The following is a 56,467-nucleotide window of genomic DNA, read 5'->3' as shown; positions in this document are numbered from 1 at the left end:
GGCGAGACCAGCACTGCCACGATCGCACCAACCACCGACGCGGCGAGACGGCTTCGCATTCGCGTCCGACCCGGGGTAGTCATCATGAACAGCCACAATAGCTGAAATGCATCACTGTCGCGCGCCGCCACGCGGCAGTGTTTCCGCAGGTTGCGCGGGCCATACCCGCCTGGAGTGCACTTATTCATTTGAATGACACTCCGGAGCGGCTGCGCAACAACATCGGTCACTAGTGATTTGCTGAATTAGCACGACAGGCTTCGAGTTTCAATCAGTGGATACGAAAGGACCGAATCGACGATGCGGTACTTCATTCCTACCGTCGCAGCAGCCGTCAGTGCGCTTTTTCTCTGCGCCGCTCCGGCAAACGCTGTCGCCACGGATTGCGCGGCTCCCGATGCGCCGCCGATTTGCGCGACGCCGTCGCGCACCTGGGAAACCCATTCGGCCGGCTCCGCCCTCTCCCTACCCCGGGCAACGGTCAAAATTCTTGCGATGACAATCGTGCCGCCACACCATTTCTGGGCGTTCGACAACATCATCACCCGGGAAAGCGGCTGGAATGTTTTCGCCATCAACCCGGAAAGCGGCGCCTACGGCCTCGGCCAAGCCCTGCCGCCCCAGAAGATGGGCACCCACGGTCCCGACTGGGCGTTCAACCCGGTAACCCAGATCCGCTGGACCTACGACTACATGAACAAGCGCTACGGCAACCCCATCCGCGCCTGGGAGTTCTGGCAAGCACATCACTGGTACTGATCTTGCCGCTTAGGCGGTTGCCTCGATTGCCTTGCGAACGCTTGTATTTGGCGCCGCGAGACGGGCGAGCGCGTGTCACGGGGTGGGGATTTGGGTCCAGAGGGCGCAGTGGTGGGTTTCGTGGATGTTGGTGGTGGTCGCGGTGTCGGGGTGCAGGACCAGGGACTGGTCGCCGGTGTGGCGGGGCCAGTGCGGGAGGCCGTTGGCGTTCGGGTCGCCGGTGTGGACGAAGGCTGACCAGTAGCGGATCATCTTGTCGGACAAGGCTTGCTGAGCTGAGGTGGCGGGGGACGGAGTCCGGTCGAGGTCGAACAGGTAGGGCAGTTCGAAGCCGTGGGCCGCGCCCAAGGGGAAGGGCGGTGGGGACGGTAGCCCGGGGAGGGGCGCGGCATCGGGGTCGGCGAATTCGTAGGCGTAGACGGGGCCGGTGCGGGTGAGGGATTTCGTGTTGTCGGCGATCGGGCACGCGAAGACGTGGTCGGTCATCACCGCGGACCAGGCCAGCTCCGGTTGCGCGTAGCGGTCGAGCGGATATTGCGCGGTGACGGCGTCGGCTTGTGGGCCGAACATCTTCAACAGGTCGGGATACTGCTGGGCGGTGATCGTCTGTCCGGCAACGAAATAGGTGTATTCGTCTCGGTTCACGCCGATCAGTACCGGCACTTTCGCGGCCTTGCCGTCACGGAATGCGACCATCGGGTCGTCCGGCAGCAGGGGTTGGCCGTAGCTCGGACTGGGCAGACCGACACCGGCTTCCCCGGTGAAGTGCAACGGTGTCGCGGCCACCTGCTCAGCGGGTACCGCACGCAGACACCGAGCTACCGCGGCGGCATCGGCGTCCGGGCAGCCGATCGTCGCCGAGTACTCCTCGCTCTTGGCGACCGCGGTCTGCCGGTCGGTCTGCATTTCGCACGGCCCGCTCTGCAATATCGCGCCGTGGAACAACCGGTCCGAGGCCGGCGACACCAGGTGGTCACACACCGACATCGCGCCGGCCGACTCACCGGCAATGGTCACCTTGGCCGGATCGCCGCCGAACGCGGCGATATTGTCACGCACCCAGCGCAACGCCGCCTGCTGATCCAGCAACCCGAAATTGCCGACCTGCCCGTCCTCGTGCGCCACCGCCGGATGCCCCAGGAAACCCAGCGCACCCAGCCGGTAGTTGATCGTCACCACGACCATGTCGCCGGTGCGCACCAATCGCGCGGGGTTGTACAAACTACCGCTGCCGGTGGTGAACGCGCCGCCATGGATCCACACCAGCACCGGGCGTTTCCGATCGGCAGCGCCACTGGGTGTCCACACATTCAGGAACAGGCAGTCCTCACTGCCGGTGAGCCGACCGGCGTCCTCGGGTTGCAGACACTCGGCTCCCGGCTTCGTCGCGTCTCGCTCCGCCGACCAAACAGCCGGTGCGGCAGGCGGTTTCCACCGCAGCTCGCCCACCGGTGGTGCCGCATAGGGGATTCCGGAAAATGCGCGCTCGTCGGCCGTCACGGTCCCGCGCACCGGCCCGGACCGGGTCTGCACTACCGCCGCATCGGTCGGTTGTTGATCTTTCTCATCGCCACACGCGGTCACGGCGCTGAACACGGCCGCCATGACGGCCGACACCAGAACAGCCCGAAACGCACCCCGTCGCGCCTTCGTACGCCAGTTCGCTTCCCGTTCGGAGCCGGAGCAGTCAGCATTCATCACGGATCCCCTTCACCAGCCGAAAGACTCGATAAGACGATGACCGTCTGAATAGAAACTAGCGAACTCGGCAGCCGGGCCGCCCGGCTTCGCCGATACCCCGGCTCGGCGAGTCGGGCTGAACAGGCGATACACCTGCCTCAGCTCGCCGAGCAGCAACCGTCAGGAGCTGCTGCCACTGGACGGACGCGACCGCAACCGTTCACATTTCCCGGCGTCGGCATCGGGACGGTCCGCCCCGTTTCGGGCACAACCCTCCCTGGTGAAGCCGTTCCGGTCGTAGCCCCATCGGTCGTAACCCCACCGGTCGTAACCGCTTCGGTCATAGCCGAACCGATCACGGCCGAATCGGTCACGCCCGGAACCATCGAAGCCATCCATGCCGTAGCCGAAGAAGTCGTCATCGAGGCCGCTCTTGGGCGGGTCGTGGTGGAAGCCGCCGTGGCAGCCGATCTCCGTCGGCGTGACGCACGGCCTGGCGGAGGCCGCCGGAATGATGACAGCGGCGGGGGCCAGCGCCAGTGTCGCCGCCACTACGGTTCGCACCATCACCCGTCGAGCTCTACCCGTACCCACACTCGTTACCGACACCATCGACCTCTTGTTCACACGGAACGCGCCTATCGCGTTCGGATCCGATACACAAACTCTCCACCGCGGCCGCCTACCGGGCCATTCCCCGTCGCGGAAACGTCTAAAGCATTGGCGTGCAGACGGTTTCGAGCGGCAATTACGATGCCTCGACGGTATCCGAAACGAATACGTTTCTGCCTCAGGGGAATCCCCCATTTCGCCATCCGCCGTTGGACGTACGCTTCCGGTGGATCTCCCGGGGTCAGGCGCCCGCTCCTGCCCCGGCCACGCGTTGAATTCGCACACCTCTCCACTATTCCGACCGATCGGTCGGACTTATTGCGATAGGATGTTCACATGACAAACAGGCACCCGGCCGACGGGCGCCGAGCTCGCGGCGAACGATCCAGAACCGTAGTGCTGGACGCGGTGGTCTCGCTGGCTTCCGTCGAAGGGCTCGGCGGACTGAGCATGGGACAGGTCGCCGCCGAGGCGGGCGTCAGCAAGTCCGGCCTGTTCTCGCTCTGGCGCGACAAGGAAGAGCTGCAACTGGCGGCCATCGAACGCGCGCGCCTGCAGTGGGTGGAGCAGGTAGTGACACCCGCGCTGCGAGCACCGGCCGGGATAGGTCAGCTGTGGGCGCTGCACGAATCGCGCCTGGCGTTCTACGCCGACCTGATACTGCCCGGCGGCTGCTTTTTCGTGGCCATCCAGCACGAGTTCGACGACCGCCCCGGCCCGGTCCGCGACCGCCTGGTCGCGCTTGCTCGCGAGTGGGACGCGTTCGTGCACTCCGTCATTCGCTCCGCACTCGATGCCGGCCAGCTACAGCCGGACACCGATCCCGGCGTCCTCGCCTTCGAACTCGACGCGCTCGGCTACGCCGCGGTCACCCGCGCGCGCCTGCTGGATCGCGACGCCGCGTTCGCCCAATCTCGGGCCGCCATGCTGGGGCGACTGCGGGCGTACAGCACCGATCCGTCGCTGCTGCCGGAATCCTGAACCGAGACCGGCGCACGAACAGGTCACTCATTCGGGTCGATCGACAGCTGATGCCGGAAGGTGCCGAGCGGATCCCACTCCGCCTTGATCCGCTGGAGCCGCGGGTAGTTGTCGCGGTAATAGAAGGTGTGCCAGGGAATCCCCGAGGTGTTCCATCGTGGATCCCGGAGGTCGGGATCCGGGTAGTTGATGTAGCTCCCGCCGTCGACCTCGCCGGGCACCGGCACCCCGCCGGTCGCGGCATAGACGTCGCGATACATCTCGCGAGCCCACTGGGTGAATCTGTCGTCGTCCGCCGGAGCGCGCCATGCCGCGTGGATGAGCATCTTCATGAATGAGTCACGCACCGGCATGGCGGTCGCTCCGGTCGGCCGGGCATTGATCGCGCCGCCGAAAGGCAGGAATTCCAGCTGGGATTCGCCGATATAGCGCACATCGGTCAGGTACCGGTAGAACGTCCGCAGTTGCTCAGGCGTGTACGACCGCCGCAGATACGCCGCCTTTACTTTCACCCGAGGCGGCTGCGGGCCCTTGGCGTAATACACCTGCGCCACGGTGTCCGGATAGGACTTCTGCTCGAGCGGCGGCACGATCGGCGGCGGCAGGACGCCCTCGCTCACCGCCGCGACGAACTCGTCGTAACAGGACCGGGCGTCTGGCGCATCGGCATCGAGCAGGACCAGGATGTCGCAGGACCCGGCGAACGGTTTGACATGCAGCGGGGCATAGAGACCGGCGAATCGGCTGTCCTGCTGGCTGTTCCGTTCGAAAAAGGCCAAGTAATTCCCGACAAAGCGAACGAACGCCGCTTCGCTCGCGACCGGTAGCACCAACCGTGCCGTCATCATGTTCGCCGGTGGTTTCGGCAGCAATCGCGCCGGGTCCGCACCGTCGGCATCATGCGAGCGGAGCAGAAACCGGGTTACCACACCGAAATTGCCGCCGCCGCCCCCGGTATGCGCCCACCACAGATCGGCATTCGGTCCGTCCTTGGTGGCGACCACCACCGACGCCGCCCCGGCCGCGTCGACCGTCACCACCTCGACGCCGTACACATGGTCCGCGGCCAGCCCGAGCCGCCGAGACAGCGGACCGTAGCCGCCGCCGCTCAAATAGCCGCCCATGCCGACGCCCAAGCAGATTCCGGCCGGAATGGTCACGCCCCAGCCGCGCAACAGTGCCTCGTACACCGCGCCGATCTCCGCGCCCGCGGCCACGGAGTAGGCGTGGTGACGTTCGTCGAAGTACACCCCGCGCATCCGGCTCAGATCGATGATCGCCCGGGTCTGCGGGTCGTCGACGAAGCCATCGAAGCAGTGCCCACCGGAACGGGTAGCGATACGTAACCCCTCGGCGACGGCGCTCCGCACCGCGGAACGGGTCTCTTCGGCGTCGACAGGCAGATAGATCTTCGCGGGGCGGGCGACGAACCGCCGGTTGTAGCCCCTAAGAGTGAGCGGTGCGTATTCCGCGTCGCCGGGCAGGACGACCTTCGGTGCCACCTCCGCAACCGGCTCCGGTACCGCACCGGCCCGGGACCCGATGAGCATCCCGCCGGAACCCAACCCGGCCGCGCCGATGAACCTCCGCCGTGACAATGCCATCGTGCAGACCCTCTCCTTCGAGACGAGCGACAGGTAACCACCACCCGGCCCAGCCGGGACGCACGGACACATCATGGTCTACCGGCACGCGCCGGTGCGGGTCCGACACCAGCGGCCCGGATGATCGGCGCCGCCCGCCCCCGCGTATGTTGTTCACGTAATTTCCTGCCGTTGATAGGCAGAAGGAGTGATGTGACGGTGCGAGCCGAGCCAGCGACACCCGCCGACAGGAGCCACCCCACGTCTCCCGTTTCGCCGAGGTTGCGGACATTTCCGACCAACAGCCCGCCCGGTCTGCGGTGCGTGGGACAGGTCGATCTGGCGACGCACGGTAGTTGGCGGTCCGCGTTGGCCGAGCTGCCCAGTGTCCCCGACATCCATCTGGAATTGTCCGAGCTCACATTCATCGACACCCACGGCACCCTGATACTGGTGGAAGCAACGAATCAGTCGGCACAGGGACGCAGGGTCGTGCTGCACAACCCACCGGTGACGCTGGTCCGCATCCTGGACCTGTTCTGGCCGTCGCTCCCCACACTCGAGGTAGACCGCGCATGACCACCACCGCCGCCGCCGCTGGACCACCCACTGCCGACTCGGCAGACCCGTTCGTGCACCCGGCGCTGTTCTACAGCGACACCGAGGAGTATTTGGCAGGCACCGTCGGGTTCATCCGAGAAGGATTGGCCAACAACGAACCGGTCGCGGTGTCGGTCCCCGGCCCCAACCTGGAACTGATTCGCGCCGAACTCGGCTCGGATGCCGACGCGGTGCGGTTGATGGACATGACCGTCGAAGGCCGCAACCCGGGCCGGATCATTCCCGGCGTGCTGCGCGCCTTCGCCGACACCTACCCGACCGGTCGGGTGCGGATCATCGGTGAACCCATCTGGGCGGGCCGATCCGCGACGGAATACCCGGCATGCGTCCAGCACGAAGCGCTGATCAACGCCGCGTTCACCGGTCGCGAGGTCACCATCCTGTGCCCCTACGACACCGAACGCCTCGACCCGCTCGTGCTGGCCGACGCGCACGCGACGCATCCGACACTGATCGACAGCAGCGGCGAACGCCCCAGTGGCGCCTACGATCCCGACCACATCGTCGCCTCTTACAACAAGCCGCTGCCCCCGCCGCCCGCGATCGCCGACGTGATCGCCTTCGATGCCACCTCGCTCACCGATACCCGGCATCGGGCGGTCGCCTACGCCCGCCGGGCGGGCATGGCCGAGGACCACATGGTGGATCTGGAATTGGTCGTCGCCGAGACGATCACCAATTCGGTGGTGCACGGGGGCGGCAGCGGCACGCTGGCGCTCTGGACCGAGGGCAGGCAACTGCGCTGCCAGGTCCGCGACGCGGGCCACATCACCAATCCGCTCGCGGGTCGGCTACCCCCGCAACCGTTCCAATTCGGTGGCCGCGGCCTGCTTCTGGTCAACCAGCTGACCGACCTGGTCCGCATCCATACCGGCGTGCACGGCACCACCATCCAGATGGATCTCCGCCTCGCCTGATCGGGGCACCAGCGGGCCGTTCCCGCGTCACTTACCGGTGAACTGGGCCTTACGTCGCTCGACGAACGACTGAATCCCCTCCGCACCGTCGGCCGTTGCGAAAAGCTTGGTGACATCGCCGACCAAATGCTCGGCCGCCGCGGCATTTCCTTCGTCGCGGGCACGGTGCGCGGAGGCGAGGATGGTGCGCACACCCAATGGCGCCGAGTCCTCGGCGATTTCGGTGGCGAGCGTGCGCGCGGCGTCGAGCGCCGTGGCGGCATCGGGGGTGATCTGCTGAATCAGGCCGATGCGGTAGGCCTCGGCAGCGTCGAACTCGGCGCCGGTGAGCACCCAGCGCATGGCATTGCCCCAGCCGGCTTCCCGCCAGAACCGCAGGGTCGCACCGCCGAAGGGGTAGATGCCGCGCCGAACTTCCAGCTGACTGAACCGGGTACCTTCGGCGGCGATCCGGATGTCGGCGGCCAGCAGCAGCTCGATGCCCAGCGTCATGCACCAGCCCTGTGCCACCGCGATCACCGGCTTGGTCCAGCGGTAATCCAGCCGCCACGGGTCGATTCCGCCCTCGGGGTAGGTGATCGCGCCCGAAGCGAGGGCCGGCGCGACATCGACCAGGTCGAGACCCGCGGTGAAATGCTCGCCGTGGCCGAAGAGCACACCGGCGCGCAGGTCGTCGTCGTTTTCGAGCAGCGCGTAGGCGCGGGAGAGCTCGCCGAGCATCTCGAGGGTGAAGGCGTTGCGCTTCGCCGGGCGGTTGAGTCCGATGAGCAGGACATGTCCGTCGCGTTCGACGGTAACGGTGTCGGCCATGAGGTTCAGTCAACAATAGCGCTATAGATTATGCAATAGCCCATAATTCATGTGCGAGGTTCGCCGTGATCGACCAGGCAGGGTTGCTCAGGAACTCGAGTCGACTCGACCCTCCCCGGTCAGCTGCTGAAAGGCGCGGGCGACGTATTCGATTCGGGTGTCTTCCAATTCGGGCCGCGGATAGGTGGAACGGAAGATCGCCTCGCCGTCGAACATGTGCACCACCGAGGTGGCCAGCAGGCGGGCGACATCGGCCGGGACAGCGGGTGTGAGCGCGGCGATCGCGACCCGCTCGACGTCGTCGATCAGCGCCCGGGCGACCGGAGCCAACCTGGCCCGCAGTTCCGCCTCGGTGCGCGCGGCGACCAGCAGTTCGAACCAGACCGTGTTGGTTTCCTGGCGGATCTGGTTGCGGGCCCGGTGCAGAATGTGGGCCAAATCCAGTGGCCGGTCGGCGTTCTCGCGCGCCCGAATATTGTCGAACGCCCGCATATGCCTGCGGCCGACCTCTTCGGCAGCGGCCACGACCAGGTCCGTCCGCGAGTCGAAGTGCCGGAAGATGCCACCCTTGGACACCCCGGCCCGGCGGCTGATCTCGCCGAGCGAGGCGTTGTGGTAACCGACCTCGGCGATGGCCTCGATGGTGGCCTCGACGAGTTTGGCGATCGTCGCGGCGCGGCGTTGGGCTTGCGTGCGTCGCGGCTGATCGGTCACCGCGCCCGAGACCTGAGGAAACGTCCGGTGCGGTCGGCACCGAGGATCGGCGCGGGCGTGCCGTCGCCGAAGACGTACTTACCGCCGATGAAGACGGCCGAGACCGCCCCGTCATTGCGATTCACCATGCGAGACAGGTTGTCATACTGCGCGACCGGGCTTTCCGCGTAGGCGTCGAGCGCGGAGTCGAGGTGCGCCGGGTCGATGATCACCAGGTCGGCTCGGTCGCCCACCCGGAGGTGACCGGCGTCGATCCCGTACCAGTCGGCCAGTTCCCCGGTCAGCCGGTGCACCGCACGCTCCAGCGAGATGAACGGCCGCCCGGACTGCTCGGCATCGTGCACCCGGCGCAGGAATCGGAGACCGAAGTTGTAGAACGCCATATTCCGCAGATGTGCGCCCGCGTCGGAAAAGCCCAGCTGCACACCAGGATCCGCGCCCAGCTTGGTCAGGAACTTCGGCCGGTGGTTGGAGATCGTGGTGCGCCAACGCAATTTCGTGCCGTGCGCGACCACCAGATCGAGGAACGCGTCCACCGGATGCGCACCGCCGCGCTCGATACCCACCTGTCCGAAGGTCTTCCCGATCACGGAATCGTCTGGGCAGGCGACGATTTCGGCATCGAAGAAGTCGCGGTGCCAGACCCGCAGCCCGAACTTCGCGTCGTAGTCCTTGCGGAACCGCCGCCGATACGCCTCATCCTGCATCAGGGCATTGCGCTCGACCTGATCAGCGAGATGCAGTGCCGCGGCGCCCGAACCGAACTCCTCGAAGATCACCAGGTCGATGCCGTCGGCGTACACCTCGAACGGCACCGGCAGATGCTGCCAGCGGAAGTCGCCGCCGAGTGCGTTCAGCGCACGCGCGATCGGGCCCATGATGTACACCAGACCCGGGTTCGCCTTGATGTCGGCGGCCGACAACAACGTGGTCTTCAATCGTTTGCGAAAGATGCCCAAGCTGCTCAGCGTCATCGCGGCAATGCTGCGCACCGAGGCGATATCGGGTCCGGCCTGCAGCACCCGCCGCCGCCGTCGCAGAATCGCGTTGAGGCGGCGGCGTTCCCTGGCTTTGGCGTAGGTCGACGGCAGCGTGCGCGACCGGCAGGTGTCGCCGTCGAGTTTGTCGAAAAGCAGCTGCTGGGCGGACATCCCGACGAACCCGGCGTCCAGTGCCTCGGTGAGCGCCGATTCCATGGCCGCGACTTCGGCAGCGGTGGGACGGACATCCTTGCGGGTGGCGCGGTCGAGCCCGAGCTGCGCGGTCCGGATATCCGAATGTCCCAGCAGTGCGGCGATATTCGGCCCGAGCGGCAGGTTCTCCAGTGCGGCGACGTACTCGTGCGCCGAGTGCCAGGTCTTGGTTTCTTCGATGGCCTCGATGACGTGCCGGCGCGGGATCGCCTCTACCCGACCGAACAGGTCGCCCGCGTCGGTGGGGCCCACGTGCACGGTCGACAGCGAACACGAACCGAGCAGCACCGTCGTAATGCCGTGGCGTACCGACTCCGACAGCGCGGGCGTCTTCAGCACTTCGATGTCGTAGTGGGTGTGGATGTCGATCATCCCCGGGACAACCCACTTGCCCTCGGCATCGATGACGTTCGGGCAGCCTGTCTCATCGAGCGGCTCCGCCGACACGGCGGCGACACGATCCTCGCGAAGACCGATATGGCGCAGAGCGGAAGGCGAACCGGCGCCGTCGAACCAGCGGCCATCCTTGATGATCGTGTCGTAGCTCACTCCTACATTGCAACCGATCGGTCACTAACTGTCAATACCCCGCACGGCACCAGGTCAGCGGCAGGTCAAGCCGATCGAACAGCGGCCGTGCGGATTGTCACCGGCGGCCGATACCCTGAGCTGGCGGAATTCCCAGGTCACATGGAGGTCGCCGTGCAGGTCGGTCAGCCGAGCCGGACAGCGTTGTCGGTCGCGCTCGTCCGCGCCACGCATCAGTCGACCCCGTCGCCGCGGGTGTTCGACGATCCGCTGGCGGTGCGCCTGGTCGGCCTGGAGACCACCGAGTTGACCGCCTCGAGCGAGTACTGGATCCCCGAGCAAGTCCATCCGTGGATCGTCACCCGGTTCCGCTTTGCCGAGGACGCGATCGGCGCCGCCGTCGCTACCGGCACGCGGCAGGTCGTGATCCTCGGCGCGGGCTTGGAGACCTTCGCCTATCGAAACCCCTATCCGGATCTGCGGGTATTCGAGGTAGACCACCCGCGGACCCAGGAATGGAAGCGATTGCGGTTGCGCGAGGCCGATATTCGGATTCCGCCGTCGCTGACCTTCGTGCCCGCCGACTTCGAGCGCGAACCATTGGGCGTGGCGCTTGCCCGGGCAGGGTTCGACCGCGGTGCCGCGACAATCTTCGTCTGCCTCGGTGTGGTGGTGTACCTGACCGAGCAGGCCGCGTTGGACATGCTGTCCTTTACCGCCGGACTCGACGCGCCCACCCAGGTGATCGTGGACTACAACGATCTGCCCACGGCGCTGCCGCCCGACCGCCGTGCCACCCTGGCGTCCGTCATGCAGCGTGTCGCGGAGCGGGGTGAACCGTGGCAATGCTTCTTTCCGCCGGACGAACTCGCCCAGCAGCTGCGGTCGATGGGCTTCACCGAGATCGCGGATTCGGCCGTCCCGGAGTTATTGGCACGCTATGGATTCGAGCCCTCGGCCGCTAACGACCCGTTCGCCGCCCATATTCTCCATGCCGCGCGCCGATAATCCGTCAGGCGCCGAGCCACACTAATTGCACAAAACGGTCGTCGGCCTCACGGCGGCTGCCGATGGTGTAAGAGAAATGATTTGCCTTTGCGTAACTCGTCGCTCGCCACGCGGCAATCACAACCTGTCATCTTATTCCGATCGTTGTAGAAACAAGAGAGCGCGAACGCCTGCGACAATGCCGGTGCGCGCGGTGTGACGAGCGGATTCACAAGATCGACGCGCACGCCAGGCAGGAATTGCGGCACGATCGCCGCAAGGGTCGCGAAAACTATCGCCTCAGTTGTCCAGCAGTAGCTGAATTTTCGAACGCCGCTTGTTTCCAACGTCGCAGAATCAAGATGGGAGGGCTTATGCCCACACCGACACCGAAACGTGCCGATCATCCGCTCGCGTTGCCCACCGAAGAAGAGATCGACCGGATGCGCGCCATTGTCGACGAAGCCGGGTTGATCGCGCCGACGACACGATTCGTCTACGTCGGCCTCGAAGAACCGGACAAATACGCGGTAAACGACTCGACGAACGCCACGACACCGGACCGGCGCTTCCGCGTACTGCTGCACGACGTCGACCGGCCCAATGCCAGCGATCTGATCGTGTCGCTCGGCAGCAGGGCCGTGCTCGCCCAGCGCACCCTCGACGCGATCGTCGACGGCCAACTGCCCGTGCTCGACGAGGAATTCGAACTGGTCGAAGCGGTGCTGTCCACCGACCCGGACTGGTTGACCGCGCTGGCCGCCCGCGGCCTCGACGTCGCCGCGGTGCGGGTGGCTCCCCTGTCGGCGGGCGTATTCGGCTACGAGGGCGAGGAAGGCCGCCGCATCCTGCGCGGTTTGGCGTTCCATCAGCAGCACGACAAGGACCATCCATGGGCCCATCCGATCGACGGACTCGTCGCGTTCGTCGACGTCATGACGCGCGAGGTACTTCAGGTCATCGACACCGGGCCGGTCGCGGTGCCCCAGGAATCCGGCAACTTCGACGACCTCACCGTCACCGGTCCGCTGCGGACCACCCAGAAACCGATCGAGATCAGCCAACCGCAAGGACCAAGCTTCACGGTGCGCGGGAACCTGGTCGAATGGGAAAAGTGGTCGATGCGGGTGGGTTTCGACGCACGCGAAGGCCTTGTCCTGCACCAGATAGGCTTTCACGACGGCGGTCGGCTCCGGCCGATCATCCATCGCGCCTCGATCGCGGAAATGGTTGTGCCCTATGGTGATCCGTCACCGGTCCGCTCGTGGCAGAACTATTTCGACACCGGCGAGTATCTCGTCGGACGCTACGCGAACGCGCTCGAGCTCGGCTGCGACTGCGTCGGCGACATCACCTACTTCGACGCGGTCGTTGCCGACGAGGCAGGCCGTGCGCGCACCCTGCGCAACGCGATCTGTCTGCACGAAGAGGATTTCGGGGTGCTGTGGAAGCACACCGACCTGTGGACCGGGTCGCGGGAGGTCCGCCGCCAACGCCGGTTGGTGATCTCGTTCTTCACCACGGTCGGCAACTACGACTACGGCTTCTTCTGGTACCTGTACCTGGACGGAACCATCGGCTTCGAGGTCAAGGCCACCGGAATCGTCTTCACCGCCGCCTATCCCGGCGTCGATCACCCCTTCGCCACGCAGGTCGCGCCCGGCCTCGGCGCGCCGTATCACCAGCACCTGTTCAGCGCCCGGCTCGACATGATGGTCGACGGGCACCGCAACCGCGTCGAGGAGGTCGAGACCGTTCGCGTGCCGATCGGCCCGGCCAATCCGCACGGCAACGCCTTCACCCAGCAGCGGACGGTATTGACCAGCGAAGCGCAGGCCCAGCGGCTCGCGGACAACCGGGTCGGCCGCACCTGGCACATCAGCAATCCCGAGGTGCGCAACCGCCTCGGCCAGCCCGTCTGCTACGTGCTGCACCCGGAGGGCAGGCAGACGTTGCTCGCCGACGACGAGTCGCCGATCGCCAAGCGTGCCACCTTCGCCACCAAGAGCCTCTGGGTGACCCGATACGACCCGGATCAACGTTATGCCGCAGGTGATTTCGTCAACCAGCATCCCGGCGGAGCGGGTCTCCCGGCCTACGTCGCTGGCGATCGCGCGCTCGACAACGAAGACCTGGTCGTGTGGCATACCTTCGGCCTCACGCATTTTCCGCGACCGGAGGACTGGCCGATCATGCCGGTCGACTACACCGGATTCGTGCTCAAACCGGTCGGCTTCTTCGACCGCAATCCCACCCTCGATGTTCCTCGCAGCAGCTCCGGCCACTGCGACAAGTCGACAAGTTGCTGCCAAGGAGCTCCCGATGACTGAATCACCCACTGCCGGTGCACGATTACGTGGCTCGATCGGGGTGACCGGGATCGTGCTCCTCGTCATCGCGGCGGCCGCACCGCTCACCGCCGTCGCGGGTGCGCTGCCGCTGATGATCGGCCTCGGCAACGGGGCGGGCGCACCGACCGCGTACCTCGTCGCCGCGGCCGTCCTGCTCGTTTTCAGCGTCGGATACGCCGCGATGAGCGGCCACATGGACGAGGCGGGCGCCTTTTACGCCTACGTCCGCCGTAGACTCGGCACCAGCACCGGACTCGGTGCGGCGGGGCTGGCGCTGCTGACCTATACCGCCATCCAAGCCGGGATCTACGGGCTGGCGGCCTCGACCGTCGAAGAGCTCGTCGTCCACTACGGCGGACCCGACTTGCCTTGGTACATCTATGCTTTCGCGCTCTTGACGGTCGTCGGGGTGCTCGGTTATCGCAATATCGAGCTCGGTGCCAAGGTGCTCGGTGTGCTGCTCGTCGTCGAGATCGGCATCATCGTCGCGTTGTCCGCCGCGGTGCTGGTCAAGGGTGGGGCGCGCGGTATCGATGCTGTTTCTTTCACTCCGTCGGCGTTCTTCGACGGCTCACCCGGTGTGGCGTTGATGTTCGCTATCGCGTCGTTCATCGGCTTCGAAGCCACCGCGATCTACGGCGAGGAGACCCGCGACCCGCGCCGCACCATCCCGCGGGCCACCTACCTCGCGGTGCTCACCATCGGCGGGCTCTACGCGGTGGCCAGCTGGGCGATGGTGCTCGCGTTCGGCAGTGCCGATGTGGCCGCCGCGGCGGGCGCGGACCCGGAGGGATTGACCTTCACCGCGGCACGGCTCTACCTCGGCGAAACCGCCGCCGACAGCATGGCCGTCCTGCTGGTGACCAGCCTGTTCGCCGCCCTGCTCGCGCTGCACAACGTGGTCGCGCGCTACGGCTACGCGCTGGCCCGCGACGGCATCGGCCACCCGGCGCTCGGCCACATCCACCTCCGCCACGGCTCGCCGCACAAGGCCTCGCTCGCCCAAACCCTGTCCGCCGCACTGGTCGTCGGCACCTTCGCCGTCGCGGGCGCGGACCCGATCCTGCACCTGTTCACCTGGATGTCCGGCCTGGCGACCGTCGCTATCCTGCTGCTGATGCTGCTCACCAGCGTCGCCGTCATCGTCTTCTTCCGCCGCACCGGCCTGGACCGCCGCCAATGGCATACGGTGTATGCGCCAGCCCTCGGCACCGCCGGATTGTTTCTGGTGACCGTTCTTGTCATCGACAACTTCACCACTCTGGTGGGCGGCTCGACCCTCGTCGCGACAACGCTGCTGGCGATTGTCGTAGCGACGTTCGGTGCCGGTGTCGCCGTGGCGCGGGCGCGTCGAAGCACGCCGGCCACCGGTACGCTCGCCGATCCCGAACTCAGCATCGCCGACCGGTAGACGAACCATCGCACGGCGCGGGTGGTGGCGCGCTGGCCCGACTCGGGACACACTTGATGCCGTGAATCGCATGCCATTCGGCCCGATCGCCGAGTCCCCGGGTGGTCCGCAGTGACCGCCCTTGCCCGCGGCGAGAACCGGCCGGCGCCCAGCGACCGAATGACGGTGACCGTCACCTGCTCGGCCGGGGTGGACGTATCGGCGCTGCTGCTCGGTACGGACGGGCGAGTTCGGTCCGACGCCGACTTCGTCTTCTTCAACCAGCCGGTCGGGCCCGGCGTCACCTATCGGCACGGCAGCGGGCGGGCCGACATGGTGGACGTGCAAACCGGCGCGCTGCCCGCCGATGTCGACACCGTCGTGGTCACCGCCAGCCTCGACGGCAGCGGACCGCCCACCTTCGCCGCCGCCGGGACGTTGCTGACGACCATCGGATCCGACACGGGGACATTGACTTTCCCGATGGACGGACTCACCACCGAGACAGCGGTGGTGTGTGTGGAGATCTATCGCCGCGGCGGCGCTTGGAAGGTGCGCGCGGTCGGCCAGGGCTACGACAACGGGCTGGCCGGTATCGCGCAGGCGTTCGGCGTGAACATCGACGACGAACCCGCAGCGCCGCAGGCCGCCACGCACGCAGCGCCGCAGGCTGCCCCGCCGAACCCGCCTGCCGCCGCGCCGGTTCCGCGACCGAACTACCCGCCGCCAGGGGCGGTTCCGCCGCCCTATCCCCCGGCCCCCGCCTACGCACCACCCGCCGCACCACCACCTCAGCAAGGAGCACTGCCGATGCAGAGCGATCTGTTCAACCCGAGCCACGCCGAAGTCACCGGCGTCGGCATCCAGAAACAGGGCGGCAAGATGATCAAGGTCGCCGTCAATGGCGAGGTCATGGCGCGGGCCGGTTCGATGGTCGCCTACCAGGGCGATATGCAGTTCAAGGCGCTCGGCTCCGGCGGCATCGGCCGGGCGATCACGCAGCGGCTCACCGGCGAAGGCGTTCCGCTGATGAAGGTGTCCGGTCGCGGCGACCTGTTCCTCGCCGATAGTGCGGCCGACGTGCATCTCATCGATCTCGACGGCACCGATGGCCTCACCATCAACGGTTCCAACGTGCTCGCCTTCGATACCTCGCTGTCCTACAACGTCCAACGCGTACAGGGTGCGGCCGGAGTCGCCAGCAACGCCGGGCTTTTCAACTGCGTCTTCACCGGCCGCGGCCGGATCGCCATCACCACGCACGGCTCGCCGGTGGTGCTCCAGGTGGACCAGCCGACCTACGCCGACCCCCAGGCGGCGGTGGCCTGGTCATCGAGCTTGCAGACCGGGATCAAACGCAACGACTCGTTCGGTCTCGGCCGGTTGATGGGCCGCAGCACCGGCGAGGGAATGACGCTGTCGTTCTCGGGACGCGGCTTCGTCATCGTGCAGCCGTCCGAGCTGCCGCCAGGCGGGTTCATCGGCGGCACCGGCGGCGGACAGCAGTCCGGCCACAGTGGCGGATTGTTTGGCTAGACAATATTTGCGCGCCGCGATTGACCGCACGCACAACGTCCGCGATGATCTGCTGACACCTCGGGTTTCGGAAGCTCTACGGCGAGGTAGTCCTATCACCCCCTGGCATTCGGCACGCAGCGTGGCGGCAAGGCGAAGAGAGGTCAAAGATTTGATGAGCAGCAAGCGTTGTAGAAGTTGGTCTGCTAGATTCGCGGTCCTGATCGGCGTTGCGTCAGCCGGACTCGCCATGACCGCGACCGCGCAGGCCGAACCATTATGGCCCGGTGGCCCGGATATCCCCGGCGTGCCGGCGATCATTCAGCCGCCCCCGCCTGCACCGGTCCTCGCACCGTGCACCGCGGAAAAGGCACGAGCGTGCATGCGGCTGTCGACCAATGAGGCGTGGCTGATGGACGATGGCAAGACCATCTACGGTCCGACCCCGATTTCGCACGGGCGGCCGGGATACGAAAGCCATGTCGGAGTCTTCGACGTCGACTTCAAGCGCGAAGACTTCTGGAGCACGATGCACAATGCTCCGATGAAGTGGGCCGTATTCTTCGACGGTGATATCGCGACTCACATCGGACCGCTCGAAGAGCAGTCGCACGGCTGTATTCGAATGAGCCCCGAGGGTGCCGAGGAGTTCTACCGCTACCTCAACCCCGGTGACATCATCGAAGTCGTGGCGTGAGCCGATAACCCCACATTTGTGGTCGGAACGGGATGCCCCTCGCGGGCATCCCGTTTTTGTTGTGTGCCGACGTTCACATGTTTCCGTTCCGCCACAGCGGTCACTCAGCACGAACAGACCGGATGCCCCGAGTTCAACCGATAGGAGAACCATGGTTTCCCAGGACATCATCGCCCAACTCCACCAAGACATCACCACCGCGGAAGACGCGGGCGACGAGCAAACCGCCGCCCGCCTGCGCACCGAATTGGAGTCCGCGAAACAAGCTGCCCGCAATGAGGGCAACGCCGCGGAAACGGAGTAGGCGGAGTGGCCGACGCCGGGCCTACGTCGTAGAAACCGCTTCCTCGCTACGGAATGACGAGGTCGCTACACCCAGGTGTCGGATCGACGACGCCGCAGTCCGCAGGCGGCCGGGTCGGCCGGTAGTCGCCGGGGACGCCGCCCGCCGCGATGGTCGCGGTGTAGGTGGCGACGGCGTCGGTGGGCCGCCGGGTGAGCGAGGGGTCCTCCCGCACATCCACGGTGTAGAGGCCGAATCGTGGGTTGTAGCTGCCCCATTCGTAGTTGTCGGTGATGCTCCAGTAGTTGTAGCCGATGATGTTCACGCCATCCGCCTTGGCGCGCTGGAGCCAGTAGACGGTGTCGCGCAAATGGTCGCTGCGGGTATATCCGTCGGCGCGCGGCGCACCGTTCTCGGTGGGGATTCCGTTCTCTACGACGTAGACCGGCTTGCCGGGCGGGAACATATCCGCATAGCGTTTCACCGCGTAGTAGATGCCCTCGGTCCGCAACGGCAAGTTCCACATCCCCGGCGCACCGACGGCCGCGATGGACCGGACGGTGGCGGGCGGGCTGGAATTCGGCGGTTCGAAGGCGAAGTAGTAGTCGACGCCGATGTAGTCGAGCCGGTCCCGAATCTTCGCGAACAACGGGCCATTGACCTGATCATCGATACCGGCGACGTAGCCGATATTGCTCGTCACCTGAGCGTCGGGCCGCTTCTCGTGGATGTAGTCGAAGATCGCATTGTGCGCTTCGGCGACACGGTCCTCCATCGCATGCTGGTCGGTGCCGTTGTGCCGCACTTCGTGCATGATGTAGGCGACGGGCTCGTTGATGGTGACCCACAAGGGATTTCGTGCGGCGTAGCGGTCGACGACCTTGCGCATGTTGGCCAGCCAGTCCTGCACCATCTCCGGGTTGTCCCACCCGTCGCGGTCGAAGGCCCACCCCGGGTACACCCAATGATCGAGCGTCACCATCGGGCGCATGCCCGACTTGATGATCTTGGCGATGACCGCGTCGTAGAAGCGGAACCCGTCGGCGTCCCACTCCTCACGATTCCTCGGTTGCAGCCGCGCCCATTCGATGCCGATCCGGAACACCTTCGCCCCGAGCGCCTTCGCCAAGTCGATATCGGCGGCGTAGCGGTGGTAGAAGTCGATGGCGCTGCGATACCTGTCGAACTCCGGATGCCGCTCGATGTAGCGCAGCCAGTTACTGTCTGGCGCATCGTTCTCCAGCGAAGCTTGGCCGGGCGAATCCGAGTCGAGCGAACCGACATCGAGCACATCGTTGTCCGGCGCGTGGCCCTCCGACTGAAAGCCGGACGCTGCCACACCCCACAGAAACCCCGGTCCGAGCGCGGGAACACCCGCCGCGGGCTCCGGTGGAACAGCAACCGCTGTGCCGGTCACCAACAGCGCTGCCGTCGAGGCCGCGAGCGCTACCGCGGCACGCCGAGTCCATGTGCGCATAAACCGAGAACTTAACCGACTAATTGCTGAATCTGCGGCAACCCCGGTCCTGCGGCGAGTGCGGAGGTGGCACACGCCGAGCTGAGCTAGTTCGTGGACAGGCCGTGGCCGATCCGGGCGATGGTGACAGCTGGTGGCGCGCCGTAGGCTTCGTTGCTGGCACCGGCGGCTTGTTCCTCCGCCGACGCGGCGGCGTCGGCGACCGTGACGTCGTCGGGGGCGAAGGCGGCGGCTTTCGCGGCCTCGAGGGCGGTGGCGGCCGCGGCCTGGACGGTCACCGCGGTGTCGGCGGTGGCGACCGCGTAGAACGTCGCTTTGATCGCGTGGTTGGCGGCGACGTAGGCGTGCCATGCGGCGTCACGGGTGGTGTTCGACGCCGCGACGGCGCGCGCGGACCCGTGGGCGCGTGCGACATGCTCGACGGCCTTCTCCCGGTTGACCGCTCGTCGGCTCGCCGCGCTGGCGCGGCCCGCGGCGCTGCTCGCCCTGGCGTGCGCTTGCGCCATCAGCTCCCGGGTGGCGTCGGCCGCCAGCACGGCGGTCCCGTGCACCCTGCCAGGAAGCAGGGGAATGATTTTGCCTACCAACGGGGCCCGCCGATGTCGCTGCGGTGCTCCACATTGTCGACGGTCGCGCCGAACCATCCAGACCCGACGGGGGCCCGCACTTCCTCCGGCTGCCACACAGCGCCGGAATCCATTCCGGCACAGTAGATTACAATTGCGGCTCCGGCTAAAGTGGCCAGCCCTTGCACCGTACGTGTCACCGCGAACCTTCCTCGATCGTCCGTCGCGCACCGGAGAACCCCCGGCAGCAGTAGCAGCACAGAATGCGGAGGCTGCGCGCCCCTCCGAATCGTCCGAATTCGTTGCGGAGGAAACGGAAAGGCGCGCCTGCCGGTCAACCCAAAATGCCGAGGGAAACGATCCCGACAAGATTTTCCACTACCGCAAGCACGCTGTTAACCAGATCGAAGAGACCACTCAACATGACTGCTCCTGTGATACGCCATGGACAGATCGGTGCCACTTGTCGAACGAGAGCATGAGCCGGACCGCGGAAAGGCTAGCGCACCAGCCACCGCGAGGACAAAACCCCTGCGCCGTCGCGCGCCGCTCGAGGCAGCCCCTAAGGACGGGCATTGGCCCAGTTCGCAGCCCTGGCAAAACTCGTCCGTCTTTTCTTCCATCCGAACGTACTTGGGTAACGAAGACACTATCGACGCCTGCCACTGACGGTTCCCGGCATGGCCAGCGTTGGACACCCAACCGGGTTGTTCCCACCGTCTGGAGTCTTCGAAGAGGGACACCGGCATTTCAGACCTTGCGTCGGGGTTGACCTCACGAAGACTGACCGGTCGGTTCATAACCAGATGAACACGAAAGGGAGATCATGCTCGCACCGCTCCTCACCGCCGTTGTCACCGCCCTCACCTCGGGACTCGTCAGCGTCGTAACCGCGCTCCTCGGCGGCTGATTCGACACGGTCCGGGGTGGCGGCGAAGCCCACCCCGGACCGGCACCAGCCTCAGGCCACGCAGATCGATATGAAGGTGGGGACTTTGCGTCGAATGCTGTTCTCCAGAACAGGTATTCGGAGAGTAGGGACAGTGGTCGCAGGCGCGGCCCTCGCCATGAACGCCGGAGTCGGCGGCGGCGCGGCCCAGCCCGCGGCGGGCCAATCGGCACGCTGCCCAGACCTTTACGCCATCGGCGTGCCCGGCACCGGCGAATCCTCGCCGAACGCGGACCCGGCCAGCGACCGAGGCATGCTCTCGGCGATCTTCCAGCCGATGCTGGCGGCCGAGCGGAGCCGCACCGACCGCGCCTATGTCCCCTACGAAGCCGGCTTCGGTGGCGCGGTGCCAGGCGGCCAGGTCCCCTACGCGCAATCGGTGACCGGCGGCCTGCAGCAGCTGCGCACGATGGCGCACTCCGTCATCGAACGATGCGAGAACACCCGCCTGGCATTCGCCGGATACTCGCAAGGCGCGCACATCGCCTCCTTGTTGGCCCAGGAAATCGGCCGTGGCCAGTCTGCGATTCCCGCCGACCGCATCGCGGGAGTCGCGTTGCTCGCCGACCCCACCCGCTACCCCGGCGCCCCGCTGTTCCCCGGCGCCGCGGGCAAACTCGCCCCCGACCCGCCGCCAGGCACAGTGGCGGACGGTCTCGCCGAGCTGCAGGCTCAGCCCGCACCTGCCGCGGGAGGTGGGATCGGACCGTTGCGTGACCTCGCCCCCGACTTCGGCGCGCTCACCGGTCGAGTCGCGTCGTTCTGCATCGATGGCGACCTCGCCTGCGACTCCCCGGCGAACGCACCGCTGCTGCACATGATCATCAACATCGCCGGCCAGGCGCTGCTGCCGCTGGACGACCCGCTGACCGCGCTGTCCTCGATCGCCGACGCGCTGGCCGCCACCGTCAGCAAAACCGCTACCGACGTGGTCGACAAGGACCTGCACGGCCTGACCCCGGGCAGTCTCGTACTCTCGCACGAGAAGTCGCTCAGCCAGCGGCTCGCCGAAGCATCCGACCCCCGGTCACTGCTCGACGACCCGACCGGCCCGTCGGCCGTGCTGCGCGTCGCGACTATCGCACTGAACACCCTGACCAGCATTGTCGGTACCGTCCTCACTCCCGAAGATGTCTGCCAGATCGGGGCCGTCGGCGCCACGGACCCGCTCGCCGGTCTGGCGACACTGAGCGCGAAAACGTTCGCCTCGATGCCGAAACGCTCGTCCGCGCCGCGTTTCACGCAGGTCGTCACCCAGGCGTTCAATGCGATCGGGCACCTGGTCAGCGACAATCTCGAACTTGCCGACACGGACGTCTGGGGCAAATACCAGGACGCGGTGGCCCGCCACAATGCCTACGCGGTCACTGCGGTCGCCGCGGGTCGCCCCTCGGTGCACTTCATCGCCGACTGGTTCATCGAACTTTCCCGCGCCGAGCCGGTAGCAGCGAAACCCAAACCGGCCGTCGCCCAGCCGGATGTCCTGGCCGCCACCGCAGCCGACAAAATTGTCCCCGACCCGCCCCTGACCGTGCCCGAACCTCCCTCGTCCCCTCGGAAGTCGCATAAACCGAAAGATGGTGCCATCGAGGTACGCTCAGGTACCGCCGATCCGGCACCCGTCCGGATCCGCCCGGAATCCGCCGAGGCGAAGGCTGAGCGCCTCAAAACAGCGCGGCACGTAATCTGGGCGCTACTGCTGTCGGAAAGCGCGTGCCTGCTCTACACGGGGCGCCGACGGCTCGTCCGAACCGGCTGGGACACAGACTTTCTCGATACCACCGGAGTCGAGCTCCGCGGTCATCGGCGCTGAGTAGCGCCCGACTCGAAGTACGGCCGTATAGCAGCAGGCAGGTCCGATCGCTTGTTCGGCGATGTGCGGACCTGCCTGCCAGCGGGATCAATCAGTAACGCACGGAGTCAGTTCGGTCGAATGAACTCGGCTTCGCTGTCCGGTTCGCTGTCGTCCTTCCCCGGCTCGGGCCCGAGGAACATATCCAGCCACGTGGAAATCGGGATGTCAAGGGGTCCCTTGTCGGCGCCGCCATTCGGCGGCATGATGAGATCCCGCAAAGCGGAACTGAGCGCTGCTGCGACTTTTTCCTCGACGCTCTGCTTATCCTTTCCCTTACCGCCCCTGCCCTTCCCCTTGCCCTTCCCCTTATCGTCCTTACCCTTTCCACCGTTGCCCCCCTCGCCGCCATCCGAGTCGGTGGCCGAGGGTCCCGCCACTGGAACGAACTGCTGTACCAGCTCCGTCCCACCGGCCGGACCCTGCTGGGGCGTCGCATTTGCCGTGCCCGCGGCTACGGCAAGCGTCGTGGCGACAGCGAACAGCCCGGTTACCGCGGCAATCGCGGTTTTGTGAAACATAGGTAACCCCTTGTCGTCTCGAATCCGGTAAAGGTGGCCGACAACGATCCGACACGTGTCGGCACTACGGCATATTCGGATCCGCGGCGGGTCTGGATCGGAGAATTCGGCACGAATTATCGCTGCGGCCGACGGATGCCCGACATCACCGGGCGACGCCCGAAATTCTGCTGTGGAATATACGAACGATGAGGCCCGGGGGCCCCCGAGCCTCATCGGACTGTGTACAGCGATAGTGAGCCGCAGGGGCGACCACGACTCACTCTGCGGAACTGTCCCGAACTGCATTGGGACTCGACCAGATTACCCAGCTTTTCGCTACCCCGTGGCGATTCCGGGTGGAATGATCGCCCGAATGTGCCGCCGAAGTAAACGCAATGTTGCATTCAGCAAAAAGTGACACGCCGATGGCATTCTCGCCACGATCAACGCTACGTTTCGCGGTCGTCGTGCCCGGCGAGTTCGTTGTAGGCGTGGCAGGCGGCGATCAAGGCCTGGCGGGTGTCGACTTGGCGGGATGGGTCGTCACTCGTGGTCACGCTGCGCCAGTCGACCCACGCGGCGGCCAGTTGGCCCACCGCCTTGCCGACTCCGTCGACACCGGGGGCCGCATCGGCGATTCCTTCGACCAGATATCGGCGCAGCGTGCGCGCCGCACGTTCGATGCCGGGACTACTGGCCCGCCGCAGCGCGGGCGGGCTCATCTCGATCGCGGCTCGGTGGCGGTGGATCCACTCGTCCACCGCGGCGAGCAGGCAGGCGGCTCGCAGGATAGATGCGGCTGGATGGTGTTCGGGCACAACATCATGCATCGCGTCCAGTAGTTCGCGGGCGGTCGGCAGAGCAGGCGGTGCTTGTTCTACGAGGGACGGTTGGTCGGCGGGCTCGGGCATAATTCCGGCTCCAGATACTCGGCGTTCGGCAAACGAGCTAGTGCGCGCGGCGAGCGTGGCACTGATCGGGACCGGAGTGCGGTTCGTGCGATGTGCCAGGCAGATCCTCACCTGACTAGAGAGTCGCAGGTCGGCGGCACGTTGTCTTGGGCTGGCGACCAAGGATGGTCGCGTAACTTGTTCTCCGACACAGCCATCCGATCACGCTGCGGGCGGCGCGGCGGATCGGCCGGAGAGCTCGTCCGACGCACACCCCGGACGGCCTCCCGGTCCGGGTCGATCGCGGACGGCTCGGGCGCCGGTCGCGGCAATGGCCGGTCAAGCCGGGGCGACGGCGCCACCTGCGGCGTGTCGGTAGTCGGACGGCAAGCTGCGCTGGATAATCCGTTTTGTGGCATTGGTGCCGATGAGTCGCAGGTCCGCGCTGGCATTGGCGGCAGGTTTGCCGATAAGCCTGCTCGCGCTGCAGCCTGCCACGGCCACCGAGCCGGTGGTGCGATACACGATGACCGCGTTCACCAATGCCAACGAAACCGATCTGTACGTCTACGAATCCACCGACGCGCTCAACTTCGACCTGCTGAGCGGTCCCGCTTACCGACCACCGTCCGGACTCTTGCGCGACCCGTGCCTGTTCCGCCACGCCGACGGCGCCTACTACCTCGCCTACACCACCGGGTGGGAGGGCCAGACCATCGGTTTCGCGCGCAGTACCGACCGGATCACCTGGCACCACCTGTACGACTTCACGGTGCCCATACCCGGCGTGACGTCGACGTGGGCGCCGGAATGGTTCGTCGACGCTCGTGGCCGGGTCAATGTGATCGTGTCACTGTCCGACGGCTACCGGTTCACCGCCCACCTGATGACCGCCCTCGATCCCGGCCTGCGGTTGTGGGGCCCGTTGATTCCGATGGCTGGCCTTGCCGCTCACGACGACACTTCATACGGCTACATCGACACCACCGTCGTTCGCCACGAAGGCCGGTACTTCGCCTTCACCAAGCATGAGACCACGAAGTACATCGAACTCGCCGTCGCGGACGACCCCCTCGGCCCGTATGTCTTTGTCGCAAAGGATGATTGGGCCAATTGGGGTACCCCACGAGAAGGCCAGTCCATCATCCGCCTCCCCGGCGGCGGCTGGCGAATCTTCTTCGACGCCTACACCGAGGGCAGATACCTCTACAGCGACAGCTACGACAACTTCCGAACCTGGACGCCGCCCACCGAACTCCCCAACCTCTCCGGCACCGTCCGCCACTTCACCGTCTTCCCGGAGACCGGCCATCCCCCACCAGGATCCATGGTCAACGGCGCCTGACGGCGGCATTCGGGCTCGGACCATCACGTATTCGACGCGACGGCGGGTCCGGATCGGTCGGCATGGATTGCGGGACCATAACCAAAGAGGCCAAACGCGGTCCGAAATGACCTGAACCAGTCTTTCGGAGAGACGCCGTCGTGGGCGAAACTGGTAGGTGCATCCGGCGCCGGGCGCTTTGCTCCCTTATCTCGGGTACGCGCAGAACGGCCGGTCGAACTAGAGGAATATGGCTGGTCGCCGGGGTCGGATGCACCTCGACCGTCGCTAGGGAAGGCCAACCTTGCCCACGCATCCGGACAACCGAGAGATGAGGGACGCCCGGTCTTACGACCGAATCGGGCGGCCGGCCGCGCTCAGCGAGGCACGCGCCGGGATAGTTAGCCACGTGCCCGCGCCGCGATTCCCGTGGTGCCGCACCGGCTTCGTCACGTGACCGTGCAAACCGCCGAGGGACCTAGCCCCCGAGCCCTGTCGATCGACGGCGGCACGGCCCGCCCGCTGCTGCCTGACTGGCACGAGCTATCCGCCGCGCTGCGCATGCAGACCGGCGACCGACCGGGCGATCACCTCGTCACGAAACTGGCTCGGGCCTTGGCGCAACTGCACCACACGCGCCGCGCACAGCCGGAGCGGGCGGCGGAAATCGACCGTCGCCGAAGCGAAATCGTCACCGTCATCGACGGATGGGTGGCCCACCAGCTGGCGCCGCGCCGCACGCGAGATCGGACCACCGAGTCTCTCGGCACCGCCGTCGACCGAATGGCCGCCGCGCAGGTTCTCGCCGATCATCTACTGATGACCGCCGAGAAGGTGGCGGAGCAGCGGGTGCACGCGGCGTGGACGCGACTGGCCGCGCTGGCGAACGACTGGACGGACCTGGCGCGCGAATTCGACGCGCGCAGGCCACGTTCCATCGAACGCCGGTAGGTACCGGCGCGGAAGTTTACGGGTTTCGGCCCGTCTGCGATCTAGGTGGGAATGGTCCAGAGATAGTCCGATATCGGCGGGATTTCCGTGGTGTCGACGAACGGGTCGACCCGCAGTAAGCCGATGAATTCCTCCACTGACTCGTAACGCGCCAATATGTCCTCCAGCAAGCGGCGCGCAGCTTCCTCCGGTTTCATGAGCGGGTTATGCCCACGGGTCGGGGATACAAACCGACCTATCGGTTTTTAGTTGGCTCTGTTGTTCGCTGATCGATGATCCGTTCATGACAACCCTCCGCATGTGGGGTCAGTACTGATCGGAATGCCAAACGGTGCGGACCAGGAACTGCGTCGGCCCTAGTGTCTGGGTACAGCGATAGCTAGTCGCGCGGCGAGCCGCGCCTCAGCGCTCAGATTACCTAGCGAAAACGCGTAGGCCCGTATTCGCGCGGTGTGCGTCGTGAACTTTTCAGATTGAATCTCGTTCCGCCGATAGGACGAATGCGCCGCGCCCCGCCATCCCGAGCAGCAGAATATCGCTATGACTGCCTTGGATCAGGAAGCCCTCGACTGGCTTGTCCAGTTCGGGGCGCAAGCTCGCAACGACGAGCAGACCCAGCAACTGGTCGCCCTGGTCGATGGCAGGATCGCCGAAGTCAACGCCCAGCTGCCCGCGGATGCCGAGCTCGCCGAACAATTGCACGCGGCGACCCGCTCGCACTGGCGCAGCTTCCTGGCCATGGTCAGCAGGGAGGTCTTCGAGGTACATCCGCCCGCGGAGGTGCTCGCGCTGTCGCGGACGGTTGCCCGCCGCGGTTTCGGCATCGATGTGGTGATGCGGACCTATCGGGTCGGCCAGGCCATGCTGTGGCAGTACATCACCGACTTCCTGAACAAGGCAATCGAGGACGACCAGTTGCGCAGCGCCGTCCTGTTGCTGTTCTGGGATCGCGTTCTCGAATGGACCGATACCTGCGTGGAGGCGTCCGTCGCGGTCTACACCGATGAGCGTGAGCAATGGCAGCGCGGCGCGCTGGCGCGGCGATTCGGCCTCGCGGGTTCGTTGCTGCGCGGCGATGCCGTCGATGTCGACCACGCCGAGTCGCAGTTGGGTCATTCGCTGCGCCGCCACCAGACCGCGATCGTGCTGTGGACCGACGAATCGGCCGGCACCCCCGACCCGGTGCGCACGCTGGAAAAGTTCGGCAACGACATCGCCGCCCTCCTCGACGCGCCGCGACCGCTGATGCTGTCGTCCGGTGTCCGCGGCATGTGGGCCTGGATCGCCACGGCGGGTGCGCCGAATCTCGACGCCTTGCCGTCGATCGGGCAGCCGGGCCTGCATGCCGCCATCGGCTGCTCGGCGCCGGATATCGCCGGTTTCCGGCAGAGTCATCGCGAGGCGATCGCCGCGCAGCGGGTGGCGATCGCAACCGACTACGGGCCAACGGTGATCCGCTACTCCGACGTCGAATTGGTGTGCCTCACCACCGGTGACGGCAGCGTCGAAGCGATGCGCGCCATGGCGGCAAGGGAATTGGGCGCGCTGACCAGCACCGACGAAACCACCGCCCGGCTGCGCGAAACACTGCTGGCATACCTGGCCGGCGGCCGCAACGCGCCGGCCACCGCCCAGCAATTGAACGTCCACCCCAACACCGTTCGCTACCGCATCAACCAATCCGAAGAACTGCTGGGCCATTCCATCGAAGAACGCGCCACCTACATCGAGCTCGCCCTGCGCTGCGCCCAAACTTACGGCGACAAGATCCTCACTCAGCAGCCCGACCGAGCCATCGCCTGAGCGTCTGCCCCGGACCTACAGACCTCCACACGCTTCACAAGGCTTAGTCCCCCAGGTAGCTGGGACTTGTCCGATCTGCCCGGCGAAGCCATTGTGCAACCTGCACAGTCAGAGTCACAGGAAACTATGACTTTGCCTCTGGACCAGCGCCTGGTTCTGGCATTTGCTGTAACTTAGCCTTACAGACATTCTGGTGGGTTACGCGCGGCGCGTCGTTCATAGCGCACGGTCGTGGCCGGAATAATCTTCCGCCCGACAGATCCATTCATTGGCTCTCATCGGCACAGCTCACCAGCGAAAGAAGATCCATGAATACCGTCGTCTCCGGAAAGATCGGGCGATTCCGCTACGCGTCTTTCATCGCCGTGATCGCAACATCCGCTCAATTTGCTGTGGGAATACCAGCATTCGCAGCCCCGGCTGATCAACACCCTGCTGCGGACCAGGTTCCGGTGCAGCCAGCGCTCCCGTTTCCGATTCCGCCGGCCCCGCCGGAACTCGATCCGGGATTTTATAGGCCACCCGCGGATATCGTGGCCGCGAAGAAGCCGGGGGAAATCATCGCGGCCCGCGAGGTCCATCTGGCGCTCTACTCGGTCATTCCGTTCAACATCGACGCATGGCAGTTGTCGTTCCGGTCCACCAACACCCGCGACGAACCGATCGCCGCGGTCACCACGCTGATGAAGCCGCGCGGCAACAACGGCGGCGCACCGCGCCCGCTGCTGTCGTACCAGTTCCCGCAGGACTCGAATGCGAACTACTGCGCGGCATCCTATGCGCTGCAACAGGCCTCGGTGCCCGGCAATATCACCGGCCAGTTCGACATACCGTTCGAGTTCGTGCTGCCACTGACCGCGCTCGGTGCGGGGTGGGCGGTGGCGATGCCGGACCATCAGGGCCCGAACGGCGCGTTCGCCGCGGGACCGCTGGGTGCGCGGATCACCCTCGACGGCATCCGGGCGGCCGAGAACTTCGCACCAATGGGCCTCGATCCACAGACCAAGGTGGGCATGGCCGGATATTCCGGCGGCGCGATCACCACCGGGCACGCCGCCGAACAGGCCGCGTCCTACGCACCGGAGCTCAATATCGTCGGCGCGTCGGAAGGTGGCGTTCCGGCCGACATCAAGGCGATGTACCAGCTCGCCAGCGGCAATCTGGGCGCCGGGCTGATCTTCACGGGATTGCTCGGCGTAGCAAGGGAGTACCCGGAGTTGGCCGCCTACAACGAGCAGCACATGAACCCGCTCGGCAAGGCCGTGGCGCCGATCAAGGACTCGTTGTGTCTCTACTCCGCCGCGCTGTTCCCGTTCATGAATCTCGAGGGCGGCCTCTACGACTCACCCAACGCGTTGAACGACCCCGTCCCTACGAAGGTCTTCGACGCACTCCGGATGGGTAAAGCCGTGCCCGCTATGCCGATGTTCATCTTCAACTCCAACCCCGACTGGATCGCTCCGGTCGGCCCGGTCAACACCCTCGTCGACGAATATTGCCGAGACCCCAAGGCCCAGGTGCAGTACACCCGCGACCATTTCAGTGAACACATCACGCTGGAGATCGACAGCTTGGCGCGGGTATTGCTGTGGTTGAAGGAGAGGTTCGACGGCGTCCCCGCCCAGCCGGGCTGCGCCATCCACGACGAGGGATCGATGGCACTGGATCCCGCCAGCTGGCCACTCTGGCTGCAAGGCGCGGGCACGCTGCTCGCGGGAATTCTGCAGCAGCCCATCGGAAGCCGTTAGAACAGGGTCATCGGCCCGCTAGGTGCGGGCTCGGGCAGCGGGTCCAACTCCGGCAGTCGTGCCGTGATCTCCGCATGGAAGCGGCGGGCGAGCGGCACGGCCTCGGCGTTGTCCGGGGTGTGGATGAAGACGGTGGGTGATCGCCCTTCGCGCAGCCAGTCCACGACCGTGCCGATCCACGGCTGCCAACCCTCGACCGTGCGCTCGGTGGCATCGCGTCCGTGGTATCTGACGATCGGGAATTCGGTCAGTGCACGGGTCCGGCGTGGCACCCGCGGTTTCTTCGACCAGGCCTCCTGTTCGGCGGTGGTGACCGGCAAGCCGTCGAAGAGGGTGGTGGTGTCGAAGGGGATCCACTCGGCGCCGACCCGGGCGAGCACCCGCTCCAGCTGCGCGGCGGCTTGGTCGTTTTCGAAGAAGGCGCGATGCCGGACTTCTACGGCCGGGCGGTACGAGCGCGGCAACTGGCGCAGGAATCCGGCCAGCGCCCCGAGGTCGGTCGGACCGAACGAGGCGGGCAACTGCGCCCACAGGGCGTGCGTCCGCGGACCGAGCGGTTCGATCGCGGACAGAAACGTGCGAAGCTCCTCCTCGGCGCCGGTCAGCCTGCGCTCGTGGGTGATCGATTTGTGCAGTTTCACCGCGAATCGGAAGTCCGGCCCGGTCTGCCTGGCCCACGACTCGACGGTGCGCCGCGCGGGTATCGCATAGAAGGTCGTGTTGCCTTCCACCGCGTTGCACCGGTCGGCGTAGGCCGCCAGCCGATCACCGGAAGCCGGTTGCCATTCCTGCCATGCCGCGTGCGTCCACATCGCACAGCCCACGTGAAGCCGCATGCCAGCGACGGTAGTACAGCGTCACCCGCCCCTCGGCTGGCACGCCCCGGCGGCCGATCCTCAGCGGGCGCTGCGATGCAGGTAGCGGCCGTGCGGTTCGTCCGCGATCCGGCCGTCGCGGTAGAGGTGGTGACCGCGCAGGAAGACGTCGGTCACCCGGGCGGTCATGTCGAAGCCCTCGAACGGGGTGTACTCCTGGGCGGAGGCGGAGTCCTTTGCACGCACAGTCCACTGGGCGTGCGGATCGACGAGGACGATGTCGCCGTCGTAACCCTCGGCCAGCGTGCCCTTTCGGGTGAGGCCGTAGCGCCGGGCCGGGTTCCATGCGGTGAGTGCGGCGATGCGCTGCGGCGCCAGGCCGCGCTTCATGCCTTCCCCGACCAGCCCGGGCAGCAAGTACTCCGCGCCGCCGAAGCCGGACTTGGCCAGGAACACGTTGTCGCGGTCGGCGCCGAACTTCTGTTCGTCACGGCAGCAGGCGTGGTCGCTCACCACCCAGTCCAGCTCGCCCGCCAGCAGGTGCCGCCACAGCGCCTCGACGTCGCCGCGATCGCGCAGCGGCGGGTTCACCTTGCCGCCGAGGCCGGGGGCGCTGTCCACATCGGCGAGCAGGTGCCCGATGGTGACCTCGCGCCGAAAGTTGACGTGCGGGAAGGCCGAAGCCATCGTCATGGCGGCCTCGACCGCTTTGGCCGAGGACAGGTGCAGCAGATTGATATCGGGCAGTCCGGTCTCGTGCGCGAGGTAGGCGGCGATGGTGATGGCCAGCCCCTCGGAATGCGGTGGGCGCGAGGCACTGTAGGCGCGTAGACCGGTGAGCGCATCGTCCTGCTCCACCAAAGCGGTGTAGGCGGCCATGATTTCGGCGGTCTCACAGTGCAGCGACAGGGAGATCCGCTGCCCGAGTGTTTCTCGGGCGCGTTGCACGCCGCGCATGACGAACTCGAAGTGCGCCAGATCGTAGCGTTCGTCCGGCGGGATCATCAGGAAGTCGGACTGGTCGGTGGCCCGGCCGTGCAGGCCGTGACCACCGTAGAACATGAAGATCTTGAACGAGGTGATCCCGTAATCCTCGATGAGGCTGGGTATTTCGGTGATGTGCTCACGTGTCATCGGTGCGAGGTGCAGGCCGTAGTCGACGTAGGAGCGCCCGGCCATGCGGTCGAGCACCTCCGGCACGAACTCCCGGTAGGGGCCACCCTTGTTCAGGTAGTAGCGGCCGGTCCGCAGATAGTTGAGTGAGCTGGTCACGCCGCCCTGCGCGCAGGCGCGGCTCTCGCTCGCGGTGTCGTCGGCGAGATCACGGTAGATGCCCCAATGCTGGTGCGCGTCGACCACACCGGGGAAGGCGAGCAGACCGTCGGCGTCTACCGTCCGGATGCCCGGTGCGGCAGCGAGTTTCGGGCCGATACCGGTAATGGTGCCATCCGCCACGGTGATGTCGAGTGGTTCCGGGTTGTCGGCGGGCGGGTCGCTCGGGCGCACGACGCGGGCGTTCCGGATCAACAGGTCGGTCGTAGCCATAGTTGAGTTTCCTTATGCGAAACACTATTACACTTCCGACGATCATGGCAGTACCATGCGCAGGTAGTCAACGTTGCTGCGACGCCAACTCGTTTCCCATAGAGAAACAGTCAACGGTTTGGGCGGCGCTGTGCGAGGGAGCTGGGGCAATGAACGAGACGACGGCGCAACCCTTGTCCGGAATCCGGGTGCTCGACGTGGCGACGCTGTTCGCCGGTCCGCTGGCGGCCACCATGCTGGCCGATTTCGGCGCCGAGGTGATCAAGATCGAGCACCCGAACGGCGACCCGGTACGCAGCCATGGTGCACAGCGCGACGGCGTCGGGCTCTGGTGGAAGTTGCTCGGCCGCGGCAAGAAGTCGATCACGCTGTATCTGGGTTCGCCCGCGGGGCAAGACATCTTCCGGCGCATGGTCGCCGACGCCGACGTGGTGATCGAGAACTTCCGCCCGGGCACCTTGGAACGCTGGGGCCTCGGCTATGACCAACTGCGCGAACTGAATCCACGCGTGGTGCTCGCGCGGGTCACCGGCTTCGGCCAGTTCGGTCCCTACGCGCGGCGGCCAGGATTCGGCACACTCGCCGAGGCGATGAGCGGATTCGCCGCCGTCACCGGCGAACCCGATGGGCCGCCGACACTGCCGCCGTTCGGGCTAGCCGACGGCATCACCGGCCTGACCACCGCCTTCGCCGTCCTCACCGCACTGCGCGCCCGCGACCGCGACGGGCACGGCCAGCAGATCGATCTGGCCATCATCGAGCCCATCCTGACCCTACTCGGACCGCACATCCTCGCCTACGACCAACTCGGCGAAGTGCAACCGCGGATGGGCAACCGATCGTCGAACAACGCGCCGCGCAACACCTATCGCACCACCGACGGCTGGGTCGCGGTGTCGACCAGCGCGCAGTCGGTCGCCGAGCGGGTCATGCGACTGGTCGGGCGGGCGGACCTCATCGAACAACCGTGGTTCGGCTCAGGCGCCGAACGAGCCGCGCATGCGGACGAACTTGATGCCGCGGTTGGGGCATGGATCGGACAGCGCGGCACCCGAGAGGTGGTGTGGGCGTTCGAGAAGGCCGAAGCGGCCGTCGCGCCGATCTATACCGCCGCCGATGTGCTCGCCGATCCGCAATTCGATGCCCTCGGCTCGATCGCGACGCTGGCCGATCCGGAACTGGGGCCGATACGAATGCAGAACATACTGTTTCGCCTCTCCGCGACGCCGGGCGGAATCCGATGGACTGGACCACCTTTGGGTGCGCACACTGCGGAGGTGCTGGCGAACTATGGGATCGACGCGGCCAGACTGGTGGAACTGCGGCACTCCGGGGTGATCCGATGAGCGCACCGGATCCGCGGGCCGCCTCGCCGAAGGTGGCAAGTGCGACAGACCCTCTGCTGGCCGCGGTGCGCGGCGGCGTGCGGCTGATCGAGCTGGGGCAGCCGTTCTTCACCGGGATGCCTTGTTCGCCGAATCATCCCGGCTTCCGAATGACGTTGGCGCGCAGGCATGGTGATGCGGTGCGGCCGGACGGTGGCTCGGCCGCCAACGAGATCATCGTGACCGGTGGGCATGTCGGCACGCACATCGACGCACTCAGCCATGTCAGCCAGAACGGTGCCCTGCACGGTGGTGTCGACGCCTACGAAGCGCAACGCGGCGGCGCGTTCGGCACACATGGCGCCGAGCACCTGCCCGGGCTGCTGCGTCGGGGCGTGCTGCTGGATGTCGCGCGCCTGCACGAAACCGACTTCCTGCCCGGCGGCTACGAGATCACCGCGGATGATCTCCAGCGCGCGGCACGTCAAGCGGATGTACGCCCGGAGCCCGGCGACGTTGTCCTGATCCGAACCGGGTGGTCCCGGCTCTTCGCCGACCCCGCCGCCTACCTTGGCAGCGAATCCGGCGTTCCCGGCGTCGGTGTCGAGGCCGCTCAGTGGTTGGCCAACCATGATGTGATCGCTACCGGTGCGGATACCACCGCCTACGAATGCGTTCCACCCGGTGCGGGGCATCGCGTGCTGCCCGTGCATCGGCTCCTCCTCGTCGAGTCCGGCATCTACATCATCGAGCACCTTGCGCTGGAAGAGCTTTCAGCGGCACGCCGCGCCGAGTTCGTCTTCGTACTCGCCCCGCTGCGCATCGTCGGCGGCACCGGCTCTCCGGTCCGCCCCCTCGCGGCGGTCAGCCGGTGACCGGCACAGTCGGGAGCGCTCCGAGGAACGGCGAGACCGTAGTGCAGCGACTTGCGGCGTTCGCGGCGGCGGCTCGCGATCACGGCGTCGGCGCGGAACTTCGGGCGGATGCCGCGCGCCGGGTACTCGATGTACTCGGCAACAGTTTTGCCGCGCTGTCGACACCGGCGGCAGCGGCCGTGCGGGTGCTGGTGACGGAGTGGGGTGGTCGGCCGAGGGCGACCGCACTCGGACTCGGCGAGCGCTACCCGGAGCCCAGCGCCGCACTACTGGGCGGAACGCTCGCGCACGCCATGGATTTCGACGACACGCATCTGCCGTCGGTGCTGCATCCGTCGGCGTCCGTGGTACCCGCGGCGCTGGCGGTCGCCGAAGCGCACGGGGCCGGTGGCGCCGCGCTGCTGGACGCCATCGCGGTCGGCGTCGAGATCACCGTCCGTGTCGGAATGGCCGGGTACAACGACGATCTCGGGAATTCCGTCTTCTTCGAACGGGGACTGCACGCCACCGCCATCTGCGGAACACTCGGCGGTGCGGCGGCGGCCGCCATGCTGTCCGGACTCGATGCCGCGGGGATCGCCGATGCGATCGGCATCGCCGCGAGCATGGGGTCGGGTCTGCTGGAGGCGAATCGGACCGGCGGCACGGTCAAGCGGGTGCATTGCGGCTGGGCGGCACACGCGGCGGTCACCGCCGCCGCACTCGCCCGTGCCGGACTCACCGGACCGCCGACGGTATTCGAGGGCCGATTCGGATTGCTGCAGGCGTTCTGCGGTGACCAGGCACATGTCGGCGCGATCGTGGACGGCCTCGGCACCGAATGGGAACTACCCAACGTCTTCTTCAAGCCCTACCCGTGCAACCACTTCACCCACGCGGGCATCGATGCCGCGCTGCGCTTACGAAAACGTGGCGTCCGCGCGGACGACATCGCCGCACTCGAACTCGGTGCCCCGACAGCGGCCCTGCGCACCATCGGCGAACCCGCGGCGGCCAAAGCACGGCCCGAGTCCGGTTACCACGCGGCCTTTTCCGGCCCATACACCGTCGCGTCGGCCCTGCTCGGCGGCGGCGGGCTCGGCCTGTTCCACGAGGACTTCACCGACCAGTCCGCCCGTGACCCCGCCCGGCTCGCACTGGCCGCACGCGTCCGCTGCGTCCCGGATACCCGCTGCGACGAGATATTTCCGCACCAGTTCCCCGCGGTACTCACCGCCAGCCTGCACGACGGCCACACCTTGACCGAACGGATCGACGTCAACCGAGGCGGCCCCGCGAACCCCCTCTCCGCCGACGAACTAGCCACCAAGTTCCGCCTCAACACCGAATCCCTGTTGACCCCCACCCAGGCCGCGGACGTCAGCGACGGTGTCTATCGCCTAGCGAATACCGACGATCTGACGACGCTATTGAAACTCCTCCACGGGCCCCGGTATAAGGGGTCGACATCTGTTCGGGGCGGTGCCAGGCTTCCCGGCAGCGGCGCGGGCCGGGAATGAAAGCGGCGGTTGCGAGGTAGGAACAACACATGGAACTCGACGACGACGCTCGCGCACTCATCGGGGCCGGTGCCGACGCAACGCTGGTCACGATCAATCCTGACGGCAGCCCGCAGGTCAGCGTGGTGTGGGTGGCACTGCAATCGACACCGGATGGGGACGAGCTCGTCACCGCCCACCTCGGGGAATATCAGAAGGTCCGCAACGTCCGTCGTGACCCTCGGGTCGCGGTGACGATCCTGTCTGCCGAGCGCGGCGAGATAATGCGGCCGTACTTGTCGATCAAGGGCACCGCGCGGATCGTCGAGGGCGGCGCACCCGAACTGCTCAAAGAACTGGCGAAGACCCTGGCCAGTCCGGGGGTCGACTTCCCGCCGGACAACGCACCCCCGGGCCTGCTCACCCGCATCCGAATCGACAAGGTCGGCGGCATCGGCCCGTGGGCAGCCTGATCGACTCCTGACATTCGCCGCAGTAGCCGCCCTACTCGGCGGCCGGGAACGTGCCCGCTCGACCTAGCAGCGCGGGGACCGGTTTGCCGAGGACGTCGGCGAGCCAGGTGCCTGTTTCGATTACCCGGTCGGTGCGTACTCCGGTGTGGATTTCCATCCGATCCAATGCGTACAGCAGGTCTTCGGTGGCGATGTTGCCGGTGGCGTCGGGGGCGAAGGGGCAGCCGCCGATGCCACCGGTGCTGGCGTCCAGTACCCGGACACCTGCGTCCAGGGCGGCGAAGGCGTTGGCGTAGCCGGTGTTTCGGGTGTTGTGGAAATGGCAGCGCAGTGTCGTTTCTGGGCTGATCGATTTCGCGCCGTTCACCAGCGTTCGGACCCGGTCGGGGGTGCCGACGCCGATGGTGTCGGCGAAGGCGATTTCGTCCGGAGCGGCGGCGGCGATCCGGCGGACCAATTCCAGCACGTGGTCGGTGCGGACTTCGCCGTCGAAGGGGCAGCCGAAGGCCGCGGCGATGGTGACGGTGCGGAACAAGCCCGCGGCGGCCGCGCGTTCGGCCAGGCGCGTCCAGCGCTCGATGCCCTGCTCCACCGAACAGCCCTGGTTGCGCCGGCTCAGCGAATCGGTCGCGACCACAACAACATTGATTTCGTCCACCCCGGCCGCCAGTGCCCGGTCGAGACCGCGGTCGTTGAAAACCAAGCCCGCGTAGGACACTCCCGCACGGCGCGGCACCGCCGCCATGACAGCTTCGGCGTCGGCCAGCTGCGGCACCCGGCGTGGGTCGACGAAGCTGACCGCCTCGATGCGGCGGAGCCCGGCATCGACCGAGCGGCGGATCAGCTCGACCTTGTCCGGCAGCGACACCGGCTCGGGCTCGTTCTGCAGGCCATCTCTCGGCGCGACCTCGACCAGTGTGACGTCCACGGACCCTCCTGTTTCCACCAGCGAAACACCACCCCTTCGTGTTGCCAGCCTGTTCCGCTACGGGATACATTGTATCCAATTTCAGCGAGATCTCGCATGGCGCGGACCGGGCCGACGCGGGGCATTCGGGTGCGAAGGAATGGAGGGCCGCATGACGGCCGGACCGACGAAATCACCAGGGCCGCTGGCGGATCTGCGCGTCATCGAGATGGGCCAACTGCTGGCCGGACCGTTCTGCGGGCAACTACTCGGTGATTTCGGCGCCGAGGTGATCAAGCTGGAGGCACCCGGCAGCGGCGACCCCATGCGGCAGTGGGGGCGCGAACAAGCGCAAGGCCGATCGCTGTGGTGGCCGGTGGTCGCGCGGAACAAGAAGTCGGTGACCTGCAATCTGCGCGACCCGGCAGGCCAGCGCTTGGCCCGTGAGCTGATCTCCCGTGCGGACATCGTGATCGAGAACTTCCGTCCGGGGACACTGGAACGCTGGGGCCTCGGCTTCGACCGCCTCCGGGAAACCAATCCCGGCCTGATCCTGGTGCGGGTCACCGGTTACGGTCAGACCGGTCCCTACGCACCCCGCGCCGGTTATGGCTCGATCGGCGAGGCGATGGGCGGAATCCGTTATGTCACCGGCGATCCGGATCATCCACCGGCCCGCACCGGTACCTCGCTCGGTGACGCACTAGCCGCCGTGTTCGCGACCATCGGCACCCTCGCCGCGGTCCACCACCGGGCCCGCAGCGGCCGTGGACAGTTGGTGGACTCGGCCATCTACGAGGCGGTGCTGGCCATGATGGAATCGCTGCTGCCCGAATTCGCGATCACCGGCTACCAGCGCGAGCGCACCGGTTCGGTGCTGCCGAATGTCGCGCCGAGCAACGTCTACCCCACCGCCGACGGCGAGATGATCCTCATCGCCGCCAACCAGGACACCGTCTTCGCCAGGCTCACCAAGGTCATGGCCGCACCGGAACTCGCTGCCGACGAACGGTTTTCGACACATACCGCACGTGGTGCGCGGATGGCCGAGCTGGACGACCTGATCGCCGCCTGGACCAGCACCCTCGGCACCGAGGACCTGCTCGACCAGCTACACACCGCGGGCGTTCCCGCAGGCCGCATCTTCACCGCACGAGACATGTTCGCCGACCCGCATTTCGCGGCACGCGAGGCGATCGTGCGCCTGGCCCACCCCGAGTTCGGCGAACTGCCGATGCAGAACGTCGTCCCGAAGCTGAGCGAAACACCGGGCTCCGTCCGGCATCCCGGGCCGGACCTCGGCGCGCACAACGACGAGGTCTACGGCGATCTGCTCGGCCTCGATGTCGAGGCGCGCACTCAACTCGCCGCCGACGGCATCATTTAGGAGCCGTACATGAACGACCTCGAAGCGGACTACCGCCGTTCGGAATTCAGTGCGACACTCGGTACCGGTGACTCCGTGGCGGTGCTGGTGGTGGACATCTGCGCCGCCTACCTCACCGACGGCTCGCCGCTGCGCGCGCCGGTCGAGGCGGCTGTGCAGGCCGCCGGACAGATCGTCGCGCAGGCCCGCGACACCGGGATCCCGGTGGTGTTCACCAGAATGCGGTTCGAACCGGGTGGCCCGGATGGCGGGCTGTTCCGCCGAAAAGTTCCGGCGCTACGCGTCTTCGAGGACGGCAACCCACTCGGTAGCTTCCTCGCCGACCCGGCACCGCTGCCCGGCGAGCTGGTGATCACCAAGCAGTACCCGAGCGCCTTCTACGCCAGCCCGCTCGCCGCGGCACTCAGCGCCGACCGCATCGACACACTGATGATCGTCGGACTGACCACGAGTGGCTGCGTGCGCGCCAGCGCGACCGACGCCATGCAACACGGCTTCCGTCCGCTGGTCGTCGCCGACGCCTGCGGCGACCGCGATCCCCGGCTGCAGCACGCCAATCTGCTCGATCTGCAGGCCAAGTACGCCGATGTGCTCGGCCTCGACGAAGCACTCGCACTCCTGCGCTGATCGCGCATAAATCACTGACGGACAAGAGGATTCCATGGGCGCACACCCGCACGGCTGGTGGATCATGCTCCATCTCGTGCTGTTCGTGTTCTGGCTCGGCGGCGATCTCGGCGTGTTCTATTCGAGCCGTTTCGTCATCGACCCGAACCTGACCGCGCAGGCCAGAAGCACCGCGCTGGCGATCATGAGCGGCCTGGACCTGGCGCCGAAGATCTGTCTGGTGCTGTTCCTGCCGAGCGGAGTCACCCTGATGGCACTCGATCCACACGGCGCGACACTGTTCGGAATCAGCCTGTTTCCATGGTGGTTCGTTGTGCTGACCTGGCTGTTCGCCGCCGCTTGGCTGATGTTCACCGTGGTCACGCACCGCACGCATGGACGAAATGCCTTGGCGCGCAGGGTCGACCTCACCTTCCGCAGCGGGGTGATCATCGGCATGGGTGTTGCGGGTGCCTACGCACTGTTGGCCAGCACACCATTCGGTGTCACCACCAACCCGCGCTGGCTCGGCGGCAAGATCCTGCTCTACGCGCTGGCGATCGCGGCAGGACTTGGCATACGAATGACGTTGCGCCCCTTCGGGCCCGCCTTCACCAGCCTGTTCGCGGAGGGCTCCAGCGAGGAGGTGGAGCGCACGCTGCGCCGCAGCGTCGACGGCTGCCTACCCTACGTGTGGCTGATCTGGGGCAGCGTGCTCGCCGCGGCGACACTCGGCGTGCTGAAGCCCGGTGCCAACCTGTGAGGCGGGACTATCCCGGGTAGCCCAGCTGAGCCGACACCGCGCCAGTCGCTTTCAACAACATCGGGACGCACTCGTCCATCCGCGGCTGAAACCGCGACAGTGGCCCGCACACGCTGATCGCCGCCACCACGCCGCCGTCGTGATCCAGGATGGGCGCGGCAATGGACGCGGCCCCGACCTGGCGCTCCCCCATCGACACCGCGTAGCCGCGCTTCTTGATCGCGGTGAGCTCGGTGCGCAACTTGCGCGCCGTGGTGATGGTGGCGTCGGTGAACGGGGTCAGCTCGTGCCTGCCGAGGTACTCGTCGATCTCTTCCTTGCGCAGCAGCGCCAGGATCACCTTCGACGAACTGCCCGCGTACAGCGGATACGGCACGCCGAGCGCGACCTCCATCCGCAATTCCTGGTCCGGCACAACCTGATCCACGTACATACGGGTGTCGCCGCGCCGGATCGACAGCGTCGCGGTCTCCCCGGTGACGGTGGCCAGCCTGCGCAATTCCGGCGCGGCCATCACCCGCAGGTCGGTGCGCGCCAGATAGGCGCGGCCGAGGGCGATCGCGGCATGGCCGAGGGCGTATCGGCGCGTGGTCGGTTCGAGGGTGATCAGATCGCGATTGCGCAGCGCGGTGAGAATGCGATGCACCGCGGCCTTGGTGATGCCGAGCTCGGTGGCGATCTCGGTCACTCCCAGATCGGGACGGCCGCTGCGGCCGAAAAGCAGCAGCACATCCATCGCCCGCTCGACCGCGGCGATCGACCGGCTCTGGTTGTCGGGTTCGGTTTCGGGCACGCGGCAAGTGTAAGCGGCGGATTTCCCGATGCGAAACACCATCCCCTTTCTCGCCGCGCTCCCCTTGCGCCGAACCGAGACGCAGCGTTACCGTGTGCGTGACAGCGTTTCCACTATCGAAACGGAGGCAGCGGTGGAACCGGCGTATCTCCGTACGGTATTGGCGCAGTGGGCCAGTGGCGTCGTCATCGTCACCACAATTCGCGAAGACGGCGAGCGGCACGGCATGACGGCGAGTTCGTTCACCAGTGTGGCGCTCGATCCGCCGCTCGTCTCGGTCTGCCTGGCCTCCGACGGCACGACGTGCCGAATGGTCCGGCGCAGTGGAGTTTTCGCGGTCAACGTGCTCGGCAGCGAGCACCGCGACATCGGCCGCCGGTTCGCCGAACCGGGCCAGGACGCCGATCGCTTCGCGGTCGGCGACTGGAGTACCGCGACCACCGGCGCCGCGGTGCTCACCGACGCGACGGCCTGGCTCGACTGCGTGGTCGCCGCCTGTCATCCCGCCGGGGATCACACCATCGTGCTCGGCATGGTGCGGGACGCGGCCGTGCCGCGGCCCGCGGAACCACTCATCTATCACGACCGCACCTACCACGAGGGGATGGCCCGATGATCGGGGAACGACTCGTCGAAGACATGACCGACGCGGAACGCGAACGCGCCCAACGGGTCGACGCCGTCTTGCCGACCTTGCGCGCGGCCGCCGAGGAGGCCGATCGGCTCGCCGCCTTCCCGACGACGCACGTCGGTCTCCTGCGCGACGCGGGCCTGCTCGGTTTGGTGGTGCCGGAGAAGTTCGGCGGGCTCGGTGGCACGCTGCGCGACCTGGCCGCCGCCACCTACGCGATGGGCACCGCCTGCCCGTCGACCGCGCTTGCGTTCTTCTTCCACAACACCAGCGCCTCGCGCGGTCTGCTGCCCCTGGAGGCGATCGAGGCGGGCTTGTTCGCCGACGACGAGATCCCGATCGTCCAGTCCTTCGCCGAGAAGGTGCTCACCCGAATGGCGGACGGGGTGTGGCTGGCCAACTTCGCCTCCGAATCGGTGAAGACCGCGGCCGCCAACATCACCATCGCCACCACTGCCCGTAAAGCCGACGGCGGTTGGATCCTGCAGGGCGAGAAGTCGTTCGGGTGCGCGACCGGCGTCGCCGACTACTACCTCACCTCCGCCAAACTGGCGGGCTACGAGACCGCGGCCGGTCTGGCCACCTTCTTCGTGCCGCGCGACGCACCCGGCGTGAGCGTGCGCGCGCCGTGGGACGGACTCGGCATGCGCGCCACCGCCAACAACGGGATCCGGCTCGACCAGGTCTTCATCCCGGATGACGAAGCCATGGCGGTACCGGGTGCGTTCACCAAGATGCTCACCATGAGCCGAGGCAGTTTCGTCGGCAACCAGCTGGCCATCGCGGCCGCCTACACCGGCTGCGCCCAGCACGTCTACGACGAGACGATCGCCGTGACCACCGCCAAAACCTTCGCCGACACCGGGGAACCCATCTCCTCCTCCCCCGTGCACCAGGTGTTGATCGGCGAGATGACCCGGCACCTGCAGACCGCCTACCTGTGGTTGCGCTACCAACTCACGATCGAGACCGCCGAGCCTCCGTTCAAGCCGAAGCAGGACGTGTTCACCCAGTGGCGGCTCGGCAAGGGCGCGGTGACCGAGGCGTGTTTCCAGGTCGCGCTCGGCGCGTTCAAGGCAGGCGGGACCTCCGCGGCGGCGATGAGCGGGGTGGCCGGGCGCGCGCTGCGCGATCTGGCGATGGGTCTGGTGATGACGTTTCCCGCCGAACGCGGAATGCTGGAGGTCGCGCGCATCGTCACCGAGGCGAAGGCGAACGAACTGTTCACCACGGCACCGACGGAGGCCGCACGATGACCGTTGACCTGCCTTTCCTCGCCGATCTGGTGGACGGTGAATGGGGTACGCCGACAACCGATCTCGACTTCGTACTGGAGGACCCGACGACCGGCGAAGAGGTCTGCCGCGCAATGGCTACCAGTGAAGTCCGTGCCGAGCGCGCGCTGGCTGTCGCGGATTCGTTCGATGATCGGATCGAACCGCGAGTCCTCGACGCGATTGCGGACGACCTCGAACAACGGGCGACTCGGATCGCCGAGCTGGACGCGTTCGCCACCGGGGTACCGATCAGGCAGACCAGGTTGCTCGGTGCGATCGTGTCCGGCTCGTTCCGGCTCGCGGCCGAACAGGTCCGTGGTGGCGTGCTGCGCGCGGACCGGGACGGCGTCGAGGTGTACCGGCTGCCGCTGGGCACCGCGTTGTGTCTGGTGCCGTGGAACGCGCCCGCGCCCATGGCCGCGCACAAGGTGGCGAACGCGTTGGCCGCGGGCTGTCCGGTGATCCTGAAGGCCAGTGAGCTGGCCCCGTACAGCTCGATCGTGTTGGCGGAGGTCATCGCCGAACATGTACCCGCCGGGATGTTCCAGCTGGTCCAGGGTGGCCCCGAGCTCGGCGCGCGGCTGGTCCAGGACCCGCGGGTCAAGGCCGTGTCGTTCACCGGCGGCCTGGCCGGCGGACGGTCGGTGGCCGCCGCCTCCGCGCCGCTGCTACGGCCATGCCAGCTCGAACTCGGCGGCAACAACCCGCTGGTGGTGCTGCCGGACGCCGACCTGGACACCGCCGCGCGGATGGCTTGCGACCTGCTCACCACGTTGAACGGGCAGTGGTGCCGGGCGCTCGGCCGGTTGATCGTGCCCGCGGACCGGACCGAGGACCTGGTCGCGGCGATCGGCAAACGGGTAGCGGCGCTGCGGGTGGGGACGCCGCTGGACCCGCTGACCGACTTCGGACCGCTGATCCACTCGCGGCACACGGAGGTCGTGCGCGCGGCAAGCAGCGCACGTTCCCGCTCCTTCGGAACCGTGCCGGAAATCGGAAACTACGTGGCGCCAACCCTTCTCGATGAAGACCTGCCGGTCGAGGTGTTCGGTCCGGTGGCGGGGGTGGTCGGCTACGACCGGATCGACGATGCGGTGCGACTGGCCAATGCGGTGCCCTACGGTTTGGAGGGGTACGTGTGTGGCGGCGATGAGGAGCACGCATTGTCCGTGGCACGGCAGATCCGAGCCGGGGAAGTAAAGGTGAACGGGTCGTCGGTCATGAGCCTCCATCTGATGACGCCCCGGCCCGCGTGGGGCCGGTCCGGGCTCGGCGAGGAGGGGACGGCGGAGACGCTGCGCTTCTTCACCGGGGCGCGGGTGGTCGGTGTCGAAGGGCGTTTCGCCCTGCACATGTCATGACCGATCGGGCAACGGTCGCGGTCGTCGGCGCCGGGCCGGTCGGGCTCACCGCCGCACTCACATTGGCGCGCAGAGGTATTCAGGTCACCGTACTGGAGCAGGGCGATGAGCTCGCACGCGAGTCTCGGGCCTCCACGTTCCACCCGCCGACGCTGGAGATGCTGCAACGGCTCGCGGTGCTGGACGCGTTGCTGGACAAGGGAATCGTCGCGCGGACGTTTCAATATCGGGAGCGCGGCGGTGGGGCGATAGCGACCCTCGATTTGGGTGTGCTCGCCCAGGACACCCCCTTTCCCTTCCGGGTGCAATGCGAACAGAGCAAGCTCACGCCGATTCTGCTCGACGCGCTGCCCGGCAACGCGGAGGTACGCTTCGGTCACCAGGTCGACGGAATCGACACCAGCGCAACGGAACCGGTGCTGGACACCGCACGCGGGCCGTTCCGAGCCGAGTGGGTGCTCGCGGCCGACGGCGCGCATTCCGCGGTACGTCGTGGTCTCGGCGCCGAGTTCGAGGGCAGTACCTACCCGGAGCGCTTCCTCGTCGCCTCGGTCGAGGAGGATCTCGCGGCCGCATTGCCCGGCATCGCGCCGATCAACTATGTCTTCGATCCCCGTGAGTGGCTGGTCCTGCTGCGCACACCCGAGCATTGGCGGGTGCTGCTGCCGACTCCGGCGGACTCGCCCGATCACTACGAATTGCGGAGGCTGCCAACCCGGTTGGCTGCTGTCGCCGATCTCGGCCGGCCGTGGCGGGTAGCGCATGCCTCGCTCTATCGGGTGCATCAGCGGGTCACCGACCGTTTCCGGTTCGGCCGTGTCGTGCTGATGGGCGACGCGGCGCACGTCAACAATCCGCTCGGCGGTCTCGGCATGAACAGCGGCATCCACGACGCGGTCACCCTGGCGACCGCGCTGGCCGACGTACTCGACGGCGCACCGGAGTCGGGCCTCGATGTTGCCGCCGAGCGACGGCGCACGGTCGCGATCGAACATGTCCAACGCACCAGCCACGACAATTGGAACCGATTGCGCGGCCATGATGACAGCTATCGGGCGCAGCTGCGGGAGCTGGCCGCCGATCCGGCCGCCGCACGCGCGTATCTGCGGCGGAGTTGCCTGCTCGACTCGCTGGAGCCGCAGCGGTGAACACGGGGGATCGGTCGTGATCGTCGAGCGCGAGAATCCCGCGTGCCCGACGGAAGTCGTCGGTACTGTCCCGGTCAATGCGCCTGACGCGGTCGACGCCGTAGTTCGAGAGGCGCACAAGCAGTTCCGGGAATGGTCGGGGCGCTCCTTGTCCGATCGGCTCGCCGCTATCCGGGCTGCCGCGACCGAACTCGATGTGCGCACGGACGCACTCGCGACGCTGCTCGCCCGCGAGTCCGGTAAGCCGGTCGCCGACTGCCGGGGCGAGATCGGCTTCGCGGCAACCTATCTGCGGTGGGTGGCCGACCACGGGCCCGAAGTGTTCGGCGCATCCGCCATCGATGATGGGCAGGGGCGGATCAGCATGTCCCCCAAGCCGTTCGGGGTGATAGTCGCGATTACCCCGTGGAACGCGCCGATCATCCTGTCGATGCTCAAGCTGGGACCTGCGCTGGCAGCTGGTAATACGGTGGTACTCAAGCCGTCGCCGCTGGCACCGTTTGCGGTCGCTGAGGCGGCCGCGCTGCTGCCGGGCACCACTGTGCTACATGGTGGTCCGGATACCGTGCAGGCGCTGATCGCCCATCCGCTGGTCCGGAAGGTTGCGTTCACCGGTGGTGCGGCGGCGGGCCGCAGCGTCGCGGCGGCAGCGGGGCAAGGCATCAAGCCCGTCGTGCTCGAACTCGGCGGCAACGACCCGGCCGTCTTTCTCGACGACTTCGCGCTCGGCCCGGCGGATTACGAACGGCTGGTACTGGCCTCGTTCGCCACCGCGGGGCAGGTGTGCATGGCGGCCAAGCGGTTGTACGTCCCGGCGGGCAGGACGGATGAGTTCATCGATGCCTATCTCGCTGCCGCACAGCGCATTCTGATCGTCGGCGACCCGTTGGACGAGGCGGTCACGATGGGGCCCGTCGTCACCCGAGCCGCCATGGAGCGAATCACCGGCCTGGTGCGCGACGCACGGAATCGAGGCGGCCGGATCGTCCCATTGGCCGATGCGCCGGACAGCGACGGGTACTTCCTGGAACCGGTTCTCGCCCTGCACCTCCCGGACGATGCCGACCTCGTGCGGCACGAACAGTTCGGTCCCGCCGTGCCGATACTCTCCTACCGCACCGAAAACGAAGCTCTCACCCGCGCAAACGATTCCGATCTCGGCTTGGCCGCCTCGGTGTGGTCGGCCGACGAAGACCGCGCCTTCGCCTTTGCCGCCCAGCTAGAAGCAGGCTTCACCTTCATCAATACGCACAACCGCACCGGCATGTCCTTGCGCGCCCCGTTCGGCGGCACCAAACACAGCGGCTACGGCCGTGAATACGCCGAAGAGGGCCTGCGCGAGTACGTCCAAACCACCGTGGCGCACGCCCCCGGCGCATTCCGAGCAGGCGGTGCGGGCCTCCCAGCCCGCGCCTACCCGCCCACACCCCACTGAACCCCTCCCCACGCCCCCCAGCGAAGGATGTGCACACCCTCTGCGTGAGCCGCACACCTTCGTATAGCGGGTATGCGGCTCATGCAGGGCGTGTGCGGTTGGGCTGGCTAATGGCTTGCGGGGACGTGGTAGTCGACTACGGCGCGCGCCGCCAGGCGGGGGACGAGCCATTGGGCGAGTTCGCGGTGAGCTGGGTGGTCCTGGTAGGCGGACAGGTCGTCGGGCGAGTCGTGGGTGGTGGTCAGGCACAGGTCGTAGGAGACGGGGGTGGCGAGTTCGTCGAGAGAGACGGTGAGGGTTCTGATCTGGGGCACGGAATCGACCAGGGCGGTGAGGAGTTCTGCGGCCTTCTCGGCGTCGGACCGGTTGTGGAACTTCATCAGCACCACATGCGTGAGCACCTGGTTGCTGCCCGCATCGGCGGTCATCGGGAACCTCCGGCTCGGCGGCGTGCTGCCACCACGATTCCCGCGCCGACCACAACCACTACGACCGCCGCGATACCGATGATGAGCGGTGTGTTGCTGTCCTCGTCAGAACTTTCCGACGCGCTCGCATCCCCTGCTGTGGCAGATGGTTTCGCGGACGCCGCTGCGGGACCGAAGGTCAGCGGCACCGACGCGAGGATCTGGTTGGGATTGGTCAAGCTGGTGACAGCGATGGTGCAGGCGCCCGCGGCCGCCGTGCAGTCGGTGCCGCCGACGGTGGCGATCAGTGTGAGGGTTTTGTTGCCGCCGTTGGGTTGCCAGGTGCCTTGCGGGTCGGCGGTACCGAGCAGCGAGCCGGTGAGGTTGCAGTCGGTGGGGGCGACCACCTGCGGTTTGCATTGGCCGACAGCAACGGTGGGCAGGTTCGGGGGCAGGCCGTCCAGCGTGACGGTGACGGTTTGGCCGACGGTGAGACCGGAGTTCTGGCTCAGCTGTAAAGCGGGGGCGGCCAAGGCGATCGGGCTCGTGCCGAGCAGTGCGGCGAGCGTCGCGGTGGCGAGTAGGCCGAAGCGGGCTATGCGGGTTCTCATGGGCTCCTCCTGAGGAGTTCTTCTTACAGCCGCCGCCGGTCGGCGAGGGCGAGGCCGGCGACGATCACCAGCAGGCCCGCGGTTGCCATCCACAGCAGCGTGGACGGGCCGTCGGTATCGGTGGCAGGGCCAGCCGCCACCGCGGCCGTGGTGGCGACCGGCAGCTGCGCGCCGGCGAAATCCAGGAGCACCTCGGCCGAGTTGGCCGCGATGATCGCGGGTGGTTCGGTGCCTGGCAGTGGCGCGGCAGCGACCACGCACTGCTCGCGCAGACAGTCGATGCCCTGGAATCGGTGGCGCAGTGTAAAGGTCAGCGTCCCGAAGGTGCCGTCGTCGCCGATATTGACGAAGGTGGCCCCGCCGTCGAGATCGCAGTCCTTCAGGCCATTGGTGAAACCCTGACGGCAGACGCCGACCGCCACCGCCGCGAGGCCGGGCCGAAAGCCGCTGCCACGCGCGGTGATCCGCTGCCCTTCGGTGAGCTTCGTGGTCTCGCTGAGCTGCAACACCGGGCGGTCCTCCGGAGCCGTGCTCGCCGTCGGCCCGCCTCCGATGCTCAGCAAGGCGGCGATCAGCAGCGTTGCGGCCGAATGGGTTATGGCACGGATCATCAAGCGCCTCCTTCAGGAGCCAGTCCGGGGATGCTCTGCCGGTGCGCGGGAACGGTCGCGTGCCGACCGCAGCGGAAGGCGACAGCCAAGATGGCGAGGGCCAGTAGGGCGAGCGCGGAACCGGTGCCGATGAATCGACCGAGCAGATCAACCATGCCGAGGCCGACGAGTGCTCCGGCCACCGCGACCGCCGCCGTGACCACGCAGACCACGGCACGATCGGCGAGCCCGACCCCCGCGAAAACAGTGGTATCGAGTAACGCCGCCGCACGGCAGGCCGCCGTCAGGGTCACGGCCATCCCAGTAGCGAGCGGCAGTGCTCCCGGCGCGGTGCCGACCAGCAGCGGACCGCCCGCGGCCAGGATGAGCAGGGGCACAACGGCGTCGATGCGGCCGGGCAGCGCCACGGCGAACACGGCAGGTATCGCGGCAAGAAGCAGCCACGTCGCCTGCTCGGTGCCGAGGGCGTTCCACCGGAACAGCAGCAGGTGCAGGGCGGGCAAGGTAGTCCCGCCAATGGCGAGTCCAATAGCCGCGTACCCGAGTAAGAGCGACGAGTGCCTGAGGCGGGGACGGTCGGCCGTGATCGCGAGTGGGGCCGAATATCCGAGCGGCTCCTGCCGCAGCGACCACCAGTCCCGCAATCTGCCGGTGAATTGTGGCGCTGCGCGGCGCCGAATCGACAGTGGCGCAACAACTGCGCCGAGACTGCCGGTAATGATCAGCCCAGTTCCTGGCGCACCGTCATAGACGACGGCAAGCACGGCAGCCATCGCGACGCCGGTGATCATCACCGCATGCCAACCGGAAAGGGTGCGCGAGTCCACGTTCGCTACGAGCGCCCGTCCGATGATCAGCAGCGGACCGGCGCATGCTCCCGCGAGCAGCACGCCCACGGTGAACACCCAAATCCCCGGAAGAAGACCGGCAACGATCGTCGCCGACCCGGCCACCACAGCGAAGGCGGCGGCCAGCGCACTCGCGGAGTACCTCCGGAGCAGCCAAAGGCACAGCGGCACAGTCAGACACCCGAAGATCAGCCCGGCCAGTGCGACGAAGCCGATCACCGCCCCCGGCACGCCCAGCGCGCCCCCTAGCGGCTTAGTGAGCAAAACCAGCTGCCCGCCGGACGCCGGACCCAGCATCACCCCGGCGCACACGGCGATCCACGCACGTACCTTCCGGCGCTCGAAAGTCTGGGAACTCATGCCACCGACCGACATCGGCGTCTCGACGAATCAGTGGTCCGCGTCCAGCACGCGGTAGACGGTTCGCAGGTCGTCATCCTTACCTCCTGCGGCGTGTTTCGCTCTAGGAAACACAGTTTCGCAATTGCCATATTGAACCCGTGGCACCAGTGGGTGTCAAGGCGTGCTGCCGGACGCACGAAATCCGGTCCACCCCTGGACAGATCGGCCAGTGCGGTACAGAATCCAAATATGGAAACAGCGTTTCGATATACGAAACGCATTCCGGATAGGAGCGTGCGAGTCGATGACCCGAGTCGCGGCCGGACAACTCGCCGCGGGGACCGACCTCGCGGTCAACCTCGCTGCCTGCCTCAGGATGATCGACACGGCCGCCGACGCCGGGGCCGAACTCGTGGTGCTTCCGGAGTTCTGTAACCACCTATCCTGGTACGACGACCGCGCGCATGCCCGCAGAATGGCCTGCACACCCGGCGACGCATTCCTCACCGCGATCGCCGGACGCGCCGCACGGCACCGGATGTACGTGAAGATCGGCGTCACGCTGGCCCGCCCGGACGGCCGCACCACCGGCACCGGCCTCCTGTTCGGCCCGGACGGCGCCCTACTCGGCGAATCGGACAAGCAGATCCTGATGGGCGCCGAGAACGACTACCTCGACCCGGGCCGCACCGAATCACCCGTCATCGAGACCCCGCTTGGCCGCATCGGCATGTACGCCTGCATGGAAGGCGTGATCAACGAGGTCACCCGTTCGCTGGCGGTGCGCGGCGCGCAGCTCCTGCTCAACAGCCTCAACTCGTTCGCCGTCGATGAGGCGAGCCTGCATGTTCCGGTCCGCGCGGCGGAGAACAAGGTGTGGGTGGTCGCGGCGAACAAGGTCGGGCCGCTGCTGCCCGCGACGCAACTGCCCGCCATCGCGGCCCGGCTCGGGGTGCCCGAGGACCGGTTGCACGGTGCGGGTGAGAGCCAGGTCGTCGCACCGGACGGCACCCCGGTCGCCGTGGCCCCCGCGTCGGGCGAGGCGATCGTCGTCGCCGATATCGACGTCGCGCGCGCTGACGACAAGCGCCGTCCGGATGGCACCGACATAGTGGCGGCCCGCCGTCCGGAGATCTACGCGTCGCTGGCCGCCACCCCGAGCCCGCGGCGGGCGCGACCGGGCGCCGAATCGCTGGCTACCGCACTCGTCGCACCCGACGCGGGAACGATCAAGGACCTTGTCGCCGACGGCGTCGAACTGCTCGTGCTGCCTGAGCTCGCGAACATCTCCATCACCGAAGTTGTTCGGGCACTGCGTGGCTCGACCGCGTATGCCGTACTGACTATGCGCGAAGGCGCGGCACATCACGGGGTACTGGTCGGCGCCGATGGCGTCGTCGGGCGCCAACCCCAGCTGCACCGGACCAACCGGCACCCTTGGCTCATTGAGCTCGGCACAGAACTCATTGTCTTCGAATTGCCTTGGGGGCGAATGGCCATCGTGGTGGGCGACGATTCGCTGCTCCCGGAGACGTTCCGGCTCGCCGCCGTTCAGGATGCGGACGTCGTCGCGGTACCGTGCACTCCGGCCGAGCCGTGGGAGTTGCGGCTCGGATTGCCTGAGCGCGCCGCGGAAAACCGGCTCAACGTGCTCGCCGCGGGTAGTGGCGAGAACGGGCTCGTCGGCGCTGTCTACGCACTCAGTCCGGACTTCACCTTGTGGACCACCTGGTCCGGGCCGTTCACCGGCGTGATCAGCCATCCGATCGTGACCGACGCACCGCCGGGCGCGCTGAGTGTGCGCGCCACCGTACGACCGGCTCAAGCCGTCAATCGCAACGTATCCAAGGGAACCGATCTCGTGGCCGGGCGCCCACGGACCACACACCGAGGACCGGAGGGTTCATGAAGGAAACCGTGCGGCATGTCGCACAGATGGTCGACGAGACACCGCGGGTCGACGTCACCGCGACGTTCGACGAGTGGCGGGAACTGCTGACCGAGTTGAAGTTTCGGATCGCCGAGCGGTTCACGCTGAACCGCGACCCGAGCACCGACGAACTGGACAGCTATGGCGACGCGGCCACCGGACCGGCAGGCAGCCTCGCCGCCTACACCGGTCCCGAGATCGACTGGCTGGTGCATTCCTGGATCGGTGATCCGCGAACGGGTTTCGTCAACCTGCACCTCACCGCGTGGCTCGGCCCGCAGGTCCGGGTGCCGCATCTCGGCACCGCCCTGCTGCTCTGGCCGGACGGCTGGTTCTACGTCGATGCCATCCCACGCGGCGACCTGGTCGGCGACACAAGCTATTTCGACAGTTACTACGCGGCCAACGACGAACCGTGGCTGAAGTTCAAGGAAGAACATCCCGACTTCGCCTGGTTCACCAGCCGCACCGGATTCATTCGGGGCAGCCTGTCACCCACCGCGTACTGCTATTCGTTCCCGTCGACCCGCCCGAATCTCGACACCGTCGCCGATCTGCTGCGGGCCCGGGTGGACCAGTGGCTCGGCTGGGTAGCCGCGGCCGAACCCGTTCCGGCCGAGGAACAATCGGCACTCGCGGCACGGGACCTGGCGATGCGCCGCAATATCGCCGAACGTGACCCCGCGAATGTGATGGGCGAGCGGATGTTCGGTGCGCAGCTCACCGAGCGACTGGTTCGTGCGCTCTGGGGTGGCGACCGGGTCCTGCCGAGGCCTGCCGCATGAGCCTCATTCGTTCCCTGTGGTGGTCCGCTCGCACCGACGGCGACGCGCCATTCGACACCGCCCATCTGAAGGTCTACTACCCCGCGGTTGCCTCCGGTACCGACGCCGAGCGGCTTTCCGGGGTTTTCGCGCCCGACCCTGCGGACGCGCCGTACCCGGTGGTGGTGTTCCTCTCCGGCGTCAATGTCGGCCAGGACTCCTATCGCCGATTCGCCACCGCGATCGCCGAAAGCGGCTTCGTCGTGGTCACCTTCGACCGAGTCGCCGAATTGTTCGGTGGACAGCGCGGACTCACACCGGGGGTGGATCTGGATGCGGCACGCCCCGACGCCTACGGCACCCGGCCGACCTGTCCGACCATCGGCGCCGTCCTGGACGCCCTCACCCAACTGAACGAACTGCCGCCGCTGCGCGGCGCGCTCGATCTGGACCGCATCGCACTCGGCGGGCATTCCGCGGGCGGCACCGTGGTCCTGCAGTCGGCGCGCTTCTTCCCTGGCGTCGCAGCGGTGTTCGCGTGGGGCGCGCACACCATGGTGGCCACCATGCTCGGCTGGGCACCTGGCACTGTCCTGCCCGCCCAGGTGGCTTGCCCGGTGCTGCTCGGCGTCGGCACCAATGACGGCGTGATCAACGGCAGCGCCGACCGCTACGGTGAGGACGGCGCCGATCGGCCGGACCCGGTTGCCCGCACCTTCGCCGAGGCGCTGCCCGATGGTGCGCATCTGCTGGCCGTGGTCGAGGGCGCCAACCACTTCGGCATCGCCGATGCCGATCCCACGGCGGCCCGCGCTTTTCTGGACGGGCCGGACGAAGCGCAGGCGCTCGCCCCGTTCGCCGAACTGACTACGGCCTTCTTGCGCGCACACCTGCGCGATTCGGCCGCGGCCAAGGCCGAGTTGGCCGGGTTCGACCGCGGCATGCGGCTGATCCACCGTTAGGAGCAAGACCATGCTGAAAAACTTCTGGTACGCGGTGGAATTCGCCGACCAGGTCGGCAGGCAGCCGAAGAAGGTGACCTGCCTCGGCCAGGATTTCGTGCTGTACCGCACCGAAGCAGGCATGGTGACCTGTCTGTCCGATCTGTGCGTGCACCGCGGCGGCGCCCTGTCCATGGGTTCGGTGACCGGCGACTGTATCGCCTGTCCGTACCACGGCTGGCAGTACGACTCCGCCGGTGTCTGCGTGAAGATCCCGGCCAATGCGGAGGAGCGCAAGATCCCCCGCAAGGCACGGGTCGACGCGTATCCGACGGTCGAGCGGTACGGGATGGTGTGGGCTTTCCTCGGCGATCTGCCGGAAGCGCAGCGCCCGCCCATCCCGGTGCTCCCCGAGCACGACGATCCGACCTTCCGGCGGGTGCAGTACGAGATGGTGATCGACGCGAATTACGAACGGGCGCTGGAGAACGTGGTGGACGCCTCGCACACTCCGTTCGTGCACGGAACTGCCTTCGGCAATCCCGACAAGCCGGGGATTCCGGATTTCCGTATCCGCACCGGAGATTGGTCCGCCGAGGCCGATATCCAGCTGAGTCCACCACCGCCCAAGGGGCTTTGGGGTCTGCTGGCCAAACGCAAACCACGCCCGGAGTACGTCACCGTCACCAATGGCTGGTATCTGCCGAACCTGGTCAAGCTGCACATCCGGCTGCCGATCGGAGATCTGCTGCTCTACGACTTCAATATCCCGCTCTCCCAGGACCGTACGTTGATCAAGATCATCGGCTACCGCAACTTCTTCACCGGTGGATGGGCGGACGCCAACACCCGCAAGCGGATCGAGATGATCCTGCTGCAGGACCGACCCGTGGTCGAATCGCAACGCCCGGAACTGTTGCCGTTCGACCTGTCCGACGAACTGCATGTGCGCAGCGACGGACTCCAGGTCGCCTACCGCCGCAGGCGCGCCCAGTTGATCAAGGACGGCTGGTGGGTCGGCGGCGACGACATCATCACCGGGGACGTGCCGAGGCGCAAGGCCACGATCATCCCCTCGCCCGCACGTCGCGACAATCCCGAGCTCGCCAGCGCCTGGGTACACAAGGCCCGCAATGGAGGTGCCACGTCATGAGTCTGCCCGCCACGCTCAGCGAACGAACCCTGGACACCGTCCGGGCGGCACTCGGCCTTGCCGTGACCGAGGACCTGTCGTTGACCAGTGCCATGTCCCCCGATCCCGTAGGCAGGCTGCGGGTGTTGCGCGGCGGGCCGATCGACAAGGCCGTCACCGTCGACCTCGTGGTGCCAGCCATCGGCCTGGACAGCCACATGATCTTCGCGTTCACCCGAAGTGATTCCGCCGTACCGCATTTCACGCTGGATTCGGTGCGGGCGGCGGAGTACCACGCGATGCACCTCGATCTGATCCCCCGTGCCGACCTGGCAATCAACCTGCCTTATCTCGATGCTGCCTTCCTGCCGCTTACTCCGCTGTTGGAAGCCGCATGGCAGGTCGACGGATTGTCGCCCGCCGCGATCGGTCCACGGCAGCGGGCGATGATGTCGCCGTGGATGCTGGTGTGCCGGGCCACCGATGACGCGTTCCTGGCACTGGATTCGACCGTCGACAGCTATCTCGAACATTGGCTTGCCTTGCTGGACAAGGGCGTTCCGTCCGTCGAGGCGGATCTTCCCGCCCGCGATCGGGCCAATCGCGCGAATCTGTTCAGCCCGGCGGTGGATCCGGTCTGGGCGCAGGTGACCCGGCTGCTCGGCACCGACCAAGCCGAGCGGGTGCGCGGGGAGTTGGTGTCATGAACACCTCGGCCGCACCGAGCCGCTGGCAGCAGCGGATCGCGGGCGAATGGGTCGGGCGTCCCTCCCTTTTCGATGCGGGCGGCGTGTGGCGAGGTTTCGAGGACATCCGGCGGTCTTCGGTCTTCGAGGATGGGATCACCACCTACTACATGGACGGCGGCCTCAGCGGCGGCGGGGAGCTGGCCGGTCGCTTCGCCTTGGGTGCGCCGTTCGCCTTCGGCGTGCTCGACTCCGACGCGGACCGGATCTACACGGGACCCGACTTTTTCGGCTCGGGCCAGCCCTATGGCGGATTCGTCGACGCGCACTACTACGGCCCCGGCTGGCAGGTGAGCCTGAATACCTGGAATCAGACGATGGGCGATACCCAGGTGTATTCGTCGGTGCTGTACCAGGGCCCGGCCATGGTGGGTGTCTTCAACGGGGTCTATACCCGTGACCCCGCGCTCGTCGATGAGCGTGTCGACACCGAAACACGCTGCGGAGCGGTGCCGTTCATCTATCCGTCGAAGCAGCCGAGCCGCTACGCGGGTGACTGCGAACTATGGGGTGCTGAGCAAAACCTCATCGGCACGCTGCGGGTCACCATCGACATCGAGCCGGTGACCCTGCTCAGTGCGCAACACCGCATCACCTGGTCGGGCCCGATCGATCACCAATATTCGGCGAGTGTCCGGCGCGACGGTGCCCGCTCATTCCACGAAGGGCCCGACGTCTGGGGCAACGCGACCGCCTACGGGCGCGCCAACTATCCGCTGCTGCACTTCGCCGACGGAAGGCGGCTCACCGGACGGGAATTCATGATCGACGCGCAACCGGGTATGGGCGCGGGCAATGCCATCGCCGTCATTTACGAACTGTTCGAACACAATCGGCTCGACGCGGTGGTGCACGGCATGCTGGAGCGGACATGAGTACCGTCGTGGTGACCGGCGGCACGCGCGGCATCGGCCTCGGTGTCGCCCGCGCCCTGCTCGCTCGCGGTCATCGGGTCGCCGTGTGCGGCACTGATGTCGAGCGCATCGAGAAGATGCGCGCGGAGCTGCCGGAAACGGCATTGGTTGCCCCCGCCGACGTGACCGACCGGGACCAAGTGCAGGCCCTCTGGGACGCGGCGAGCGAGCGATTCGGCCGCATCGACGTCTGGATCAACAACGCGGGCATCTCGCATGCCCGTGCGCCGCTGTGGGAATTGCCTGCCGCGCAGGCACGCAAGGTGCTGGAGACCAATCTGCTCGGCGCGATCAACGGTTCCGCGGTCGCCATCGCGGGCATGTCCACGACCGGCGGGCACGTCTGGAATATGGAGGGCCTTGGCAGCGATGGCCGCATCGTGTCGGGCCTGGCCACCTACGGTGCCAGCAAGCGCGCGGTCACCTATCTCACCGAAGCGCTGGCCAAGGAAGTCCCCACGGGGGTGTCCGTCGGCTTGCTCAGCCCCGGCATGGTGGTGACCGACCTGCTCACCCACGGCTACGCCGATCCCGCCGAACTGGCCGAGGCGCGCAAGGTGTTCAACATCCTGGCGGACCGGGTGGAGACCGTCGCGCCGTGGCTGGCCGAACGCGCGGTCTCGCGCACGCGTAACGGCGCGCACGTCCGCTGGCTCAGCACACCCAAGGTCGCGGGCCGGTTCCTGATGGCCCCGTTCCGTCACCGCGACCTGTTCAC

55 protein-coding genes (2 of these 55 only partly in view) are annotated in these 56,467 nt (G+C 67.0%); 34 read left to right on the top strand and 21 right to left on the bottom strand.

What is annotated here, in order from left to right; all coding sequences use genetic code 11:
* Window positions 1–131: the 5' end (the start) of a G1 family glutamic endopeptidase gene (locus KV110_RS08050; protein WP_218474767.1), read on the bottom strand. It extends 886 nt beyond the left edge of the window; 131 of the gene's 1,017 nt are visible here — the first part of the coding sequence; its start codon is at window positions 129–131; its stop codon lies off the left edge, out of view.
* A 169-nt stretch (window positions 132–300) separates the two neighbouring features.
* Here KV110_RS08050 and KV110_RS08045 point away from each other — a divergent pair, with 169 nt between their 5' ends.
* Window positions 301–759 carry an aggregation-promoting factor C-terminal-like domain-containing protein gene (locus KV110_RS08045; RefSeq protein WP_218474765.1) on the top strand — a complete coding sequence of 153 codons (459 nt, stop codon included), beginning with the start codon at window positions 301–303 and terminating at the stop codon, window positions 757–759.
* 75 nt (window positions 760–834) lie between these two features.
* Here the strand turns inward: KV110_RS08045 and KV110_RS08040 are convergent, their stop codons facing one another.
* A complete protein-coding gene (locus KV110_RS08040) occupies window positions 835–2,364 on the bottom strand; it encodes a carboxylesterase/lipase family protein (RefSeq protein ID WP_246634401.1) in 1,530 nt (509 codons plus the stop codon).
* Window positions 2,365–2,619: 255 nt separating this feature from the next.
* The gene (locus KV110_RS08035; RefSeq protein ID WP_218474761.1) at window positions 2,620–3,009 is read right to left on the bottom strand and encodes a hypothetical protein; all 390 of its coding nucleotides are present in this window, start codon (window positions 3,007–3,009) and stop codon (window positions 2,620–2,622) included.
* A gap of 378 nt (window positions 3,010–3,387) precedes the next feature.
* Here KV110_RS08035 and KV110_RS08030 point away from each other — a divergent pair, with 378 nt between their 5' ends.
* Window positions 3,388–4,032, top strand: coding sequence for a TetR/AcrR family transcriptional regulator (locus KV110_RS08030; protein ID WP_218474758.1), 645 nt, complete (start codon window positions 3,388–3,390; stop codon window positions 4,030–4,032).
* A gap of 23 nt (window positions 4,033–4,055) precedes the next feature.
* On the opposite strand, the gene KV110_RS08025 is transcribed toward KV110_RS08030, so the two are convergent.
* On the bottom strand, window positions 4,056–5,636 hold the full coding sequence (locus KV110_RS08025; RefSeq protein WP_246634400.1) for an FAD-binding oxidoreductase: 1,581 nt from the start codon (window positions 5,634–5,636) through the stop codon (window positions 4,056–4,058).
* A gap of 303 nt (window positions 5,637–5,939) precedes the next feature.
* Here KV110_RS08025 and KV110_RS08020 point away from each other — a divergent pair, with 303 nt between their 5' ends.
* The gene (locus tag KV110_RS08020; protein WP_218474756.1) at window positions 5,940–6,194 is read left to right on the top strand and encodes an STAS domain-containing protein; all 255 of its coding nucleotides are present in this window, start codon (window positions 5,940–5,942) and stop codon (window positions 6,192–6,194) included.
* Complete coding sequence (locus KV110_RS08015; RefSeq protein ID WP_218474755.1) at window positions 6,191–7,153, top strand: sensor histidine kinase; 963 nt, start codon at window positions 6,191–6,193, stop codon at window positions 7,151–7,153. The genes KV110_RS08020 and KV110_RS08015 overlap by 4 nt, the downstream gene beginning before the upstream one ends.
* A gap of 27 nt (window positions 7,154–7,180) precedes the next feature.
* On the opposite strand, the gene KV110_RS08010 is transcribed toward KV110_RS08015, so the two are convergent.
* From KV110_RS08010 to KV110_RS08000, 3 genes are all read right to left on the bottom strand, one after another.
* On the bottom strand, window positions 7,181–7,963 hold the full coding sequence (locus tag KV110_RS08010) for a crotonase/enoyl-CoA hydratase family protein (protein ID WP_218474753.1): 783 nt from the start codon (window positions 7,961–7,963) through the stop codon (window positions 7,181–7,183).
* 87 nt (window positions 7,964–8,050) lie between these two features.
* Window positions 8,051–8,677 (bottom strand): TetR/AcrR family transcriptional regulator, encoded by a 627-nt coding sequence (locus KV110_RS08005; RefSeq protein ID WP_218474751.1) that lies wholly within the window; start codon window positions 8,675–8,677, stop codon window positions 8,051–8,053.
* Window positions 8,674–10,419 carry an N-acyl-D-amino-acid deacylase family protein gene (locus tag KV110_RS08000; RefSeq protein WP_218474749.1) on the bottom strand — a complete coding sequence of 582 codons (1,746 nt, stop codon included), beginning with the start codon at window positions 10,417–10,419 and terminating at the stop codon, window positions 8,674–8,676. Before KV110_RS08000 ends, KV110_RS08005 begins: the two co-directional genes overlap by 4 nt.
* 87 nt (window positions 10,420–10,506) lie before the next feature.
* On the opposite strand from KV110_RS08000, the gene KV110_RS07995 reads away from it, so the two are divergent.
* Entirely contained in the window at window positions 10,507–11,406 is a 900-nt protein-coding gene (locus tag KV110_RS07995; protein WP_218474747.1) for a class I SAM-dependent methyltransferase, read from the top strand.
* A 47-nt stretch (window positions 11,407–11,453) separates the two neighbouring features.
* Here KV110_RS07995 and KV110_RS07990 read toward each other — a convergent pair whose 3' ends face one another.
* A complete protein-coding gene (locus tag KV110_RS07990) occupies window positions 11,454–11,732 on the bottom strand; it encodes a hypothetical protein (protein ID WP_218474746.1) in 279 nt (92 codons plus the stop codon).
* 27 nt (window positions 11,733–11,759) lie between these two features.
* On the opposite strand from KV110_RS07990, the gene KV110_RS07985 reads away from it, so the two are divergent.
* The 5 genes from KV110_RS07985 to KV110_RS07965 all read left to right on the top strand — a co-directional run bounded on the left by KV110_RS07985 (window position 11,760) and on the right by KV110_RS07965 (window position 17,642).
* The gene (locus tag KV110_RS07985) at window positions 11,760–13,715 is read left to right on the top strand and encodes a primary-amine oxidase (protein WP_218474744.1); all 1,956 of its coding nucleotides are present in this window, start codon (window positions 11,760–11,762) and stop codon (window positions 13,713–13,715) included.
* Complete coding sequence (locus tag KV110_RS07980) at window positions 13,708–15,147, top strand: APC family permease (RefSeq protein WP_218474743.1); 1,440 nt, start codon at window positions 13,708–13,710, stop codon at window positions 15,145–15,147. The genes KV110_RS07985 and KV110_RS07980 overlap by 8 nt, the downstream gene beginning before the upstream one ends.
* A gap of 111 nt (window positions 15,148–15,258) precedes the next feature.
* Window positions 15,259–16,662 carry an AIM24 family protein gene (locus KV110_RS07975; protein WP_246634399.1) on the top strand — a complete coding sequence of 468 codons (1,404 nt, stop codon included), beginning with the start codon at window positions 15,259–15,261 and terminating at the stop codon, window positions 16,660–16,662.
* A 229-nt stretch (window positions 16,663–16,891) separates the two neighbouring features.
* On the top strand, window positions 16,892–17,338 hold the full coding sequence (locus tag KV110_RS07970; protein WP_246634398.1) for a L,D-transpeptidase: 447 nt from the start codon (window positions 16,892–16,894) through the stop codon (window positions 17,336–17,338).
* A 151-nt stretch (window positions 17,339–17,489) separates the two neighbouring features.
* Window positions 17,490–17,642, top strand: coding sequence for a hypothetical protein (locus KV110_RS07965; RefSeq protein WP_218474741.1), 153 nt, complete (start codon window positions 17,490–17,492; stop codon window positions 17,640–17,642).
* A 46-nt stretch (window positions 17,643–17,688) separates the two neighbouring features.
* Here the strand turns inward: KV110_RS07965 and KV110_RS07960 are convergent, their stop codons facing one another.
* Window positions 17,689–19,098: a family 1 glycosylhydrolase gene (locus tag KV110_RS07960; protein WP_218474739.1), complete on the bottom strand. Its 1,410-nt coding sequence runs from the start codon at window positions 19,096–19,098 to the stop codon at window positions 17,689–17,691.
* Window positions 19,099–19,184: 86 nt separating this feature from the next.
* The gene (locus KV110_RS07955) at window positions 19,185–19,649 is read right to left on the bottom strand and encodes a hypothetical protein (protein WP_218474737.1); all 465 of its coding nucleotides are present in this window, start codon (window positions 19,647–19,649) and stop codon (window positions 19,185–19,187) included.
* 1,058 nt (window positions 19,650–20,707) lie between these two features.
* Here KV110_RS07955 and KV110_RS07950 point away from each other — a divergent pair.
* Window positions 20,708–22,426 (top strand): cutinase family protein, encoded by a 1,719-nt coding sequence (locus KV110_RS07950; protein WP_218474735.1) that lies wholly within the window; start codon window positions 20,708–20,710, stop codon window positions 22,424–22,426.
* A gap of 107 nt (window positions 22,427–22,533) precedes the next feature.
* Here the strand turns inward: KV110_RS07950 and KV110_RS07945 are convergent, their stop codons facing one another.
* Window positions 22,534–22,986: a hypothetical protein gene (locus tag KV110_RS07945; RefSeq protein WP_218474734.1), complete on the bottom strand. Its 453-nt coding sequence runs from the start codon at window positions 22,984–22,986 to the stop codon at window positions 22,534–22,536.
* Between the two features lie 431 nt (window positions 22,987–23,417).
* Entirely contained in the window at window positions 23,418–23,879 is a 462-nt protein-coding gene (locus tag KV110_RS07940; protein WP_218474732.1) for a hypothetical protein, read from the bottom strand.
* A gap of 406 nt (window positions 23,880–24,285) precedes the next feature.
* Here KV110_RS07940 and KV110_RS07935 point away from each other — a divergent pair, with 406 nt between their 5' ends.
* Window positions 24,286–25,203: a glycoside hydrolase family 43 protein gene (locus tag KV110_RS07935; protein ID WP_218474730.1), complete on the top strand. Its 918-nt coding sequence runs from the start codon at window positions 24,286–24,288 to the stop codon at window positions 25,201–25,203.
* A gap of 432 nt (window positions 25,204–25,635) precedes the next feature.
* On the top strand, window positions 25,636–26,133 hold the full coding sequence (locus KV110_RS07930; protein WP_246634397.1) for a DUF4254 domain-containing protein: 498 nt from the start codon (window positions 25,636–25,638) through the stop codon (window positions 26,131–26,133).
* A 41-nt stretch (window positions 26,134–26,174) separates the two neighbouring features.
* On the opposite strand, the gene KV110_RS07925 is transcribed toward KV110_RS07930, so the two are convergent.
* Entirely contained in the window at window positions 26,175–26,330 is a 156-nt protein-coding gene (locus tag KV110_RS07925) for a hypothetical protein (RefSeq protein WP_218474729.1), read from the bottom strand.
* A 343-nt stretch (window positions 26,331–26,673) separates the two neighbouring features.
* Between KV110_RS07925 and KV110_RS07920 the strand changes: the two genes are divergently transcribed.
* Together KV110_RS07920 and KV110_RS07915 are read left to right on the top strand one after the other, a co-directional pair.
* Window positions 26,674–27,936 (top strand): PucR family transcriptional regulator, encoded by a 1,263-nt coding sequence (locus tag KV110_RS07920; protein ID WP_218474727.1) that lies wholly within the window; start codon window positions 26,674–26,676, stop codon window positions 27,934–27,936.
* Window positions 27,937–28,244: 308 nt separating this feature from the next.
* Window positions 28,245–29,684: a lipase family protein gene (locus tag KV110_RS07915; protein ID WP_218474725.1), complete on the top strand. Its 1,440-nt coding sequence runs from the start codon at window positions 28,245–28,247 to the stop codon at window positions 29,682–29,684.
* Here KV110_RS07915 and KV110_RS07910 read toward each other — a convergent pair.
* Together KV110_RS07910 and KV110_RS07905 are read right to left on the bottom strand one after the other, a co-directional pair.
* A complete protein-coding gene (locus KV110_RS07910) occupies window positions 29,681–30,520 on the bottom strand; it encodes a DUF72 domain-containing protein (RefSeq protein ID WP_246634396.1) in 840 nt (279 codons plus the stop codon). The genes KV110_RS07915 and KV110_RS07910 overlap by 4 nt on opposite strands.
* 60 nt (window positions 30,521–30,580) lie before the next feature.
* A complete protein-coding gene (locus KV110_RS07905; RefSeq protein WP_218474723.1) occupies window positions 30,581–32,044 on the bottom strand; it encodes a dihydroorotase in 1,464 nt (487 codons plus the stop codon).
* 149 nt (window positions 32,045–32,193) lie between these two features.
* Here KV110_RS07905 and KV110_RS07900 point away from each other — a divergent pair, with 149 nt between their 5' ends.
* Genes KV110_RS07900 through KV110_RS07885 form a run of 4 tightly spaced genes read left to right on the top strand, consistent with a single transcriptional unit; the run spans window position 32,194 to window position 36,195 of the window.
* A complete protein-coding gene (locus KV110_RS07900) occupies window positions 32,194–33,390 on the top strand; it encodes a CaiB/BaiF CoA transferase family protein (RefSeq protein WP_218474721.1) in 1,197 nt (398 codons plus the stop codon).
* On the top strand, window positions 33,387–34,244 hold the full coding sequence (locus tag KV110_RS07895; RefSeq protein ID WP_218474719.1) for a cyclase family protein: 858 nt from the start codon (window positions 33,387–33,389) through the stop codon (window positions 34,242–34,244). The genes KV110_RS07900 and KV110_RS07895 overlap by 4 nt, the downstream gene beginning before the upstream one ends.
* Before the next feature lie 41 nt (window positions 34,245–34,285).
* Window positions 34,286–35,743 carry an MmgE/PrpD family protein gene (locus tag KV110_RS07890; protein ID WP_246634395.1) on the top strand — a complete coding sequence of 486 codons (1,458 nt, stop codon included), beginning with the start codon at window positions 34,286–34,288 and terminating at the stop codon, window positions 35,741–35,743.
* A gap of 29 nt (window positions 35,744–35,772) precedes the next feature.
* Window positions 35,773–36,195 carry a PPOX class F420-dependent oxidoreductase gene (locus KV110_RS07885; RefSeq protein WP_218474715.1) on the top strand — a complete coding sequence of 141 codons (423 nt, stop codon included), beginning with the start codon at window positions 35,773–35,775 and terminating at the stop codon, window positions 36,193–36,195.
* Between the two features lie 31 nt (window positions 36,196–36,226).
* On the opposite strand, the gene KV110_RS07880 is transcribed toward KV110_RS07885, so the two are convergent.
* Window positions 36,227–37,123 (bottom strand): hydroxymethylglutaryl-CoA lyase, encoded by an 897-nt coding sequence (locus tag KV110_RS07880; protein WP_218474713.1) that lies wholly within the window; start codon window positions 37,121–37,123, stop codon window positions 36,227–36,229.
* 151 nt (window positions 37,124–37,274) lie between these two features.
* On the opposite strand from KV110_RS07880, the gene KV110_RS07875 reads away from it, so the two are divergent.
* From KV110_RS07875 to KV110_RS07865, 3 genes are read left to right on the top strand one after another with little or no spacing between them, the layout of a single operon-like run.
* Complete coding sequence (locus KV110_RS07875) at window positions 37,275–38,489, top strand: CaiB/BaiF CoA transferase family protein (protein ID WP_246634394.1); 1,215 nt, start codon at window positions 37,275–37,277, stop codon at window positions 38,487–38,489.
* A 9-nt stretch (window positions 38,490–38,498) separates the two neighbouring features.
* Window positions 38,499–39,116, top strand: a complete 618-nt coding sequence (locus KV110_RS07870) for an isochorismatase family protein (protein WP_218474710.1) — start codon at window positions 38,499–38,501, stop codon at window positions 39,114–39,116.
* 34 nt (window positions 39,117–39,150) lie between these two features.
* A complete protein-coding gene (locus tag KV110_RS07865; RefSeq protein WP_218474709.1) occupies window positions 39,151–39,858 on the top strand; it encodes a hypothetical protein in 708 nt (235 codons plus the stop codon).
* Between the two features lie 7 nt (window positions 39,859–39,865).
* Here the strand turns inward: KV110_RS07865 and KV110_RS07860 are convergent, their stop codons facing one another.
* On the bottom strand, window positions 39,866–40,651 hold the full coding sequence (locus KV110_RS07860) for an IclR family transcriptional regulator (RefSeq protein ID WP_218474707.1): 786 nt from the start codon (window positions 40,649–40,651) through the stop codon (window positions 39,866–39,868).
* A gap of 28 nt (window positions 40,652–40,679) precedes the next feature.
* On the opposite strand from KV110_RS07860, the gene KV110_RS07855 reads away from it, so the two are divergent.
* Genes KV110_RS07855 through KV110_RS07835 form a run of 5 tightly spaced genes read left to right on the top strand, consistent with a single transcriptional unit; the run spans window position 40,680 to window position 46,503 of the window.
* Window positions 40,680–41,267 carry a flavin reductase family protein gene (locus tag KV110_RS07855; RefSeq protein WP_218474705.1) on the top strand — a complete coding sequence of 196 codons (588 nt, stop codon included), beginning with the start codon at window positions 40,680–40,682 and terminating at the stop codon, window positions 41,265–41,267.
* The gene (locus KV110_RS07850; protein WP_246634393.1) at window positions 41,264–42,538 is read left to right on the top strand and encodes an acyl-CoA dehydrogenase family protein; all 1,275 of its coding nucleotides are present in this window, start codon (window positions 41,264–41,266) and stop codon (window positions 42,536–42,538) included. The genes KV110_RS07855 and KV110_RS07850 overlap by 4 nt, the downstream gene beginning before the upstream one ends.
* Window positions 42,535–43,920, top strand: a complete 1,386-nt coding sequence (locus KV110_RS07845) for an aldehyde dehydrogenase family protein (RefSeq protein ID WP_218474703.1) — start codon at window positions 42,535–42,537, stop codon at window positions 43,918–43,920. Before KV110_RS07850 ends, KV110_RS07845 begins: the two co-directional genes overlap by 4 nt.
* A complete protein-coding gene (locus KV110_RS07840; protein WP_218474701.1) occupies window positions 43,917–45,068 on the top strand; it encodes an FAD-dependent oxidoreductase in 1,152 nt (383 codons plus the stop codon). The genes KV110_RS07845 and KV110_RS07840 overlap by 4 nt, the downstream gene beginning before the upstream one ends.
* A 16-nt stretch (window positions 45,069–45,084) precedes the next feature.
* Complete coding sequence (locus tag KV110_RS07835) at window positions 45,085–46,503, top strand: aldehyde dehydrogenase family protein (RefSeq protein WP_218474700.1); 1,419 nt, start codon at window positions 45,085–45,087, stop codon at window positions 46,501–46,503.
* A gap of 107 nt (window positions 46,504–46,610) precedes the next feature.
* Here the strand turns inward: KV110_RS07835 and KV110_RS07830 are convergent, their stop codons facing one another.
* Genes KV110_RS07830 through KV110_RS07815 form a run of 4 tightly spaced genes read right to left on the bottom strand, consistent with a single transcriptional unit; the run spans window position 46,611 to window position 49,340 of the window.
* Complete coding sequence (locus KV110_RS07830; protein WP_218474698.1) at window positions 46,611–46,931, bottom strand: Dabb family protein; 321 nt, start codon at window positions 46,929–46,931, stop codon at window positions 46,611–46,613.
* Window positions 46,928–47,521 carry a neocarzinostatin apoprotein domain-containing protein gene (locus tag KV110_RS07825; protein ID WP_218474696.1) on the bottom strand — a complete coding sequence of 198 codons (594 nt, stop codon included), beginning with the start codon at window positions 47,519–47,521 and terminating at the stop codon, window positions 46,928–46,930. The genes KV110_RS07830 and KV110_RS07825 overlap by 4 nt, the downstream gene beginning before the upstream one ends.
* A gap of 23 nt (window positions 47,522–47,544) precedes the next feature.
* The gene (locus KV110_RS07820; protein WP_218474694.1) at window positions 47,545–48,132 is read right to left on the bottom strand and encodes a GPS-CTERM domain-containing protein; all 588 of its coding nucleotides are present in this window, start codon (window positions 48,130–48,132) and stop codon (window positions 47,545–47,547) included.
* Window positions 48,132–49,340, bottom strand: coding sequence for a hypothetical protein (locus KV110_RS07815; RefSeq protein WP_218474692.1), 1,209 nt, complete (start codon window positions 49,338–49,340; stop codon window positions 48,132–48,134). Before KV110_RS07815 ends, KV110_RS07820 begins: the two co-directional genes overlap by 1 nt.
* 286 nt (window positions 49,341–49,626) lie before the next feature.
* Here KV110_RS07815 and KV110_RS07810 point away from each other — a divergent pair, with 286 nt between their 5' ends.
* The 7 genes in view from KV110_RS07810 to KV110_RS07780 are tightly spaced (at most 10 nt apart) and all read left to right on the top strand, a layout consistent with a single transcriptional unit that may run on beyond the window.
* Window positions 49,627–51,231 (top strand): nitrilase-related carbon-nitrogen hydrolase, encoded by a 1,605-nt coding sequence (locus KV110_RS07810; RefSeq protein ID WP_218474690.1) that lies wholly within the window; start codon window positions 49,627–49,629, stop codon window positions 51,229–51,231.
* Window positions 51,228–52,037 (top strand): oxidoreductase, encoded by an 810-nt coding sequence (locus KV110_RS07805; protein WP_218474688.1) that lies wholly within the window; start codon window positions 51,228–51,230, stop codon window positions 52,035–52,037. Before KV110_RS07810 ends, KV110_RS07805 begins: the two co-directional genes overlap by 4 nt.
* Complete coding sequence (locus tag KV110_RS07800) at window positions 52,034–52,978, top strand: alpha/beta hydrolase family protein (RefSeq protein ID WP_218474686.1); 945 nt, start codon at window positions 52,034–52,036, stop codon at window positions 52,976–52,978. The genes KV110_RS07805 and KV110_RS07800 overlap by 4 nt, the downstream gene beginning before the upstream one ends.
* 10 nt (window positions 52,979–52,988) lie before the next feature.
* Window positions 52,989–54,110, top strand: coding sequence for an aromatic ring-hydroxylating dioxygenase subunit alpha (locus tag KV110_RS07795; protein WP_218474684.1), 1,122 nt, complete (start codon window positions 52,989–52,991; stop codon window positions 54,108–54,110).
* Complete coding sequence (locus KV110_RS07790; RefSeq protein WP_218474682.1) at window positions 54,107–54,796, top strand: hypothetical protein; 690 nt, start codon at window positions 54,107–54,109, stop codon at window positions 54,794–54,796. The genes KV110_RS07795 and KV110_RS07790 overlap by 4 nt, the downstream gene beginning before the upstream one ends.
* Window positions 54,793–55,710, top strand: coding sequence for a hypothetical protein (locus KV110_RS07785; RefSeq protein ID WP_218474680.1), 918 nt, complete (start codon window positions 54,793–54,795; stop codon window positions 55,708–55,710). Before KV110_RS07790 ends, KV110_RS07785 begins: the two co-directional genes overlap by 4 nt.
* Window positions 55,707–56,467, top strand: partial view of an SDR family oxidoreductase gene (locus KV110_RS07780; RefSeq protein WP_218474678.1) — the 5' portion only. It continues 7 nt past the right edge of the window; only the first 761 of its 768 coding nucleotides appear in the window; the start codon lies at window positions 55,707–55,709; its stop codon lies beyond the right edge, outside the window. The genes KV110_RS07785 and KV110_RS07780 overlap by 4 nt, the downstream gene beginning before the upstream one ends.

The sequence above is a fragment of the Nocardia iowensis genome (assembly GCF_019222765.1).
GTDB lineage: Bacteria > Actinomycetota > Actinomycetes > Mycobacteriales > Mycobacteriaceae > Nocardia > Nocardia iowensis.
Note: the sequence above shows the minus strand (reverse complement) of the source record. Positions and strands in the feature narration are given on the sequence as shown.

Excerpts from the sequence above, each read along its gene's own strand:
- KV110_RS08045 (WP_218474765.1), top strand. The coding sequence starts at position 301 with ATGCGGTACTTCATTCCTACCGTCGCAGCAGCCGTCAGTGCGCTTTTT.
- KV110_RS08040 (WP_246634401.1), bottom strand. The coding sequence starts at position 2,364 with ATGGCGGCCGTGTTCAGCGCCGTGACCGCGTGTGGCGATGAGAAAGAT.
- KV110_RS08030 (WP_218474758.1), top strand. The coding sequence starts at position 3,388 with ATGACAAACAGGCACCCGGCCGACGGGCGCCGAGCTCGCGGCGAACGA.
- KV110_RS08025 (WP_246634400.1), bottom strand. The coding sequence starts at position 5,636 with ATGGCATTGTCACGGCGGAGGTTCATCGGCGCGGCCGGGTTGGGTTCC.
- KV110_RS08015 (WP_218474755.1), top strand. The coding sequence starts at position 6,191 with ATGACCACCACCGCCGCCGCCGCTGGACCACCCACTGCCGACTCGGCA.
- KV110_RS08010 (WP_218474753.1), bottom strand. The coding sequence starts at position 7,963 with ATGGCCGACACCGTTACCGTCGAACGCGACGGACATGTCCTGCTCATC.
- KV110_RS07985 (WP_218474744.1), top strand. The coding sequence starts at position 11,760 with ATGCCCACACCGACACCGAAACGTGCCGATCATCCGCTCGCGTTGCCC.
- KV110_RS07980 (WP_218474743.1), top strand. The coding sequence starts at position 13,708 with ATGACTGAATCACCCACTGCCGGTGCACGATTACGTGGCTCGATCGGG.
- KV110_RS07970 (WP_246634398.1), top strand. The coding sequence starts at position 16,892 with ATGACCGCGACCGCGCAGGCCGAACCATTATGGCCCGGTGGCCCGGAT.
- KV110_RS07965 (WP_218474741.1), top strand. The coding sequence starts at position 17,490 with ATGGTTTCCCAGGACATCATCGCCCAACTCCACCAAGACATCACCACC.
- KV110_RS07960 (WP_218474739.1), bottom strand. The coding sequence starts at position 19,098 with ATGCGCACATGGACTCGGCGTGCCGCGGTAGCGCTCGCGGCCTCGACG.
- KV110_RS07945 (WP_218474734.1), bottom strand. The coding sequence starts at position 22,986 with ATGTTTCACAAAACCGCGATTGCCGCGGTAACCGGGCTGTTCGCTGTC.
- KV110_RS07940 (WP_218474732.1), bottom strand. The coding sequence starts at position 23,879 with ATGCCCGAGCCCGCCGACCAACCGTCCCTCGTAGAACAAGCACCGCCT.
- KV110_RS07935 (WP_218474730.1), top strand. The coding sequence starts at position 24,286 with ATGAGTCGCAGGTCCGCGCTGGCATTGGCGGCAGGTTTGCCGATAAGC.
- KV110_RS07925 (WP_218474729.1), bottom strand. The coding sequence starts at position 26,330 with ATGAAACCGGAGGAAGCTGCGCGCCGCTTGCTGGAGGACATATTGGCG.
- KV110_RS07920 (WP_218474727.1), top strand. The coding sequence starts at position 26,674 with ATGACTGCCTTGGATCAGGAAGCCCTCGACTGGCTTGTCCAGTTCGGG.
- KV110_RS07915 (WP_218474725.1), top strand. The coding sequence starts at position 28,245 with ATGAATACCGTCGTCTCCGGAAAGATCGGGCGATTCCGCTACGCGTCT.
- KV110_RS07910 (WP_246634396.1), bottom strand. The coding sequence starts at position 30,520 with ATGCGGCTTCACGTGGGCTGTGCGATGTGGACGCACGCGGCATGGCAG.
- KV110_RS07905 (WP_218474723.1), bottom strand. The coding sequence starts at position 32,044 with ATGGCTACGACCGACCTGTTGATCCGGAACGCCCGCGTCGTGCGCCCG.
- KV110_RS07900 (WP_218474721.1), top strand. The coding sequence starts at position 32,194 with ATGAACGAGACGACGGCGCAACCCTTGTCCGGAATCCGGGTGCTCGAC.
- KV110_RS07895 (WP_218474719.1), top strand. The coding sequence starts at position 33,387 with ATGAGCGCACCGGATCCGCGGGCCGCCTCGCCGAAGGTGGCAAGTGCG.
- KV110_RS07885 (WP_218474715.1), top strand. The coding sequence starts at position 35,773 with ATGGAACTCGACGACGACGCTCGCGCACTCATCGGGGCCGGTGCCGAC.
- KV110_RS07875 (WP_246634394.1), top strand. The coding sequence starts at position 37,275 with ATGACGGCCGGACCGACGAAATCACCAGGGCCGCTGGCGGATCTGCGC.
- KV110_RS07870 (WP_218474710.1), top strand. The coding sequence starts at position 38,499 with ATGAACGACCTCGAAGCGGACTACCGCCGTTCGGAATTCAGTGCGACA.
- KV110_RS07865 (WP_218474709.1), top strand. The coding sequence starts at position 39,151 with ATGGGCGCACACCCGCACGGCTGGTGGATCATGCTCCATCTCGTGCTG.
- KV110_RS07855 (WP_218474705.1), top strand. The coding sequence starts at position 40,680 with ATGCGAAACACCATCCCCTTTCTCGCCGCGCTCCCCTTGCGCCGAACC.
- KV110_RS07850 (WP_246634393.1), top strand. The coding sequence starts at position 41,264 with ATGATCGGGGAACGACTCGTCGAAGACATGACCGACGCGGAACGCGAA.
- KV110_RS07845 (WP_218474703.1), top strand. The coding sequence starts at position 42,535 with ATGACCGTTGACCTGCCTTTCCTCGCCGATCTGGTGGACGGTGAATGG.
- KV110_RS07840 (WP_218474701.1), top strand. The coding sequence starts at position 43,917 with ATGACCGATCGGGCAACGGTCGCGGTCGTCGGCGCCGGGCCGGTCGGG.
- KV110_RS07830 (WP_218474698.1), bottom strand. The coding sequence starts at position 46,931 with ATGACCGCCGATGCGGGCAGCAACCAGGTGCTCACGCATGTGGTGCTG.
- KV110_RS07825 (WP_218474696.1), bottom strand. The coding sequence starts at position 47,521 with ATGAGAACCCGCATAGCCCGCTTCGGCCTACTCGCCACCGCGACGCTC.
- KV110_RS07820 (WP_218474694.1), bottom strand. The coding sequence starts at position 48,132 with ATGATCCGTGCCATAACCCATTCGGCCGCAACGCTGCTGATCGCCGCC.
- KV110_RS07815 (WP_218474692.1), bottom strand. The coding sequence starts at position 49,340 with ATGAGTTCCCAGACTTTCGAGCGCCGGAAGGTACGTGCGTGGATCGCC.
- KV110_RS07810 (WP_218474690.1), top strand. The coding sequence starts at position 49,627 with ATGACCCGAGTCGCGGCCGGACAACTCGCCGCGGGGACCGACCTCGCG.
- KV110_RS07805 (WP_218474688.1), top strand. The coding sequence starts at position 51,228 with ATGAAGGAAACCGTGCGGCATGTCGCACAGATGGTCGACGAGACACCG.
- KV110_RS07800 (WP_218474686.1), top strand. The coding sequence starts at position 52,034 with ATGAGCCTCATTCGTTCCCTGTGGTGGTCCGCTCGCACCGACGGCGAC.
- KV110_RS07795 (WP_218474684.1), top strand. The coding sequence starts at position 52,989 with ATGCTGAAAAACTTCTGGTACGCGGTGGAATTCGCCGACCAGGTCGGC.
- KV110_RS07790 (WP_218474682.1), top strand. The coding sequence starts at position 54,107 with ATGAGTCTGCCCGCCACGCTCAGCGAACGAACCCTGGACACCGTCCGG.
- KV110_RS07785 (WP_218474680.1), top strand. The coding sequence starts at position 54,793 with ATGAACACCTCGGCCGCACCGAGCCGCTGGCAGCAGCGGATCGCGGGC.